The following is a 57,671-nucleotide window of genomic DNA, read 5'->3' as shown; positions in this document are numbered from 1 at the left end:
CCAAGACCCTTATCCCACTCCAAGGGTTGACGATCGTCGCGCCCGGCACGGATCATTAAAGAACCGCGCCCAATTGGGCAGATCCCGGCGATCGCGTCGACACGGCGGTGAGATCCTTGCGCCTGTCGGTCGGAACAACTGCCCTGTGCGGCTGCAGAGCCCCTCCCTCGCCATGCCATTTTCTCGAACATGCGCATTTGTGCCGCAAGTCCGGGCTTGCTATGGATGTTGCGGTGGAGGAGAGAATGAACACTTTGCAGAAAGCTGCGCAGAAAGAGGCTGTGTCGAACATCGCGGCGCCTATGCGTGACCGGGAATTCGGACCTCTGCTCGCCCAGGCTTCCATCCTGATTGTCGATGACGAACCGGGGATGCGCAATTTTCTCGTGCGCACGCTTGGTCCACGCTGCCGGCTGGTCGAAGAAGCCGCCGATACAGACGAAGCATCCCGCAAACTCGACCAGCAGCATTTCGATCTTGTTATCCTCGACAATATCATGCCGGGAAAAAACGGCGTCGACTGGCTCGCCGAGCAGCGCACCATCGGACTGTTTGCCGAGGCTATCCTGATCACCGCCTTTGCCGATCTAGACACGGCAATCCAGGCGCTGCGTGCCGGCGCGGTCGACTTCGTGCTCAAACCGTTCCGTTCCAACCAGATCCTGAACTCGGTTGCCCGCTGTCTGGAGCGCATGCGGCTGCAGCGTGAGAATTTCGTGCTGCGCTACGAGTTAAAGGCGGCGTCCGAACACATATTGTTGCGCGACAGACTGATTGGCGGATCGACAGTGATCGGAGATCTGCGCACCACCATCGCCAAGCTTGCACCGCTGCCGACATCCGTGTTGCTCACCGGCGAATCCGGCACCGGAAAAGAGGTTGCAGCCCGCTCGCTGCATACGTTATCCGACCGGGCGGAGAAACCGTTCGTGCCCGTCAATTGCGCCGCCATTCCCGCCGACATGATCGAGACTGAACTGTTTGGCCACATCAAGGGCGCCTTCACCGGTGCCGGTCATGGCCGAGAGGGCCTGTTCACTCACGCCCAGGGCGGCACGCTCTTCCTCGACGAAATCGCCGAAATGCCCCTTGCAACCCAGAGCAAAATGCTTCGGGTGATAGAGGACCGCCGTGTGCGGCCGGTCGGATCGGAGCGCGAAGTGCCCGTCGACCTGCGCTTCGTCTTCGCCACCAATGCCAACCTGCAGAGGGAGGTCGAACAAGGGCGGTTCCGTGCCGATCTTTTTTATCGCATCAACGTGATGCAACTGCATCTGCCGCCGCTTCGCGATCGAGGCAATGACGTACAGGAACTTGCTGATCTGTTTATGACCAAACTGTCCCAACAGCTCGGCATGCCTCCGGTCGCAATAGACCCACCGGTCCGCGCCGCACTTCGCCGCTATGGCTGGCCAGGCAATGTGCGGGAATTGCGCAACCTGATTGAACGGACACTGATCCTTGGAAAATTCCCCGGCGAATTTCGCGATGGGCCTCGAGGTACGGCAGCAGGTACGCGCAGCATTCACGATAATTTCGCCGACAGCAAGCCGATGGATAACCCCTCTGCCTATGCCGCATCCGGTCCCTCTGGCATCCTTGTGAACGATACAGGCAAGGCTGGATCGGACGATACGCTGGAGGATGTCGAGAGGCGCCATATTCTCGCCGTTCTGGAAAACTGCGCTGGAAATCGCGACGAAGCCGCGCGCCGGCTCGGCGTTTCGCGCAAGACCATTGACCGAAAATGTGCCGCCTGGAATGGCTGAGGCAAGTGATATGTCCACCCCGGCACGTGCCGTCCGGCCGGTGCGATCGATCCGGTTCCGGCTGCTGGCAATTGCGCTTCTGCCGACGCTGGTCATTTTGCCGCTGCTGCTCGGCATCACCATTGCGCGCTGGAACTCAAAGTTCGACGCCCTTCTGATTGCCAAGGTCAATGGCGATCTCACCATCGCACACCAGTATCTGTCTCGCATTCTGGAAAACACCGGCGAACAAATCCAGGCGCTGGCGGTTTCTGTGGCCTTTCAGGATGCGGCCTCCTCTGGCGTGCCTGCAGATCTGACCACATTTCTCGAGCAAAGCCGCCAGAGGCTGGGGCTTGATTTCCTGGTGCTGGTCGAAGGTGGGACCGAACCGGTGGTCGAAGGGCAATCGCTTGCAGCCTTTCCCGTCGTTGCCTCAGCGCTCAAGGGCACTTCCTCAACGGCAATCGACATCGTCTCCAACCGGCAGCTGGCCGAAATTGCGCCGGCACTGGCTGAGCGTGCCCTGATCGATCTCGTCGATACACCCAACGCTGTTGAAACTAATCGAAAAAGCGAAACACGCGGGATGGTGGTTCAGTCAGCCAGCCCGATCAGTCTTCCAGACAATCGGATACCAGCAGGCAATCGGGCGGCACTGGTCGGCGGCATCCTTCTCAACCAGAACCTGGTTTTCATCGATACTATCAACGATCTTGTCTACCGCGAAGCAAGCCTGCCGGAGGGAAGCAAGGGTACAGCGACGCTCTTTCTCGAAGATGTGCGCATTAGTACCAATGTGCGGCTTTTCGAGGACCGCCGCGCACTTGGAACCCGTGTATCTGCCGCGGTGCGCACCGCGGTGCTCGATGAAGGCCAGACCTGGCTCGACAGCGCCTTTGTCGTCAACGATTGGTATATTTCGGCCTATGAGCCGATCACAGACAGCTTCGGCAACCGCGTCGGCATGCTCTATGTCGGATTTCTAGAGACGCCATTTCGCGAGGCTAAACAGACCACCCTCATCACTATCATACTGGCCTTTCTGGCCGTTGCCGCCGTCAGCGTCCCGATCTTCCTGCGCTGGGCTCGATCGATCTTCAAGCCTCTGGAGCGCATGAGCGACACGATTACGCGCGTCGAGGCCGGCAATATGGGTGCGCGCACGGAGTTGATGGTCGCCAGCGACGAGATCGGCCGCGTTGCGTTGCATCTTGATGGCCTGCTGGACCAGTTGCAGCAGCGGGACCGAGACCTGCGCCTTTGGAATGACGAGCTGAACGACCGCGTTGCGGAACGCACCAGCGAACTGGAGCAAGCCAACCGCCGGATCGAAGCGGCGACCAAACAATTGATCATGTCTGAAAAACTCGCAGCCATTGGCGAGATCACCGCCGGTGTTGCCCACGAGATCAACAATCCGATCGCGGTCATCCAGGGAAATCTCGACGTTGTGCGCAGCGTCCTTGGGCAAAAGGCGGAAGAGGCCAAGGTCGAGTTCCGGCTGATCGATGAGCAGATCCACAGGATCAGCCAGATCGTCACCAAGCTCCTGCAATTTGCCAAGCCTGAGGAATATGCCGGTTATGTCGAACGCCACGCAATAAATGCGGTGATCCTGGATTGCCTGCCCCTCGTCCAGCACCTGCTGAACAAAGCCGATATCAGTCTCGTTCTGGAGGACCGGGCCACGCGACTGGTGCTGATGAACCGCACGGAACTGCAGCAAGTCGCGATCAACCTGATCGTCAACGCCCTGCATGCCATGCCGGCTGGCGGAACGTTGACGATCCGTACATTCGATCATGATATGGAAAACAAAGCGGGTGTCGCGCTGGAAGTGGAAGATACCGGTGTTGGCATGTCGGCCGACCTGATCGGCCGTATCTTCGATCCATTCTTTTCGACCAAGAAGCGGGAGGGAACCGGTCTTGGTCTCTCCATCAGTCAGGGCCTGATCGACCGGCAGGGCGGTCGGATCTCGGTGGAGAGCGAACCTGGCAAAGGGACCTGCTTTAGCATCTGGCTACCTGAAGCCCGCTGACGGACAATTTGTCCTTAAGAGTCAGGACAACTTGTCCAGAACGCTGAAGGATTCCCCCTTCACCCTCCCTAAACCCTTGATAAATCGCAAAGTCGCATCTGGCACGCCGGTTGCTAGGTTTTACATGGAGCGACAAGGTCTCACGCGCGCTGGGCTCCAAGCAGCGCGGCAAGCCTTCGTCGGTCTAGGGACAGACTGAAACTGGGAGGCGCCTGATGAGGGCGCAAGGGAGGACAAATTCATGACGGCAACAACCGACACCTATCCAGGCGGAGGCACGATCGGGTTACTCGACCGTGAGCGCATTATCGCCAAACCGGGTTTCAACCGCTGGCTCGTGCCACCGGCAGCCCTTGCCATCCACCTCTGTATTGGCATGGCTTACGGCTTTAGCGTCTTCTGGCTACCGCTGTCCAAATCGATCGGCATCAGCGCCGCCGCTACCTGTAGCGACATGACCTTTGTGTCGGCATTGTTCACCACCAGCTGTGACTGGCGCGTCAGCGACCTCGGCTGGATCTATACGTTGTTTTTTGTTCTTCTCGGTTCGTCGGCTGCAATCTGGGGTGGCTGGCTGGAACGGGCGGGGCCGCGCAAGGCTGGCTTCGTTTCGGCCTGTTGCTGGTGCGGCGGTATTCTAGTGGCAGCACTCGGTGTGTATACCCACCAACTCTGGTTGATGTGGCTGGGCGCTGGTGTCATCGGCGGCATCGGCCTTGGCCTCGGCTACATCTCACCAGTCTCGACACTGATCAAATGGTTTCCTGACCGCCGCGGTATGGCGACCGGCATGGCAATCATGGGCTTTGGCGGTGGTGCGATGATCGGGGCGCCGCTGGCCAACCTGCTGATGACCTCTTTCCGCTCTGATACCTCTGTCGGTGTCTGGCAGACCTTTGTCGTGATGGCACTCGTCTATTTTGTCTTCATGATGGGTGGCGCATTCGGCTACCGCATTCCGCCGGCTGGCTGGCGCCCGGAAGGCTGGACTGCACCCGTCGCCAAGAGCACGATGATCACGACCCGGCATGTGCATCTGCGCGATGCCCATAAGACCCGCCAGTTTTGGCTGATCTGGGCAGTCCTCTGCCTCAACGTCTCGGCAGGCATCGGCGTGATCGGCATGGCATCTCCCATGCTGCAGGAGATCTTCGCAGGCTCGCTGATCGGCCAGCCAGGCGTTGCCTTTGTCGACATGAAACCTGAGCAGCTTGCGGCTATTGCAGCAATTGCCGCAGGATTTGCAGGACTTCTGTCATTGTTCAACATCGGCGGTCGCTTTTTCTGGGCGTCGCTGTCGGACAAGATCGGTCGCAAGAACACCTACTTCTGCTTCTTTGTCCTCGGCATCGTGCTCTATGCACTAGCGCCCTGGGCGGCCGGTATCCAGAGCAAAATCCTGTTCGTCGGCATGTTCTGCATCATCCTGTCAATGTATGGCGGCGGATTTGCCACCATTCCGGCCTATCTTGCCGACATCTTCGGTACCCAGTTCGTCGGGGCCATTCACGGCCGCCTGCTGACGGCCTGGGCAACGGCAGGCATCATCGGCCCGGTCGTGGTCAATTACATCCGCGAGGCACAGATTGCCGCCGGCGTGCCGAGAGATCAGGTCTATAACTTCACCATGTACATCCTCGCCGGCATGCTATTACTCGGTCTGATCGCAAATGCCTTTGTACGCCCGCTCGCTGACAAATGGTTCATGTCGGACACCGAGGTTGCAGCGCTGCAGGCCAAAAGTGCGCAGGCGAATGCCGGCCCCAGCGGCTCGTTCGGCATTGGTCGGGGCGGTCTCGACGGCAAGGCCGTGATCGCCTGGACCGTCGTTGGTGTTCCGATGCTATGGGGCGTGTGGAACACCTTGAAGGCCACATTCGCGCTCTTCGGATAAAAGGCGATTGTAAACAGTAGGCCGCATTGTCTTCGACAATGCGGCCTGCCCGGAAAAAGCGAATGTCCGGTCTCGGGCCAAACCGCACCCCATAAAGCGCGCTTAGCGTCACAAAGTAAAAGCCACCTCGCGCTTTTGCCCCTCGCTACTCCAAACCTGGCGATGATCCGGCAATAGGCCAGCGTACCAGCGCTTCGCGACCTGAATCACTCAACCCGTAGACGCCTTTTTCCACCCTGATGAACCAGCCATAATAATTGGCGAGCAGGATCTGGCCAGCCGCAGGCGCAACGGATCTGAGGTCGCGCGGACGCAATGGACCTTCAGCAAGGGCTGCCGCACAGGCAAGAGCCTGCTGCCGGTAGGCCGTCATGATCGGCACTTTTGTCGATCCACCGAGGGCCGGATCGCCCTGTCGCTTCCGATGCTCCTTGACCAGTCGGGTGCGGCGCTTGGGATTGCTGCGAGGCATTGGAGACACCGAGCTGACGATCACGCTGACCTGACCGGCATCGGAGACACCCAGCATGCCAACGCCCAGTCTCCGGCAGAGGTCACGGTAGCGCCGGTCGGCCTCACGGCCCTTGCCGCGCGCAGAAATACGCCCCGCGATCCAAACCTCGTCGCTCGCTGACGCTCGATCGACCGCCTGCAGGATCAGTTCCAGATTGAAACTCAGCTTCAGTTCGCAGATGACGACAAGCGGTGTTTCCCCTTCCGCAAGGCCGACGATATCACAGCCGCCAATCTCTCCTTTGACCTCATATCCAGCAGTTTCGAGAAACATCTTCACGGGCAGATAGAGCGAGGTTTCCAAGGCGCGGCTTTCATGATGGTCTATCGTCTTCGGGGACGTGAGACATCATAGCAGAAATCGAGCGATCAATGCGCGCCGCTTGCTGTGATAATTCCCAGGTTTCCGAGCCCGCTGACGATCAACTGGACGGCAACAGCGGTCAAGAGAATGCCGAAAACAACTTCAGAGACCACCATGGTGGCCGGCTTCATCCGTTTGGCAAGCGTGTCGATATTTGTGAACACGACATAGTCGAGGAGGCCGACGATGAGGATCAGCGCTGCGACCATGGCTGCACTGGCCACAGACAGGATCTCCCCGGAGGCAATGATGATCACCGTGATGCCGACGGGATTAAGCAGATAAGGAACCGCAAGCGGAAACACCGCGAGCTTGTCGGGGTCGATCGGAGTGGAGAGTTCATCATGGGGCTTCTCGGTTGGTCCGGCAGCCATCTTGATTGCGATCAACGCCAGGATAATGCCGCCGGCAACGGCCACGGCCCCTCCGGTAATATGCAAGAGCCGCATGAGCAGAGCTCCCGTCGCGAGAAGAACCAAAGCCGTGACCAGAGCGGTCAGGACCATTTTGCGCCCGATGCGAACCTTGGTCTCTGCGTCGAATGCGTGGGTCTTTTCCAAGAAGGGCACAAGCGCAATCTTCGGTCCCATGCCGATCAAAAGCATGAGTAGAAGCTTGCCCACCAGGGCCGCGTTGATAACGGTGAAGTCCATGAGTAAGTCCCTCTAGGTTAAAAGTGCACGGGTTTCAGACCTGACCAAAAAATCGACACTTCCTCACATCTCGGACATCAGCGCACGCACGCCCTTTGCCCTCTTTCCGCTTTTTCACCGGGCTCGCAATTTGGCCCGCTATTCTGCGACGCCGCGGAACCGATCAGACCGCTGACATTTCCGGCGTAGTTGTCGCGGGTGTCCGCATCGATGACGGCAACCGGGGCAGCCAGGATCAGGCCCGCTACATTGCCGGCAGCTGCCGCCGTCCCCGTTGTCACCGCAACAAGCGTGTCACCCAGACCCACCTTGCTGTCCGTCAGCGCCTGCCCGTCGGATATCCGCGCTCCGATAAGGCGTACGACTTCCGGCGATTCGGCGAACTTGCCGTGGTGGAGCCTGTCCCCTGCCTTGACCTTGGTCAGATCGATGACGGTGATCTTGTTGTCGGACAGTTCTTGTTTGAACGGCGCCTGCTCGGGATCGATGGCCCCCAGCCGGGCAACATCGCCCCAGACCCTGCGCGATACGGCAAGCGCCCTGTCGTCGCGCGAGACGAACAAGGTAAAATGAGGACGAGGCTGCCCCATGTCGGCGATCTGCTGGCGGAAAACGTCGACGTCCACATCCGGTGCGGCCAGCATCACGTTCTCAAACTTGGCCGGCAGCCGTCCGTTGCGAATGGCCATCTGGCGGAGTGCCTCAAGCGCCAGCCAGTTTCCCATGGAATGGGCAAGGACGGAGACTTCCTTCACTTCAGGATCCTGAGCGAGATATTGAAACAGCGTTTCCAGTGCGTTTCTCGTATAGTTGGTGCTTTCCCGGTCATAGCCGTAGGCGAGCAGACTGCCGCGGGACGGCCAGGTCACCAGGAGCGGCGCGCTGCGCACACCGGAATCCTGGACGATCTGGGCGAAGCGATAGACCGAATCCTCGAAGCGGTTGTTAAATCCGTGGATGAAGACGAGCACGCTGCCGTCGCCAGTCTTCCGGACAGTGGCACTGAGCCAGCTTTTTGCCTCGTCACGGGTGATTTCATCGGCCTTCAAGGTGGCAAAATCGGTTGCCGGGTTGGGTGGAAGCTTCTGCGGCCAAGCGACTTCGCCGACCTTCCGGGCGCTCTCGGGTGGTATGGACACGGTGATATCAGCAAAGGTCGGTTCCGCCGCACGCTCGCCGGTAAACATCTCCCCCTCGATCTTCGAACGGCTGCGTGTGGTTGTCACCAACAGGTTCACCCGTGTGGCCTCGGGCGCACTATCTGCAACAGGGGTAAGGACGTTTTTGGGACGTCCACCACATCCAACGAGAATTACCAGCAGCACACAGACAAACATCCGCGCCAAGCCGTGGGACCCCTGGCCGCACGTGCGCGCGGTGGACTGCATACATTTCACCATGGTCACTCACCAGTGTCGCTGTCGTGCGGCTGCTAGGCGCCTCGTTGCGCAAGCGCGGCAACGGGCGGCCAACCTCAAATATGTCTATTACAAGGTCGGAAGGCCTGCCCGTAACATCGGGTATGTTACGGGCAACTTATACGGACACTCCTGATAGCAAAGGCACCGAATGCGGCAAATTCCCTCGGCCGGTAGCGCCAACCAAGCTGTAAATGCCCGCGATGGCTCACTCAGCCCGCCGCGCGGACATCGTAAGCTACGGTAACATACTGCACGATGGTCCAATCGTGACCGAACATCGTGTCGCGACCAGACCTTCTGGTGCTGTCTCGCGTCCGAAGGGAAGCAACCATGGATGACGGTATCGCAGCAGCCAGGCGACATTTTCCCGCAAAAGCCGAGGCCATCTCCGAGCGTGCATCAAGGGACACTGTCTTTGGAGAGATCTGCAGGGATTTTGCCGAAGCGAAGACCGAGCTGGCCAAATGGGAAGTGTCCATGGATCCGCAGGGGGCAAAACGATGCACTGAGTACAGGGAACTGATCGCAGCGCTCGCGAACGAAATAGAAGCGGCATTGGACAGCGCCGAAGTGATCTTGCTTCACCGCCCGCCGTCGAAGGGCTCCAGATAGCCAGAGTTGATCGCGCTCGACAAGCAACGACGAAAAACCTTGCGCAAAGGTTGTGACAGCTGAGCGACAGACCCGTGAAATCGGAAGGGGACGACACAGTGGTTCAAGAGAGATCAGACCAGCCGGAAGTGGCGCCACCGCCCGCCAACCCCTTGCGCAGGATTGCCTTGATCGTCGTCTGTCTGGCATTGGCTCTGTTTATCCTGTCCGTGTTCATGGAACGTCGCACGCCATCGACGTCGCAAGCGCATGTTCAGGCCTATGTCGTCGGCATTGCGGCTGAAGTCACCGGACGCATCGTAGAAGTTGGCATTTCCGACAATGCAAGGGTCGAGGCGGGTCAGCTTCTGTTCCGTATCGACCCGCAACGCTATGAGCTAGCCGTCAGCGAAGCCGAGGCCGCCCTTGCCAGCGCAGGCCAGTCAATCGGCGCATCCACCGCCACTGTCGATTCGGCCCAGGCCAAACTTGTCCAGATCCGGGCTGACCGTGACAATCTGCGCGATCAATATGCGAGAGCCTCGGAACTGGTGAAACGCGGGGTCTACTCGAGGGCACGTTTCGATGCCGCCAAATCCGCCTATGATCAGGCAGAAGCATCGGTTTCTGCGGCCGAGGCCGAACTTGCCAAGGCCAAGGAACTGCTTGGGCCATCCGGCGATGACAATCCACAGCTACGGGCAGCGCTGGCCGGCTTGGAGAAGGCGCGTCTTGACCTTGTGCGCACAACCGTCAGGGCACCCTCGTCTGGGGTCGTTACCAACCTGCAGCTCTCAATCGGCAAGGTCGTCTCGGTTGGCCAGCCGGCCATGACATTCATCGATGCCGGTACGATCTGGATCGCCGCGGCGTTCAAGGAAAACAGTCTTGAGCGGGTCGCAGCCGGAAACAGGGCGGAGATCCTCTTCGATGCGCTGCCCGGGCGTGTGTTCCCGGCAACGGTCGAAAGCGTCGGCTTCGGCATTTCGCAAGGAAACACAGATCCCAATACCGGCCTGCCCATGATCCGGAACGACAGCGGCTGGGTCAGGGAAGCGCAACGGTTCCCGGTTCGCCTCATTATGGACGAGACGCAAAGACCGGAACGCGGCATTCGTTATGGTTCGCAGACCACCGTTGTCATCTTTACCGGCGACAACCCTTTTACCAACGCATGGGGATCTCTGTGGATCCGCATCATGTCGGTCCTGTCCTATGTCAACTGACCGATCTTCCGCCTGGCATGCGCAACGGCGCTGCGGATTGCGGGTTGCGTTCGCGGTGTCGATCGGCTTCACAGCCTCCGTTCATGCAGGGGCGGTGCTTCCCTTCCTTGCGCCCATGTTTGCCGCCCAGTTCCTCCTCGCAAGCGCCAGACCGCTACCGCCTGCAAAAACCATCGGCGCGGCCTTGGTGATCCTCGCCGCCGGGGTCGTCATGATGGAATTGACGCGTGTTCTGGGCGATCGGCCGGCACCTTTTTTACTCCTGTTGGGACTGGTCTATTTCATCTGCTTCGTCATGCAGTCGACAGGAAGGGGCGGGCCTGCAATTTTTCTTGTCCTGATCGTGGCCATCCTCGCGCCGCTTTTCGGCATATTGAACAACGAACTGGCTTCGTCGATCCTGTCCATCCTTGTGACCGGCATCTTGTCCGGCACGGCGCTGATGTGGCTTGCCCATGCGGTCTTTCCAGAACCGCACGGACCGGATGAAGACGACGTGCGGGCCATCGAGCGACCGCCGGCTATGCTGCATGCACTGGCGAACACCGCAATTCTGCTTGCCTCCGTGGTGATCTGCCTGACAAGCGACAATTTGACCGCGGCGGCCGTCATTCCGATCACTGTGGCCTCGCTGCTGAAGCAACTCGACATTGCTGACAGCGCGCGGTCAGCCTTCGGTCTGGTGCTCGTCAACCTGTTCGGCGGCATTTTGGCTTCCGTCGCCTATACGCTGCTCATGTTTCGCCCCAATCTTCTGTCGATGTTCCTCATCGTATTGGTGACTGCGCTTGTGCTCGGCGGAAGGGCGGCCGCGCGCTCAAAAGACTCGGCGATGTTTGCCGGCGCCTTGACCACATTCCTGATCATTTTTGGGCTTGGGGTCTCACCGCTGCCCGGAAGTTCGGCCGAAACATTCGCAACGCGCATTGTCTATGTCGCGTGCGCCCTCGTGTACGCTTTGCTGCTGGCCGCACTTTTGTGGCCACGAGCACCCGCGCCAAAAGCACTGTCGCACACAGGCGTCCTCACCGAATAGGCAGCCACCCGATCATCGCATGACATTGCCGGATTGTCGTTCAAGATCACGAGTGTTGCGGCTCTTCGAGCGCTTTGGCGAGACGGTCAAGATCCTGCGAATAGCAAAAGAGCGCAAACAGGACTGTCGCAATTTCGAACAGGTTGAGCGCGAGCCTGCCGAAAGACGGCAATGCCTCGAGCTCAGGCAAGTGCCGGAAGAACAGGGTCGAAAACAGTGCACCGCCAAAAAAGAAACTGACCCGGCTGGCAAACGAGCAAAGATGCGCCAGAACGACATTATGACAGGGTGCAACGACCGGCACCCACCGCAATCTCGCCCAATAGAAACCATGCAGGAGCGCGGCAAAGGTCATGATGGCAAGGTGTTGCGACAGCGTCAGTTGGTTTTCCTCGCCGATATGCGTGACGACGTAGCGAAACCATGGAAAGACGATCCAGAACAGGGCAGACGCGGCCACCGTCTGTCCTGCAAGCAGCATAGCATAAATGGCCCCGCCAGACGTCATCCATCGGCCTCCGCATGCACCGGGATGAGCTCTACAAACGCGGTCCAAACCGACCGCCGTCTCGTTTTGCGCCGAACAAATCTCAAGGCAGTCAGCATCAGCGTGGCTGTAGATTGGACGTGTCGAGAGCGACAGCCGCCTCCTGGAGCAGCGGCAGGCCGGCCTTGCGCAATCCGGCGATCAAGCGCTGCCGATCATCCCGCTGGATATTTCTCGCTTCAAGCTCCGCCTCGATATTGGCAACGAAATCCGGTTGCATCTGTGCGAAGATCTGAGCATGACGGCGTCCCTCTTCTTCAAGGCCCGCCTGGGTGTACGTCACCGCCGCGACAGCATGAAAGAGGGGAAACTTCGTCATGTCCGTTTTCCGGATTTCGGAGACTGCAGTCTCGATATCATCGAGCATGTAGGCAGCAAGGGCACGCATGCCATGATAGTAGCCACCGCCGGCCGGATGAAGAGCGATTGCCTGGTCAAGCAGAGTGGCGCCGCGGCCCCACCGTCCACTCAGCGCCATCCCAGTACCAAATTCGCCGATCAATTCCGTGTCATTCGGGTTGGTGGCAAGGGCCTGTTCACCGACACGCATCGACTCGCTCACCTCGCGTTCGACAAACAAAGCCATCATCAGGGCCTGCAGCCCTCTGGTGTCGTTTGGGTCGAGCTGTATTGCGTTTCTGGCGGCGATAAGCGCTCGTTGCGTTGGCTGCGGCGAACCAATTTTAGGCTCGAGTTTGAACCGGCCTTCATCCAGGTAGGTGATCGACAGCATTGCCCATGCGGTGGCATAGGCGGGATACTCGGCAACGGTGGTCTCCAGGCATTGGCGGGTGGCGGCGTGAGCCTCTACACTCGGTTGCGCACGATAGGCATAAAACTTCCATGCGCAGTGATAGGAACCCGCGGCGGCAGAATTTTCCCTGTCGACCTGGGCCATAACGCCATAGGGTTGAGCGATCGTCGCGGCAACCCGGCGTGCAACGTCTTTCTGGATAGCGAGTGGATCCCCTAAGGCAAGGTTCTCATCATAGTCCTTCGACCAGAAGATTTCGCCGGTAGTGGGAGAGACAAGCCGGGCCGTGACGCGCAAGCGACCGGAAGACGCTCTTACGCCGCCGGTGAGGAGGAACCGCGCACCAAGATCCTTGCTGATCTGGAATGCGTCTATTTCCGCTGGGGAAATTGTCGAGGTTTCTCGGCCGAACACCTTGATTTCGTTAAAGCGAGGAAGGGCGGTCAACAGTTCTTCTGTCAAAGCGACGGAATAGAGCTCCGCATCGGACCCTCCGTCGATGTTGGAAAACGGAACGACATAAACCGCCGGCAACCGAATGCTATTGGGCAATACGCGCGTCCCCGGATCGTCTGAGTTACCCGTCAATTCGGCCATGATTGGTGATCCATCTATGCCCTTTGCCTGCTGGTTTGCGGTGCCATTCGGATCGTTGGAAACCACCCAGTACATAACCGCTGCCAGCGTCATCATTGTCACGCCGGCCAAGACAGGTCCGTACCACCACCGGGACTTCGTATCGGCACTCGCCACCAAAGGCGGCAACTGGGGGCCCACCCTTTCCGCAGCAGCCATAGCACTCCATGAAAACGACGGCGTATACCCGCCCTTGGGGATCTCGATCCGGACCATATCCCGATCGCCTTCAACCAGATAATATCGCTCGAGCGAACGCCGCAGGCGTCCGGCTTCGATCCGGACGACAGGATCGTCCTGTGTGAAATTCTCATCACGGCCAAACACCTCGATCGCGATGCTGTAGCCTTTGATGCGACTTGCACGCCCTGCAAGCGTCTCTTCCACAACGTAGCGCAGAAATGCGGCCGCCCGCCCGGTGCCTGGAAACTCAGGGCTCGAAAGTATCCGTTCAAGCTGCGCTCGGATCTCGTCGATACCTGGCAGGCTTGCCTCAGGTCCCAAATCGTCGGGTCTCGTCTTTAGCATGGCAGTCCCCAATTCCCGGAGTACCAACAGTCAGCATGCATATGAGACGCAAGTTATATGCATGAAGCGTACTCGTCCATTGCCATGCTCCGGATCTTTGTGCGGAAAAATGGGGCAAGGACTGCATGCAAAGAACTGTCCAGCGCCAAATGGCGCGGCGCATTCAGTGCCGGACAGCCGGCGATGCCGATACACTGCTCATCTAACATGCAAGAATACGGGCATCAGCGAGATGAGCTAGCCGTTACAAACATGAATTTCTCGCGTGTGGAAGCAGGTCCGTCCACCCGCCCCTAGGCAGCAACACGATAGCGACGAGAGATCGGCGGCGCCACGAAATCTCCCTGATCCGGTTGGGCCAGTTCTTCACAAAACCTGAAATCTTCGATCGCGAAATGCTGATCCGTCCCAAAGCGCGCTACGCTCCAATATTCGCGCTCTGCGCCAAAAACATCCGAAATCTGGACGAGAACAAGTTCGTTTCCATCCAATTGTTCGGCCCAATAGATGCGGCCAGGCTGAAGTTCGTCAACATTGATGGTCATTGCGCTATCCGTGAATCATTCATAGACGCGGTAATAATCCGTCAGATTCCCTGCCTGGGTAAATACCCCAAATTGGATGGTATCATTTGCAACGTTTTGCAGTCTGACGACGAATCGCGACTCTCGCCCAGCCGGGCAATCCAGCCAAATCGCGCAGACACTGTTTTCACGTTCTTAGGCCATGCACAGATAGTTGCGCGTTTAAATGCCAACCGGTTCGACCACACATTCGAACGCAGTGATCGGCGTGGAGAAACCCTTCAGTGTGAGCCTTGCCGTCTCCGCAAAGGTCGTGCTGCTACGCTGATCCCGAAACACATTTTCGGATACGAGAATTTGGTCCGTTGAGGCGGCAGAGCACAACCGGGCGGCGAGTTGTACCGTCGTGCCAAAAAGGTCTTTGCTGTCCTCGACGGGTTCGCCGCAGTCAAGACCAATGCGAATGTGTATCGGCTCCGGATTGCCCCGGTTAAAATGGCGGAAGCCCTGAAGGATGTCAGTGGCGCAATCAACTGCCCGCGTCGTCGAGATAAACGACGCCATTATCCCATCGCCCGTGTGCTTCACTTCACATCCGCTATTGTCTTTCAAACATCTTCGCACGACGGAGTCGTGAGCCCTGACCAGCTCTGCGCCCATACGGTCGCCGAGGCGAGCGGTCATTTCCGTCGAACCCACGATGTCCGTAAACATGATCGCGCGGTGGGCAAAGCCGATGTTGGGTAATGGCTCGGCAAGCGGTTCGGGATCAGAGATCCGGCCGAGAAAAGCCTCGACGGCTGACAATGCAACCTCGACCACGTCGCCGGCCACGTGGCCGTGGGCCACCCGGTGGACGCATTGAGCCGTTTCCTTGTCTGGTGCGTCGATCAGGCAAAATGCAGTGCCCCGATGATGGTCGAACCAGTATGTCAGAAATTTAACGCCAAATGCGTCCTGGATTTCGAGATCCTTGCGATGAGCCTCTGCGACGTCTGCAGCGCTGTATCCTTTGAGATCATGACGATCCATGAAAATGGCCATCGTCTTTCTCCTCCCCAGGTCAAAGCTCCGAGCCAAGCATAGTGTATTCCCAATCGGATTGCTGGGCAAACGATCCCTTATTTTCGGCTTGATGATGGGTGGTCGGGCTGATGAGGATCTGCAGCTGACCAGAGATCAGCCAACGCCCGCCTCGGTTATGGTTCACGTTTTGCAATGCTTTGTCACGCAAAATGAGTTTCTTTCCCAAGCCAGAGCGGTCATGAGAGGGTCAGTGATTTTCTGATCGCATCGTTGATGCCCCCTCAATGAAGAATATACCGCATGAAAGAGCCGATCGCATTGCAGGAGATTCCCCGAAACAGCGTGTTCCGCGAGGGTGACGTTTTTGTTCTTTTCGGCGAATTGTTCGGCCGCGGCTACGCTACCGGCCTTCTGGAAGAAGCGCGAAATGCCGGAATGCAGATCGTCGGGATTACGGTAGGGCGGCGCAATGATGACAACACGCTGCGGCCACTCAACGCCGACGAGCTGTCGGAAGCTGAATCCCGGCTCGGCGGCAAGATCATCAATATTCCCCTCATGGCAGGCTTTGATCTTGATGCACCTGCGGGTCACCCGACACCAACGGATCTTCTAGCGGGCATGACGCTTGCCGGCTGGGAAAGCGATAGGCTGGACTGGGACTACATCGAGAAGTGTCGCCAGATCGCCACCATGCGTTTCACCCAAGCCCTGTCTGAGGTGATGGCCGTTCTCGACAGCATGATCGGTGACGGTCGGAATGTATTTTTCGCCCATACAATGGCGGGCGGCATTCCCAAGGCGAAAGTTTTCCTTGCTCTTGCCAACCGCATATACAAGGGCACGGCCACCCGTCATATGTCGTCGCAAGCCCTGCTCGACAGCGATCTGGGAAAGTTGATCCTTCAGAATTTCGACGAGGTGTCTGCCAATACGTTCGGCCACCTGATCGACTTCAGCTCGGCGATTCGCCAGCGCGTCGAAGCATCGGGTGCGCAGGTCAGGTATACGGCCTACGGATATCACGGGACCGGAATCCTGATCGATGGCGAGTACCGTTGGCAAACCTACACCAATTACACCCAGGGCTACGCCAAGATGCGGCTCGAGAGCTTTGCCGAGAAGGCATGGAAAGCCGGCATCAAGGCGACGGTCTACAATTGCCCGGAAATCCGCACCAACTCGTCTGACGTTTTCACCGGCATCGAATTGCCTTTGATCCCCCTCCTTCTCGCATTGAAGAAAGAAGGCGGCGGAGAATGGGCCGAGCAACAGTGGCAGGCGTGCGAGGCACTCCTGACCGACGGCTATACTCTAGACGACGCTATTGCGAAGATCTGGACGCTTCAGGCCAGCAACGTGATGATTCCATTTTACGATTTCACGGCATGGCCCATGCCCAACAGCCAGGCACAGGCCGATCTTACAATCGGCACATCGCACGAGATTACGAAGATGCACCGCGACGGCAAAGCGCTGATTAGTGATCATCTGAGCGCGCTTGTGGTCGAAGCGACCGGACAACTTATTTTCGCCGCCTCTTCCGCTCCCATTGGCCCCGTCCTTTGGCTCAACCATGACGTGGTCGCAAAGCGCCTCAACACGTCGCATGCAAGAGCCACCACACCGGCAACCATCCGGCAGGACGACAGGCAAAACACATCGCAGTTGGAAGTGGTTTGATCGTCAAGGCCGCGCAAAGCCGGCCTGACCCCAAAGCGTTATGTGATCTTCGACAGCGACAACCGCCCCGCAGCCCGGGATTGGATTTGTGAAGACCGCGCCACCATCCAGGCGCCACCTTTGATTTTTCAGAGCCTCATTGCGTCGGTCCGCGTGACAGGGTGACCGTGTGAAGCTGACAATTGGCGTTCCGCCGCTCTACACAATCTGGCAGACCGCTGGTCCCCGCGATGGCGATACGGGCGATCATCCGACACTTGTCGGACGGTGGATCCCGGGCCAGGTTAAGCCTGCCGGCGTTTCCGCGCGCGAGCCGATATCCTGCTCAAGCAAATCCTAACAACCTATCCGGCAATTCCCGATAGTCGGGTGGACTCGTAGCTTCAGGATAACGAGGCGGGCTATCAGGATTTTATAGCCGAAGCGCGAGGCGACGGCCTCATTGCATACGGCAGCCAGGAGCGAGCCGACATTCGCGCGGAACAAGAGCCGACCTACCCGAAGCCCTCGGGGATGTGCCCTATAATTATGCAAATCCAATTATGCCTGAAAAAACGCCTTGACGTTGATTGAAATTCGGCATTCACTGAACCAATCAACAATTGGTACGAACCAATCATGCCAGCATCCTCACCGCAGGACAATTCAAACTACGCTCTGGAAAAGCTGCGTGATCTTCTTCGCCAGGGAGACGTGGCGAGCGACGGCAAATTGCCGACGGAGCGCATGTTGTGCGAGAAGCTCGGCTTGGGCCGCCGGGCGATCCGCAGGGCCCTGGAGGTTCTGGAGGCCGAAGGCGCTATCTGGCGCAAGCAGGGCTCAGGCACCTATGTCGGGCAGAAGCCGGACGAGTGGAGCGACCAGCTCGAGACCATCGTGGCTGGAACCAATGTCATGGAAATCATGGAGGTGCGCCTTCGCATCGAGCCGCAGCTTGCCCAATTGGCCGCCCTTCGCGCCAAGGGCAGCGACATCGACCGAATGCGCGAACTTGCGCAGAAAATCCTGGGTAGCGAGGATGCCGATGCCAAGGAGCTGTGGGACGGCGCACTGCACCGGCAGATCGCCCAGGCAGCCGGCAACCAGCTTTTCCTGTCTATCTTCGATGTCATCAACCGGGTTCGCCAGGATGATGCTTGGCAATCGATTCGTGAACGGGCCCGCAGCAGCGCCAATACAATGGGCATTTCCAATGCCCAGCATGCCGCGATCATCGATGCCATCGCCGCACGCGACCCGGCCAAGGCCGGCGAAGCGATGCGCCAACATCTGCTGATGCTGCAGGAGCGACTGATCCGCCAGACATCCATGGACCATCTGGAGGGCGAACCGCTCGACCAAGTGTCATGAGACCGGAATACCGGCTGATGCCGGACACTACCAACGTCGGGGAAACAACCGACGAAAGCCATGAGAACAGAAAACCAGACCAGAGGATTTTTCGACCATGAAAATACTGTCCCGTTTATCGACCCTACTCCTGGCAAGCGCCATGCTTGCCGGCCCCGCACTGTCCGCCGAACTGCGCATCGGCCTGCAGGATGATGCCGACGTGCTGGACCCTGCCCAGTCCCGTACCTTTGTCGGCCGCATCGTCTACACCGCTATGTGCGACAAGCTGGTGGATGTTTCGCCCGATCTGAAGATCGTGCCGCAGCTGGCCACCGAATGGGCCTGGTCTACCGATGGCAAGGAACTGACCATGAAACTGCGCGAAGGTGTCAAGTTTCACGACGGTACGCCCTTCAATGCAGCCGCCGTCGTTGCGACCATCGAACGCAACAAGACCCTGCCGGAATCCCGCCGCAAGAGCGAGCTGACCTCGGTGGAAAAGGTCGAAGCCACAGGCGACTACGACGTGAAGTTCACGCTCAAGGCGCCGGATGTCACGCTGCTGGCTCAATTGTCCGACCGTGCGGGCATGATCGTTTCGCCGAAGGCGGCCGCTGAACTCGGCGCCAATTTCGGCTCCGCGCCGGTCTGCGCCGGGCCGTTCAAGTTCGTCGAGCGCGTTCAGCAGGACCGCATCGTCCTCGAAAAATTCGCCGACTACTGGGACAAGGACAAGGTCTTCATCGACAAGGTCACCTATCTGCCGATCCCCGACACGACAGTGCGGCTTGCCAACCTGCGCTCCGGCGAACTGGACATGATCGAACGACTGGCGGCGACCGACGCGACATCCGTCAAGGCAGATGAGAGCCTGACCTATTCCGACGTCGTCAACATCGGCTACATGGCGCTCTATGTGAACATCGCCAATGGCGCCCGCGCCGACAATCCGTTCGGCAAGGACAAGCGTCTGCGCCAAGCCTTCTCGCTCGCCATCGACCGCGAAGCGCTGAACCAGGTTGTCTATGAAGGCACGGCCGTGGGCGGCAACCAGCCCTTCCCGCCGAACAGCCCTTGGTTCAACAAGGACCTGCCGGTTCCGGCCCGTGATCTTGAAAAGGCCAAGGCCCTGATCAAGGAAGCCGGCTTCGAGCGGGTGCCGATCGAAATGCAGATCCCCAACAATCCGGTTGCCGCGCAGATGATGCAGATCGTCCAGGCGATGGTGGCCGAGGCCGGCTTCGACGTCAGCCTGAAGACCACCGAGTTCGCCACGCTGCTCAGCGAGCAGACCGCCGGCAATTATCAGCTCAGCCGCTCCGACTGGTCCGGCCGCGTCGATCCCGACGGCAACCTGCATCAGTTCGTCACCTGCGAGGGCGGCATCAACGACACGAAATACTGCAACCCGGAAGTCGACGCACTCCTCAACGAAGCCCGCGCTTCGACCGACGATGCCGTGCGCAAGCAGAAATACGATGCCGCCGGCAAGATCCTCAACGAGGATCTGCCCGTCATCTATCTCGGCCACCAATCGTGGATCTGGGCAACCAAGAAAGAGGTCACCGGTTTCGTGCCTTCGCCAGACGGCATGATCCGTCTGCTCGGCGTCAAGAAGGGCTGATCCGCCCCGATCTCTCCTGCGGAGCGCCAGATGCTCCGCAGGAATCTCCCAAAATCAGGACCGGATGTTCATGCATATCTACATCGGAAAACGGCTGTTGGTCGCCATACCGACGCTTTTGATCGTGTCGATCTTCGTCTTCTCGCTGCAGAAGCTGCTGCCGGGCGATCCGATCCTCGCCATGGCCGGCGAAGAGCGTGACCCGCAGGTCATCGAATTTTTGCGGGAGAAATATCGCCTGAACGATCCCGTCATCTATCAATACGGCTACTGGATTGCCAACGTGCTGCAGGGTGATTTTGGCATCTCGCTGCGCACCAACCAGCCGGTGCTGGAACTGATCGGCGAGAAACTGCCCGTCACGATCCAGCTGGCGATCATGTCGATGATCTTTGCCTTTGTCATCGGCGTTCCCATGGGCATCCTGGCTGCCGTCAAGAAGAACACCGTCATCGACTACATCGCCAACATAGTCGCGCTGTCCGGCCTCTCCATCCCGAATTTCTGGCTGGGCATAATGCTGATCCTGCTGGTCTCGGTCAAACTCGGCTGGCTGCCGGCCTCCGGCTACGAGTCGATCTTTGTCGATCCGGTGCGTTCGATCGAAACCATGATCATGCCGGCCTTCGTGCTGGGCACAGCACTCGCCGCGACCTTGATGCGTCACACCCGGTCGGCCATGTTGAGCGTGATGAAGTCCGACTACATCCGCACGGCGCGCGCCAAGGGATTGTCGGAACGCGTCGTCATTCTCAGCCACACCTTCCGCAATGCGCTCCTGCCGATCGTGACGCTCAGCGCCCTTCTGTTCGGTGAGCTTCTCGCCGGCGCGGTACTGACTGAGCAGATCTTCACCATTCCGGGTTTTGGCAAGCTGATCGTCGATGCCGTGTTCAATCGCGATTATGCGGTGGTTCAGGGTGTCGTTCTATGCACAGCCGTCGGCTTCATCCTGATGAACCTCGTGGCCGACGTGCTCTATGTCATCCTCAATCCGCGCATGAGGGCCAGCCTATGACGACGCTTGATCCGACTGTGACTGTCAGCGTTCCGGCCAAAAGCGGCAACCGTGCCTGGCGCAAGCTGAAAGCCAATCGCAGCGCCCTTGTCGGACTTTGCATAATTCTCTTCTTCGCGATCCTGGCGTTGTCGGCACCACTGCTGCCGATCGCCGATCCGCTCGCCACGAGCTGGACCGCCATTCGCAAGGCACCATCAGCCGCGCACTGGATGGGCACCGACGATATCGGCCGCGATATCCTGTCAAGGATGATCTGGGGGGCGCAGGCCTCGTTAATGGCCGGCATCTTTTCGGTCGCGATCTCGATCGTCATCGGCGTGCCCTTCGGCCTGATCGCCGGTTATTTTGGCGGTTGGGTTGATCAGGTCATCTCGCGCATCACCGAGGCGTTTCTCGCCCTGCCCTTCCTGATCATGGCGATTGCGCTTGCAGCCTTCCTCGGCCCTAGCCTTACCAATGCAATGATCGCCATCGGCCTGTCGGCAATGCCGGTTTTCGTGCGACTGACGCGCGGCCAGGTGCTGGCCGTCAAGACGGAAGACTATGTTGAAGGCGCCCGCTCGATCGGCCTTGGCCATCTCGACATCATGCTCCGTTACATCCTGCCGAATATCACCGCACCCATTATCGTCCAGGCGACGCTGACGGTGGCGACCGCCATTATCGCCGAGGCGAGCCTCTCCTTCCTCGGGCTTGGCCAGCAGCCTCCCGCTCCAAGCTGGGGCTCGATGCTCAATGTCGCGAAGAATTTCCTCGATCAGGCCCCCTGGATGGCCATGTGGCCGGGGGCGGCGATCTTCCTGGTCGTGATCGGTTTCAATCTGCTCGGCGATGGTCTGCGCGATGCGCTCGACCCCCGGGAATCCTAAAAGACGACATCGTGAAGGAATAGTCGATGACTGAGTTTACCACCCGCCCGGAGATCCTCGGCACGTTCGGTGTCGTGACCTCGACCCACTGGATCGCCTCCGCCGTCGGCATGAGCATCCTGGAAAAGGGCGGCAATGCTTTCGATGCAGCGGTCGCGACCGGCTTCGTTCTGCAGATCCTCGAGCCTCATCTCGTCGGCCCCGGCGGCGACATGCCGGCGCTGATCTATTCGGCCAAGACTGGCAAGGTCGAGGTAATCTGTGCGCAGGGACCTGCCCCAGCTGGCGCGACGATCGACCACTACACTGACGAAGGCCTGTCGATCATCCCTGGCGATGGCTTGCTGGCCACCGTCATTCCCGGCGCCTTCGACGGCTGGATGCTGATGCTGCGGGACTATGGCACGATGACCGTGCGCGATGTGCTGGAGCCGGCGATCCACTATGCCAAACACGGCCATCCGATGCTGCCGCGCGTCTCCGCTACCATCAAGGGGCTGGCAGACTTCTTCGAGAAGGAATGGCCGACATCCTATGAGACCTGGCTGCCGGGCGGCGTGGCGCCCGAGCCGCATGCGCTGTTTTGCAATCCGGTCCTTGCCGCCACTTATACCCGCATCGTCAGGGAAGCGGAAAGCGCCACCGGACGCGAAAACCAGATCGAAGCGGCCCGCGATGCCTTCTACCGGGGCTTCGTTGCCGAGGCGATCGAGGATTATCTGAAGACCGCCGAAGTGATGGATGCCAGCGGCAGCCGCCACAAGGGCGTTCTGACTGCAGCCGATATGGCCGGATGGTCTGCCACGATTGAAGCACCGCAGACCTATGACTATCACGGTTGGACGGTTGCCAAGACAGGACCATGGGGCCAGGGTCCTGTCCTGCTGCAATCGCTGGCGCTTCTGAAGGGCGTGGATGTCGCGGCGATGGACCCGCTCGGTGCCGATTTCGTGCACACCGTCGTCGAGACGATGAAGCTCGCCTATGCCGACCGCGAGGTCTATTACGGCGACCCGGCCTTTGCTGCCGTGCCGATGGAGCAGTTGTTGTCCGATGCCTACAATGACCAGCGCCGCAAGCTGATCACGCCGCAGGCCTCAATGTTGCTTCGTCCCGGCAAGCTACCGGGTTTCGAAACCCAGCACGATCTGACGTTGGAAATGCTGGAATCCATGTCCGGCACCGGCGCCGTCTACGAACCAACCATGTCGCATCTGACCGAAAAACGCGGCGACACGGTGCATATCGACGTCATCGACCGCGAGGGCAACATGGTCTCCGTCACGCCGTCCGGCGGCTGGCTGCAATCCTCGCCGATCGTGCCGGGCCTCGGCTTCTGCCTCAATTCCCGCGCCCAGATGTTCTGGCTGAAGTCCGGCCTGCCGACCTCGCTGGCGCCGGGCAAGCGGCCGCGCACCACGCTGACGCCGTCGATCGCCCTTTACGAAGGCCGCCCGACGCTCGCCTTCGGCACGCCCGGCGGTGACCAGCAGGACCAGTGGCAGCTGTCCTTCTTCCTGCGCTATGTACACCACAAGCAGAACCTGCAGGCGGCGATCGACATGCCGCTATTTCACACCGCACATTTCCCAGGCTCCTTCTATCCGCGCACCAGCCAGCCGGGCAATGTGATGATCGAAAGCAGCATCGGCGCAGATACGATCAAGGCGCTGAGAGCCATGGGCCACGACATCACCGAGGCCGATCCCTGGAGCGTCGGTCGTCTGACCGCCGCACGCCGCGATGCCGACGGTCTGCTGCGGGCCGCAGCCACGCCGCGGCTGATGCAAGCCTATGCGATCGGGAGATAATCGATGACCTGGTCCATTGTCGCGCGCGATCCCGACACCGGCCATTTCGGCATTGCCGTCGCCAGCCGCTTCTTCGCGGTCGGCGCCGCCGTGCCCCATATGCGCGGCCGGATCGGCGCGATTGCCACGCAGGCCTTCGTCAGCCCACTTTACGGAACCGACGGCATAGCGCTTTTGTCCGAGGGCCATTCTCCCGACGATATCATCGCGATCCTGACCGGTCGCGACGACGGCGCTCAGCAGCGGCAGATGCACCTGATAGACGCGGAGGGCCGCAACGCCGCCTTTACCGGCGCAAAATGCATCGACTGGGCCGGGCATCTGGTCGACGACAATGTCTCGGTCGCCGGCAACATGCTGGCGGGACCCGAGGTCATTGCCGAGTCCCTGCGGGTCTACAAGGAGACATCAGGCGCGCCTCTGGCCGAGCGCTTGCTGGCTGCCATGGGTACCGGCGAGGCGGCCGGTGGCGACAAGCGCGGCCGGCAATCGGCAGCACTGAAGATCTACCGAGACCAGGACTATGCCTGGCTCGATATCCGTGCCGACGACCATACCGATCCGCTTGGGGAATTGCGAAGGCTCTACGCCGTGGCGCAGGAACGTTTCCTTCATGTCGCGGAGACCATGCCGACCCGTGACAATCCGCATGGCCTGACCGACCGCCGGCTGATCGACGAGAAGATCACCGCCCTCGAGGCCGCCAGAATCGCCGAAGGTCGCCCCTCGCCCTCCTTCGCCACGCCGCTGAAGCCCGCATGATCACCCCCAGGATCGGACCCGCAAAGCCATGAGCCCCATGACCACAGCTGCCGCTCAAACCGAGACACCCGCCGTCCTCTCCGTCCAGGGACTGACGACCTCCTTCCTGGTCGATGGCCAGTGGCGGACCGTGGTGCGCAATATTTCCTTCGATGTGAAGCCGGGGGAGACAGTGGCGATCGTCGGCGAATCCGGGTCGGGCAAGAGTGTCACCTCTTTGTCGATCATGCGGCTTCTGGCCCGCGACCAGAGCCGCGTAGAGGGCCGGGTGTGGCTGAACGGCCGGGATATCCTGGCGCTGTCGGAAAAGGACATGCAGAAGGTCCGCGGCAACGAGGCCGCGATGATCTTCCAGGAGCCGATGACCAGCCTCAACCCGATCTTCACCATCGGCCGGCAGATCTCCGAAGTGCTGACCCGGCACAAGGGCCTGTCGAAGGCGGAGGCGCGCGGCGAGACGATCCGGCTGTTGGAAAAGGTTCGCATTCCCAATGCCGGCGATCGTTTCGACGAATATCCGCACCAGTTTTCCGGCGGCATGCGGCAGCGCGTGATGATCGCCATGGCGCTCGCCTCGCGGCCGAAACTGCTGATCGCCGACGAGCCGACCACGGCGCTCGACGTGACGATCCAGGGCCAGATCCTCGACCTGATTAAGGTGCTGCAGGAAGAAGAAGGCATGTCCGTTCTCTTCATCACCCATGACATGGGCGTGGTGGCCGAGATCGCCGACCGCACCATCGTCATGCTGCGCGGTGATGTGGTCGAACAGGGACCGACGGCTGACGTCTTCCATTGTGGCCAGCATCCTTATACCCGCGCGCTTCTGGCCGCGGTGCCGAAGCTCGGCTCGATGCACGGCCAGGCCTGGCCGCTGCGTTTCCCGATTGTCGATATCGGCTCCGGCGTCGCGAGCGAGCCCACCGAAGTGGCAAATACTGTCGACACACGCAAGACGCCGGTTCTCTCAGTCAAGAACCTGATCACACGCTTCCCGATCCGCAGCGGCCTGTTCAGCCGTCAGACTGGGGCCGTGCATGCCGTAGAGGATGTCTCGTTCGAGCTTTTCCAAGGCGAGACGCTGTCGATCGTCGGCGAGAGCGGCTGCGGCAAATCCACCACCGGGCGCTCGATCATCCGCCTGATCGAACCTGACAGCGGCGAGGTGCATCTTGACGGCTATAATGTGCGGACGCTGGACCAGCCGAGCCTGCGCGCCATGCGCCGCAGCGTACAGATGATTTTTCAAGACCCGTTCTCAAGCCTCAATCCGCGCATGACGGTCGGTGCGGCCATCGCCGAACCCTATCTGAAACACCGGCTCGGCTCGCGGCAGGAAGCCCAGGACAAGGTCGCCGATCTCTTGCGCAAGGTCGGCCTCGACCCACAGATGATGGACCGTTATCCGCATGAATTTTCCGGCGGCCAGCGCCAGCGCATCGCCATCGCCCGCGCACTGTCGCTCAATCCCAAGGTGATTGTCGCTGATGAAAGCGTCTCTGCGCTCGACGTCTCGATCAAGGCGCAGGTCTGTAATCTCCTGATGGACTTGCAGGAAGAGTTCAATCTCGCCTTCCTTTTCATCAGCCATGACATGGCGGTGGTCGAGCGGATAAGCCACCGCGTTGCAGTCATGTATCTTGGCGAAATCGTCGAAATCGGCCCACGTGCCGCGATCTTCGACAATCCGCAGCATGACTATACGAAAAAGCTTATCGCCGCCGTGCCCGTGCCGGACCCGGCCCGTCGTGGAATCAAGCGCAATGCTGCCATCGAGGAACTGAAAAGCCCTGTACGGCCGAGTGGCTATGTGCCACCGCAACGACGATACCGCGAAGTCTCACCAGGTCATTTAGTCCAGATCTGATATGGCCTATTTGCGCAGTTGCCGCGCGTAATACAGGCGCTCAGCGTTGGTGCAGCGTTACAGATCAAGACGGACAAAAGATGCGATTGTCGGCAGACCTCAAGCCTGAGTGCGAGGCACCAGCAAGTCATCCTGGCATTTGACGGTGTATCAGCTGTCAATATGGCGGCCTTTTGCCAATACTCGCGACTTCACGGCAGAAAATCCAAAACACCACCCAACAGAGGAGGTCGAACAATCTCAATCTCTGCCCTTTCAAGTTTGGAACATAATCCGAAGCGGACTGTTAGTGCTGTATCCTTCACCACGAACCGAACATCCTTTCGAGATGTTCCGCGCTCAGGAAGTCTGACCATGAAACAGGTTGTTGCGAATGTCGCGGCAGTGGCAATCGTTGCCATGACTATGGCAAACACTGCATATGCCGATGAAGCCGTTTTTCTGAAGACGCTGGCAGGAAGCTGGAGCGGCGAAGGCATGGTCAAAGTGCGGGCCAATGCGCCGTCGATCAACGTTACCTGCGACTTTGAGTCCAATGCGATGGGCAGTTCACTGGCACTCGACGGCCGTTGCACTAGCTTGGCTGTTTTCTCTCGCGCCATCAGCGCAGACCTCAAATCTGAGGGCGCCACCTATACGGGATCTTATGTCGGTGCCGGCACGGGGACCGCTGGCCTCGGCGGACAGCGTGCGGGCGATGCGATCGACCTGAACATCCTCTGGGCAAAAAACGTCAATGGCGATCGCAAGGCAAAATTGACGATACAAAAGCGCGGCAAATCCGGAATGAGTCTGATCACCAGCGATACCGATCCGACAACGGGCGAGACGATTGTAACAAGCCGAATTGAACTCCGTCGGAGCTAATTTCGCAACGCCAACAGACGGTACGCACAGATCAATTGGATCCATTGCTCCTAAGTAGCATGACCAGCGTGTTTGCACGGCGCAGTGCTGTGAATGCGGCACCAATCGCGACAGCGGACAGGCCGATCGTCAGCATTTGATTGTATCCTCCCCAAAGCGGCTCCAAAACTGTTGCCAGTGTCGCAGCCGTTATCGTTGCCATGCGATGTTGCTTGGCCATCGGACCGCCGAAGTCGCTCGGATAGCCATTCCCGCGGCCAAGTTCGCGGATATAAGCCGTTAGCACAGCAAAGGCACCGGCAGCCCAGCCAAGGGCCGGCAAGCCGAGGCCATAACCGAGGCCGACAAAGATCATGAGATCGGCGACGCGGTCCGGAAACTCGTTCCAGAAGGGACCGTCCGGCTCTCCCTTTCCGCCTTCAATGGCAACCATGCCGTCGAAGAGATTGCAAAGCAGCCGGACCTGGCAAAAAAGAGCCGCGAGCAACAGAAAGCTGACACGTGGCCAGCCAACGGCAGCACCTGCGAAATAGAAAGCCCCACCGGCAATCGCTGCCGCCGCCATACTCGCCATGGATATCTGATTGGGCGTGATGCTCCGTGCAGCCAGCCAACGGGCAATCGCGGCGGCCCAGCGGGTGTTGCGACTGTCCAACGGTCGTCGATCCCCTGTATCGGTCATGGTCCTTACCTTGCTGAGATCGAGTAATTATATAACGCGGCGTAACTGGTCGACACCAGAAGCGGAACGGCGATGGTCTTCCATATTTCCGGTGTGCCACTTGCGACGTGGATCGCAACGAGGAGGCTGGCTGATCCCAGGCAGGCGATGACGGGCGGGACCCAAAGCCGCATCGGGTAAGCGATGCGGCGCGAAAGCCCCTCGACCACCGATTTCAGGAAAAGTGTCAGTCCGACCGACATGGTGCCCTGTACCAGGCCCGCATATACAGGTCGTGGCATGTCATGGCCGCGATTGACGAAGACTGCCCAGCCTCCCATTGCAATGAAGGCGAAGAGGAGATGTACCCATCCATTGCGGACAAACCGTCGCAGTGGCGCCGCTGTCACAGCGACCACCAGTAGCGGACGATATGGAAAAAAATAGGCGCCGAGAAGACGACAGAATCGAGTCGGTCGATCAGGCCCCCATGACCCTCGATCAAATTGCCCCAGTCCTTTACGCCGCGGTCGCGCTTGATAGCCGACATGACCAGTCCACCGAAGAAGCCCATCAGCGTGATAATGAAGGCGAGAACACCGGCCTGGAAGGGCGTGAAGGGCGTGATCCACCACAGGGCAGCCCCGATCAACGTGGCGCTGATCACGCCCCCGACAAAGCCTTCGACGGTTTTTGAAGGCGACAGATTGGGCGCGACCTTGGTGCGGCCGAACATCTTGCCCCAGACATATTGCAGGACGTCGCTGAGTTGGACCACGATCACCAGGAAGGCGATCAAAAGAACATTCCGGCCCTCGTAGCCAGGAATATGCAGGGTCAGCAAGGCCGGCACGTGTGAGGCGCAAAAAACACAGATCATCAATGCCCATTGCACTTCCGCGATGCGGATCAAGAAGCGTTCGGTGTCGGCCCGAAGCACGGAAACGATCGGCATCAGGAGGAAGGCGTAGACCGGAATGAAGATCGAGAAGATACCGTATTCTTCGGCCCATAGCAGATAGTACTGAATCGGAACGACAAGGAAGAAGGCTGCGGCAAGCGACCAGTGATCCGCCCTGCGCGTGTTGATAAGCGTCACGAATTCGCGCAATGCGGCGAAAGAGCAGAAGCCGAAGAGCACGAGTACGCCGATCCGGCCCGCGACGAAGGCAAGGCCGATCAAGACGACCATCACCCACCAGGCCTTGATGCGCGCGTTGAGGTTTTCGATCGATGCGTTCGAACCGGCTGGCGAATAGCGCTGTTGCAGGACGTAGCCGATGGCTGATGCAAAGATCAGCACACCGAAGATGCCGGTCACCAGCACCAGGAGATCTGAATTCGCGGCACTCATTCACCACCCCCTGTCCGTCTAGGAGACAGAACCAGAAGGGCAATCTTCAGTCGTTCGAGAAACGCGTCCTTGTCTTCGTCAGGCGTAATACGCAAAGGATCGCCGAAGGTGACGGTGCATATCAATGGGATCGGCACAAACTCACCCTTCGGCATCACCCGGTTCAAATTGTTGATCCAGACCGGTACGATCTCGGTCTCGGGACGGGCAGCGATCAGATGGAAAATTCCGCTTTTGAAAGGCAGAACCGGCGCATCTGTCTGGTTACGCGTGCCCTCGGGGAAAAGAATGAGGGACGAACCGGCGTCGATTGCTTCGGCCATCTGCTCGATGGGATTCTGTGTGCGCTGGTCGCGCTCTCTCGCGATGAGAACCGCGTTGAACACGTCGCGGCCAATGAAGCGCGTGAGCCTTGATTTCAGCCAGTACTCGGCGCCCGCAACCGGACGGGTCTGCTGCCGCCGTCTTGGTGGCAAAACAGCCCAGATAAGCACGAAGTCGCCGTGGCTTGAGTGATTGGCAAAATATATGCATGGCCGGGCCGGCAGCCCTTGCTCGGGCCATATGGCGCGAACTGCGGTTACCGCGCGGGCAAACAGCACGATCACCGTCGCTGCGACGGTTGTCAACAAAGGCTTCATTTATCCCCCGACCTAACGCAGCGATTGCGTCAATCGAGTTCTATCATCTGTACGGGCAGAAGAAAGGTCAGTTGCCGCATCTCGAGTGAACGGGAGAGGGATCACTTGAAGTCAATCTCAATATCGTGACGTAGGTGGTCGCCAGACCTCCGTCCTCACGCGCGCACGTCGCCTTGGCGAACAACAATCCGGTCCACTAGGGTGAAAGTCCCGCACATCTTGCCGTGTTGCGGATGTGATTTTCCATCTCAATGCGAGCAGTCGTACCGTCATTGGCCCTGAGGGCTGCTATAATCTTGCGATGCTCAGCAATGGAGTCACGCATGCGCTCCGGATCCGTGATCGGGATAGGCTGGCGCTGCGTTTCCGTCACCTGGTCGCGCACTGTCTGATAGAGGGCTTTCAACATGGCGTTGGAGCATGCCGATACGATCGTGGCATGAAAGACGAGATCGGCCTCGACATTGGCGAGCAGGTCTTGCGTCGCCCAGCATTCCTCCATGGTCCGCGTTGCCCTTTCCATCTTTTCCAACTGCAACTCGGTCAAGCGACCTGCAGACAACCGCGCGATCTCGCCTTCCATCAGGATGCGGGTCTGGAAGACATCAAAGACCGAGTAGCTATCGGAATAGCGCCAGGGCGCCATGTGTCCGCCGGGGCTGCCTGCGCCGTCAGAAGGGACTGTCACAAAAGTGCCCCTCCCGGCTTCAGTTTTCAGCAGGCCAAGTGTCTCCAGAGTGAGAAGCGCTTCGCGCAGTGATGCACGGCTGATGCCGAATTTCAGCGAAAACTCCCGCTGCGAAGGAATCTTCTCGCCGGGCTTCAGGGTGCCGGCATGAATCATCGTCTGGATCTCTCGCGCAACCGATTGTGGAACAAGCGTCTTGTTGAACATGCGATCCCTTCTCGAAACCTGAGCCTTGCGGCGTGGCTAATCTATTTTTTTGCGCGCCATCTTGCAAAGCCGAAAGCGACATGCTTGTTTGGTCTAACTGGTCTGACCAGTTAGACCAATGTAGATTGAGTTATGTTCAAATAACAAGGGGAACCCTCATGACACGCAGTTCAAAATTTAAGATCACGCTTCTTTCCGGCCTCATCGCCGCATTCGCGTCTTCTGGTGCGCATGCAGCCGATCTGACCGTCGGCGCCAATATCGGGAACGTTCCGTGGGAATTTGAAGATGCCAGTGGAAAGGTCACCGGCTTCGAAGTCGACCTGGTCACCGAAATCGCCAAACGTCTGGGCAAATCGGTGGAATTCGTCAACACGCCGTTCAACGGTCTGTTTCCGGCCGTCCAATCGGGTCGCATCAACATGGCCGTTTCGTCGATCACCATTACAGACAAGCGCCTTGAATCCGTGACCTTTGCCCAGCCCTACTACGACAGCGATCAGTCCCTGACGGTCACGGCCGCGTCCGGCATTACTGGCCTCAAGGACATGGGTGACAAGGTTGTCGGTGTTGACACGGGCTCGACCGGTGATATGTGGGCCGACGCCAATAAAGGTGAATACAAGCTCGGCGACATTCGCCGTTTCGAGGGCCTGCAGCCGGCCATGCTCGACCTCGTCGCCGGCCGCGTCGATGGCTACATCTCCGACATTCCAGCCCTTCTCTACTATGTCAAGGACAAGCCGGAACTGAAGGTGGTCGAGCGCATCCCGACCGGCGAGAAATACTCGATCATGTTCAACAAGAACGATCCGCTTGCAACCGAGGTCAATGCCGTGATCACCACGCTCAAGCAGGAAGGCTTTATCGCCAAGCTGCACGAAACCTGGTTTGGCGCTAAGGCCGAGGATACGACTTCGACCGTCACTGTTCTCGACATGCCTAAGGCCAAGTAAGGCTGACACTGAGACCGGCGGGGCAGTTACGCTCCTCCGGTCGGCCAAGGGAGCCGCTGCGGCATGACACTAATCAATACTTTCTTCAATCTGCAGGTGATGATCGACAGCCTGCCGCAGCTCCTCTGGGGGTTGATCGTCACGCTGCAGATCGGCGTGACGAGCATTCTGTGCGGATTGGCCGGCGGCTTGTTTCTGGCGGTCGCCCGCCTTTATGCACCGTCTTTCGTCAAGCTGTTGATTCGCGTCTATATCGACATATTCCGCTCGATCCCGCTGCTTGTGCTTTTGATCATCGTTTACTACGCGCTACCCTTTATCGGGATCCGGTTATCGCCCTTCTTTTCGGCAGTGACAGCGCTTTCTCTCGTTTCGGCAGCCTACACTGCGGAAATCTTCCGCGCCGGCATCGAGGCCATTCCGCATGGCCAATTCGAGGCATCGGCAGCACTTGGACTGTCGAACAAGGACACGATGATCGACGTCATCCTGCCGCAGGCAATTCGCATCGTCATCCCGCCGCTGACCAACAACTGCATCAATGTCATGAAGGATACCGCTCTCGCCTCTGTCGTCGCCATGCCGGATCTCTTGAAGCAGGCGACGCAGGCACAGGCGCTGTCTGCCAATCCGACGCCACTGATCGGAGCGGCACTCATCTATATCGCACTTCTCTGGCCGATGGTGGCGATCGTCGCACGGCTTGAGAAGCATTACAGCCGGGGCAAACGCTGATGGAAAAACCCGCAACGCCCCTCATTTCGATCAGGGGCCTGACCAAGGCCTACGGCACCTTCACTGTACTGCATGGGATCGATCTCGACATCGCAGAAGGCGAAGTGGTCTGTGTCATCGGCCCCTCCGGATCCGGAAAATCAACGCTGATCCGCTGCATCAATCACCTGGAAGCATTCGGCGAAGACAGCCGCATCACCGTCGACGGCATCCGCGTCGAGCCCGGACCAGCCCTGGCCAAGGTGCGCGCCGAGGTCGGCATGGTGTTTCAGTCGTTCAACCTCTTCCCCCATATGACTGTCTTGAAGAACGTCATGCTGGCGCCGATGCGGGTGCGCAAGACGTCGGCAGGAGATGCCGAACGAAAGGCCCGCGAGCTGCTTGCACGGGTCGGCATTGGCGAACAGGCGGAGAAATACCCCGGCCAACTTTCCGGTGGTCAGCAGCAGCGTGTGGCCATCGCGCGGGCACTCGCCATGGAACCGCGCGTTTTGCTCTTCGACGAGCCGACCTCTTCGCTCGACCCGGAAATGGTTGGCGAAGTGTTGGACGTGATGCGCAAACTCGCCGGTACCGGGGTCACCATGATCGTCGTCACCCATGAAATGGGTTTTGCCCGCCAGGTGGCCGACCGGGTGATCTTCATGGACAGCGGCCGTCTGGTGGAGGCCGGCACGCCAGAAGCCATTTTCGATGATCCGAAAGAAGAACGGACGCGCGGTTTCCTGCGCGCCGTCCTCAATCACTGAACACAATAATAAATCTGGAGGACAACAAGGATGGCCACCACTTCGCCGCTTAATCTTGAATACGTGCGCAGCCAATTTCCAGGGCTCGACCGCGGATGGACATTTTTCGACAATGCCGGCGGCTCGCAGATCCTCAAAGGCGCTGTCGAACGCATCAACACGTTCCTGATCGAGAAGAACGTCCAGATCGGCGGCTCCTATGAGGTGTCGCAGGCGGCAGCGGCCGCGCTTTACGAGGCTCGCACGGCGGCAATGCATCTGATCAATGCCAGTCGCCCGGAAGAGATCATCTTTGGCAATTCGACCACAGCCCTGCTGCAGAACCTTGCGCGCGCCATGCACAGCCAGCTTTCCCCCGGCGACGAAATCATCGTCACCATCGCCGATCATGAATCCAATATCGGTCCCTGGGACCGGTTGCAGGAGCGCGGCGTCATCGTGAAAACATGGCCCCTCAACAAGGACAGCCTGACGCTTGACCTTGCCGATCTCGCCCCCCTGATGAGCGAGCGCACCAGGCTCGTCTGCGTCACCCATTGTTCGAACCTCCTTGGTTCAATCAATCCGATCCGCGCGATCTCAGATTTTGTCCATGCCAAGGGAGCAAAGATCTGCGTCGATGCCGTCGCCTTTGCCCCACACCGTGCGGTCGATGTGCAGGCCTTCGACGTCGACTATTACGTGTTCAGTCTCTACAAGACCTATGGGCCCCATTATGCACTGATGTACGGAAAGCATGATCTGCTGCTCGAACTCGACCCGCTCTATCACTACTTCTACGGCCGAGACAAAGTGCCCGCCAAACTTGAACCGGGCAATCCAAACTACGAGCTTGCCTTCTCCACCTGCGGAATTGTCGACTATCTGGTGGCGCTGGGCGAACAGGCTGGCGAGACCGGCAGCGTGCGTCAAAAGATCGAAGCCGCCTATCGCGCAATCACCGAGCAGGAAAACCAGCTGACCGAGCGGTTGCTCAGCTACCTGCGCTCGCGAAATGATTGCCAGATTGTTGGTCATTCATTCAATCGCGATGCTCAGCGTGTGCCGACAATTGCCTTTCGTTTCGATGGACGCAACGCAGCAGACCTGTGCAAGGCGATGGACAGCGAAAAGATCGCCATGCGTTTCGGCGATTTCCATTCCCGCCGACTTGCCGAATATCTCGGACTGACCGACCATGGCGGCATGTTGCGGGTGTCGATGGTGCATTACAACACGCTGGAGGAAGTCGATCGCTTTACGACAGCGCTTGACCGGATCCTCTCGACACCAGAGGGCTTGGCGCAGGTGAGCTAAGCCGACCGGCACGCGATAGATCACAACGAGGAAAACCGACATATGCGTTTCGATACGGTGATCAGGCACGGAACGGTGGTAACCGCGAGCGACACTTTTGTCAGTGACGTCGGCATCAAGGATGGGCGCATCGCAGCTCTTGCCGCGGAACTCGATGACGCGGACGAGATCATCGACGCGCGGGGCCTGTTCGTCCTGCCCGGCGGTATCGATAGCCATGTGCATCTCGACCAGCCCTCCGGCGATGGCATCGTGATGGCCGACGATTTCGACAGCGGCACGCGGTCTGCCGCAATCGGCGGCAACAGCACCGTGCTTGCCTTTTGCATGCAGGAAAAAGGCCAGTCGCTGCGGGAGGCACTCAAAGTCTATCACGCCAAGGCAGATGGCCAATGTCATGTCGACGTGTCCTTCCATCTTGTCATTACCGATCCGACAGCTGACGTGCTCGGCCAGGAACTGCCAGCCCTGGTCGAGGATGGCTACACATCGCTGAAGATTTTCATGACTTATGAGGGTCTGCGCCTGCGCGACGACGAAATCCTCGCGACCCTCGACGCTGCGAGGCGCACCGGCGCGCTGGTCATGGTCCATTGCGAGAACGAAGATGCGATCCGCTACCTGATCGGGCGACACGAGGAAGAAGGCAAGCTCGCAGCCAAGTTTCACGCGACGACCCGACCCATCGCAGCCGAACGAGAGGCAACGCACAGGGCTCTGTCGCTGGCGGAAATTGTCGATGTGCCTGTTGTCATCGTGCATGTCTCCAACCGCGAGGCGATGGAGGAAATCCGCCGTGCCCGTCGGCGTGGGCAGAAGATCGCTGGTGAGACCTGCCCGCAATACCTGATGCTGACGGCGGACGATCTCGATCAGGAAGCACTCGAAGGGGCCAAATATGTCTGCTCGCCGCCGCCGCGTGACAAGGCAAGCCAGGACGCCTGCTGGGAAGGGCTTGAACAGGGCGTGTTCGACCTCTTCTCGTCGGATCACTGTCCCTTCCGCTTCGACGACCCGGAAGGAAAGATGAATGAAAAGGGCAAGCGGCATTTCCGCTGGATACCGAACGGCATCCCGGGGGTCGCCACACGCCTGCCTATCCTGTTTTCCGAAGGCGTCATGAAGGGGCGCATTGACATAAACCAGTTCGTCGCCCTGACATCGACCAATCACGCCAAACTCTATGGTCTCTATCCGAGGAAGGGGACCATATCGATCGGCGCAGACGCCGATATCGCGCTCTGGGACCCGGAAAGACGCGTCACACTGACCAATCAGATGCTGCAGCATGGTGCTGATTATACACCGTATGAGGGCCTTGAGATCCGCGGCTGGCCGGTGCGCCTGCTCCTGCGCGGGAAAACCATCGTCAGCGACAGCGCATTGACGCCGCGGGCCGATAGGCAGGGAGCGTATCTCGCCCGCGGACGCTCATCTATGGTCGGATGAAAGCCAAATGCAAACGAGCAGGCTGGATAGAAGGCGAAAAATGACAAATCATGCGATTACAAGTGTCGACGTTTCGACTCGATTGCACTAGAAGTGCATTAGACCGTTGATAAGCACGCACCAGAACGATAGGTTCTGCGCGCGAGTCAAACGGCTGCACAATTAAAGAGGAACTATCATGGCGACCGGTACGGTTAAATTTTTCGCTGAAGACAAGGGCTTTGGCTTCATCACGCCTGACAATGGCGGTCCAGACGTTTTCGTTCACGTTTCTGCCTTGCAGCAGGGCGGCTCGCTGCGTGACGGCGACAAGGTTAGCTTCGAAGTTGGCCAGGATCGCAAGACAGGCAAGTCGAAGGCCGAAAGCGTCAGCGTTCTCTGATCGCATCAGCGCAAGGATCCAGCCTGCCTTGATTTAGGCAGGCTGGCTCTGTAAAGACGAGCGTCACCGGCTGGTACCGGTGTTAGGCGCTGCAGTATAGCCGTATGTCTGCGAGCCCATCCAGTATGAGGCCGTAATCAGTAGACAGGCAACGATCACCTGTTGACACGTCTGAACGTGAGCATCCGCTAAATGCGGAATTTTCTGCGGCTGGTCCACATTTTCACCTCCCCTAGGTTCTCCCCCGCGCCCGTCGCGCTTTTCTCTGTTCTTTAATGTGACCAGCGATCGGGTTGCATGAGGTGAGACATAAGCTTCATTCTGCGGGCCGCATCCATCAGCATCACAGTCTCCTCAATTGCGGATTGACGAGAACCGGCGCTGATTGCAAAGATGATCACAAGAACGGTCCAAGCTCGGGCGGGGAGACTTTGTGATGGACACGTCATGGATGCATGTATCTATAACACCGAGGCTTCAGGCCGCGCTTCTGATTGTGTTTCTCTGCTTCTCATCACTCCCAGCGGCTGCGCAAACAGCTCAACCCAGCTCATCGCCGCCGGAAAACGTCCAGCGTTTCGTTGAGCTTATTGCCGACCCGGACGTGCAGAAATGGCTTCTGCAGCAAGCAGACGCCGCGCCGACTGCCGAACGGCCTGTTGCGCCGCACTCCGAACCCGATATTTCCTTTGCTGATTTCACCATGCGGTTCCGATCGCATATGGCAGGCCTGTTTGAAGCGAGCCGATCGTTTCCGTCGCAAACGATGCAGGCAGCAGATTTCCTGGACCAGGAGATCGAGGAAAGTCGCGGTATACGGCCAATCTTTCTAGTCAGTGCGTTCCTGGCAGCAGGGTTCCTCCTACAATGGATCTTCCGCGCTCTGACCTCCCGGTGGCGGCATTGGATGGCGCAGGCTCCGTTCACGACCGTCCACGAGCGGACGCTTGCCGTCGGTACCAGACTGCTGTGGGCAGCCTGTTATCTTGCGTCCTTCGCCATTGGAAGTATCGGATTTTTCCTTCTATTCGAATGGCCGCCGCTGATCCGGGAGATCGTTGTCGGTTATCTGCTCGCCATTGTCGTGTTCCGGCTGGCCAGCGCCATCGTCACTGTACTTCTGGCGCCGCCGGGTTTGACCGACGCAACATCCCATTTGCACCGCGTCATTCCCGTCAGCGATGCAGCGGCCGCGCACTGGTCAAAGCGCGCCGTCTATCTGATTGGATGGTACGCCTTCGGCTGGGTCACCATAAGATTGCTGGGCACTATGGGTTTTTCCATTCCTGCTCGACAGCTCGTCGCTTACGCGCTTGGCCTGGTACTGCTGGCGATCGCCATCGAAGCCGTGTGGCGGCGACCGCATCCAACGTCTTTGGCGGAGCACAAGCCCCGCATCAACTGGCGCGCCAAGAACACTCTCTGGACGCTTTACTTTATTGCGATCTGGCTGTTGTGGGTCGCAGGTGCCATGAAGTTGTTCTGGATTGCCGTGGTTGTTGCGGCACTGCCCGGCGCGATCGTTCTGGCCAAGGCTTCCGTCAACAATCTCCTGGGCACGCCTGCCGCTCATGGGGATGACGGCTCCGGTATGACACTGCTCTCCGTCATCGTGGAGCGCGGCATTCGCGCTGCCCTCATTATCGGCACTCTTATTTTCCTTGCAGATGTGCTGGAAATCGAGCTCACCGAAATGACAATGCAGGATTCACCGACCCTGCGTCTCGTCCGCGGTCTCCTCAGCGCAGGGATCATTTTCCTCGCCGTCGATCTGATCTGGAATGTCGCAAAGGTGTTGATTGATCGCAAGCTCGGACAGACGCAAGCGACATTCGAAATCGGCAGCGAACAGGAGCGGCGCCGCGCCCGCATTCGTACGCTTCTGCCGATCTTCAAGAACATTTTGATGATTCTTCTGGTTGCAATTGCCGTGATGATGGGTCTTTCGTCTCTGGGCGTCGAAATCGGGCCCCTGATCGCCGGTGCTGGCGTCGTTGGCGTGGCCATCGGTTTTGGCGCGCAAACCGTGGTCAAGGACGTGATCAGCGGCATGTTCTACCTGCTCGACGATGCATTTCGCGTCGGCGAATATATCCAGAGCGGCAGCTATAAGGGCACGGTCGAATCCTTCAGTCTGCGCTCAATCAAGCTGCGCCATCATCGCGGCCCGATCTATATCGTGCCGTTCAGCGAACTTGGCGCAGTTCAGAACATGAGCCGCGACTGGTCGGTGGTGAAATTCATGCTGACGGTGTCCTACGAGGCCGATATTGCCAAAGTCAAATCAATCACAAAGACAGTTGGCAAAACCCTGCGTGATGATGAGGAGTTCCAGCCGTTCATCATCGAAAACCTCAAGATGAAAGGCGTCGAAGAGTTTACCGACTACGGCATAAAGCTCAGTTTCGGCATGACACTGAAGCCCACGCAACTACAGTCGGCGATCCGCAGACGCGCCTATGCCATGCTGCGCGAAGCCTTCAAGCAGAATGGCATTGAGTTTGCGCAACCGACGGTGCAGATCGGGGGGGATGACAAGAATTCCGCAGCGGCGGCAGCCCAGGTTCAACTGCAGGCCCATCAACGGGAGGCCGCTCTCAACGCAGCAGCAAAATAGGCGAGCTGTTCAGCGAGACTGGCATATTGCGAACGATGTGGGGTCCGGAACAATGTAGACCGTCCGGCTTTTACCAGTGACGTCACTGCGATTATGCACGTATGTCCCTGTCTGATGAATGCTCTGGAATCGAAGCATCAGCTTCAAATCGTTGGAACAATGATCATGAAGAAGTTCGCGCCAATCACGCTTGTTGCTATTGTCTTGTCGGCTTGCACCGCTACCGCGGTAGAACCCATCCCCGGCAGCATAACCTATCGCGGCCAGCCGCAGACCCGACTGACCAAGGCTCCGGTCGGCAGTACGTTCACCCATCGCTTGATCGACCAATATGGTCGAAGAGCCGAAGAAACCTACGTCATACTGCCCGATCGTTCGGTGAAGCTCATCCGCAGACGTTCCATCGAATTCGATTTGTTTCGAGATCGGTAGCCTTGCCGATCCGGCGGAACATGATCGCCAGTCCAGGGCGAGTGTCATTGGCTGGCTTAACGACCGGACGCCAGAACTGATGACAGAGAAGCCTTGCAACCTATGAACGAATGCACGTTGCAAGGGAAAGACTTGAAGGTTTTACCCTCCGCGACACTTGTGCAGAGAGCATGCTTGTGGCCTTTCTGCGCAAACCAGTTCCATAGGGAACCGGTTTGCGATGTTGCCGCTTTCACTGGCCTTTACGCCAAGGTGCGAATGTCAGGTTCGCGATCCCAGTAGCGCATGCCGGCAGCGGCGATGAAGTCGTCATCGAGACCGACAATCCCTTCGCCGTCTTCAACCCCCGCCTTATTCAGGAGTGGCTTTGCATCGCCATTGGCGCCGATCGCCTTGAGGTGACCGAATGCATCCATGACAAACTGGACCGCGGCGGCCTCTTTCAGCAGACGCGTGCATCCGTCCGCCGAAAGCACGATCGCCACAGCATCGAAGATCTGCGACGGAGATCCCGCCAGCTGGCCGTCAGCCTTGATCGCCTTGCCGTCGGACAATACGATTTTGGCGACTTTCGGCGCGACAACAAAGGCTGTGGCTCCAGCTTTTTCAATGTTCGCAACAAGGTTTTTCAAAGCCTTTGCATCACTGCCATCAGCGATCAGAATGCCAATCTTGCGTCCCTCTATCGTGTTTTTCATGTTCTTGTGAATCGAAAGCGCCGACGATGGATCCATGTCAAAGGGCGCGCGTGCGGCGGGATTTTTCTTCGGCACAGTGATGCCCAGACCGTCGGCAACGCGTCTTGCCAGTTCCGGATCAACATTCAAGAGATTTGCCACCATACGGGGTGCGACTTGCTCCAAAGCCACTTTGGAAAGCTCGAAGACAAAAGATGAAGCGATATGGGCCTGCTCGGACGGCGTTTGAGACAGCCAAAACAACCGAGCCTGGCTATAATGGTCGGCGAAGAGCTCCGGGCGGATCCGCAACTTGTTACCTTCCTCATCAATTCCGGTGCTGCGTTCGAGTGTGCGGAAACCGGTGACAGGACATTCACGCGGCCCACCGTCTTCGCCATGCGCCGAGAGGCTGTTGGGTTCATAGTTGGCGCGGCCTTTCGGCACGTTCATCTGCATCTGCCCATCCCGCTGAAAATTCATCACGGGGCATTTGGCGGCATTGATCGGCAACTGGTGGAAATTCGCCGTACCCAGCCGCGACTTCTGGGTATCAAGATAGCTGAACAGGCGGCCCTGAAGCAGAGGATCGTTGGAAAAATCGACACCGGGCACGATGTTGGCAGGGCAATATGCCACCTGCTCGGTTTCGGCGAAAAAGTTATCCGGGTTGCGATCCAGCACAAGGCGTCCCACGATGCGGACTGGCACCATCTCTTCAGGAATGAGCTTGGTGGCATCAAGCACATCAAAGGGCAGACTATTGGCGAAATCTTCATCGAAGATCTGCAGCCCCAGCTCCCACTCCGGAAAATTTCCAGCAGCAATCGACTCGTAGAGATCGCGACGGTGGTAATCATTGTCAGCTGCTTGCAGTTTCAGCGCTTCGTCCCAGACAACGGACTGCAGGCCCAATTTCGGCTTCCAGTGAAATTTGACGAAGCTCGATTTACCTGACGCATTGATTAAGCGGAATGTGTGGACACCAAAGCCTTCCATCATTCGAAACGAGCGCGGAATGGCGCGATCGGACATAGCCCATGTCAGCATATGGGTTGTTTCCGGCATGAGAGATGCCCAATCCCAAAATGTGTCGTGGGCGCTGCCCGCCTGCGGATAGGCACGGTCAGCCTCCATCTTAACGGCATGCACAAGGTCGGGAAACTTCATTGCATCCTGGATGAAGAAAACCGGGATGTTGTTTCCGACCAAGTCCCAATTGCCCTCCTTGGTGTAAAACTTGACCGCAAAACCACGCACGTCGCGAGGCGTATCCACCGAGCCGGCACCACCGGCAACTGTCGAAAACCGAACGAAGACTGGGGTCTTTTCGCCCGGTCGCTGGAAAAGATCGGCCTTGGTCAATTCTGAAAGGGATTCGTAGATCTCAAAGAAGCCATGTGCACCCGAACCCCGCGCATGCACGATACGCTCGGGAATTCGCTCGTGATCGAAGTGGAAGATCTTCTCCCGCAGGACGAAGTCTTCCAACAATGTTGGTCCTCGACTACCCGATTTCAGGCTGTTTTGATTGTCGGAAACACGGATCCCCTGATTGGTCGTCAGGTGCCCTTCGGAATCGTGAGCACCTTTGCTTGGAATGTGCTGGTGAGTTTCTCCACCATTGCCAATATCCGTGTCGATATTTTTGTCCACCATTGTCGCCTTGCCTCCCTGTTTGGCGAGCGTCTTTATTGTCGCTCGGTCCGGCTACGGATTTTTTGAAATATCCAGCCGTATCGTTTTTCCTATTTGCACCCGCCTGCGCCTGGAATGATCCCCAAACGGAGCGCTCAATTCCGAGGGCAAATCGTGCAGCGATGCCAATTGATCTGTGTGACCACGCCAATGCGTAACCCCGGCGGACCCTGTTGGTTCCGTGAGATTAAAGCGGTGCGCAGCAAAGTTTGGGACGCTTACTTGCAACGGCACAGGGCGGAAAAAATCCGCCGCTCCACCGAAAGTCGTACAGCGCTTTCACGGTTCAAGTTGGGGAACCTATTCGTATCCGCGGAGTTTTGCTGCCACGGCAACTGTGAACACATGCCGGTAAGATGAGGAAATAACATGAAAAAGATTGTTTTCGTGGCTGCGCTTCTTGGCGCATCAGCCTTTGGCGCCCATGCTCAGACCAGCACTGCTCCGTCCGCCGACGGCGAGACGCCAGCGATCGCCACGCCTGATCAGACCAATCCGACAGCCCCGGTCGCAGGTCAAAACAGCTTCACCGAAGCACAGGCCAAAGAGCGCCTTGAAGAGGCTGGTTATTCGAACGTGACCGATCTCAAGCTTTCAGAACAAGGTGTATGGCAGGCCTCCGCCAGCAAGGACGGCAAGCCCGTCAAGGCCAGCATGGATTATCAGGGCAACATTGTTGCTGAGTAATCGCGTTTAAAAAAGACAACGAGGAAACACCAAGATGAAAAACATTACCGGACTTTTTGACGATTATGCGGATGGCCGTGCCGCGGTTACGGCGCTGGAGGCTGCTGGCATCCCTTCGAACGACATCAGCATCGTGTCCAACAACGCCGCCGGGCAGACAGTTGACGATCGTTCTGACGTTGGCGAAAAAGCCGGCGCGGGCGCGGGTATCGGCGCCGTCGTCGGTGGCGCTGGTGGCCTGCTCACCGGTCTTGGCCTAATGGCAATCCCGGGCGTTGGCCCGGTCGTTGCCGCAGGCTGGCTTGCCGCAACCGCTGCGGGCGCGCTTGCAGGTGCAGTCGCCGGTGGCGCTGCTGGCGGCCTGATCGGCGCATTGACGGATTCGGGCGTTCCGGAAGAGCACGCACACGTCTATGCCGAGGGCGTGCGCCGCGGTGGCACTCTGGTGACCGCCAAGGTTGACGACACGAAGGTGGATGAGGCAAACGCTATCCTGAAGCGCTCGAGTTGGGTTGATCCCGTCGAACGCCGCCGCGCCTATACCGAGCAGGGCTGGTCGACGTTCGATGACAAGCTGGCGCCGTACGATTCGGCAGCGGTGCAGCAGGAGCGCGACCGCTACCGGCGCACGGGCCTCTGACTGAAACCGGCTCGCCATCACGGCGAGCCGGTTTTTTCTATTCCAGCCCTTGCCGGTTGAAACCACCTTGCCGAGCGTTTTGGCCATCGGTGATGTCGGAACTGGATCGCCAAAACGGGTTGCGGCAGTGGCGAGCGAAGGTGCAAATCTCTTCTCAGATCAACGCAGCGCTAAGCTCCATGAAGCCAAAGCGCCGAGATTTGGCTCATTGCCTGATCATGGAGCCGGCTGAGCAGTTGGCTTGGCCGACAGTCCTAGAACGCATGAGAACCTGCTTTTCGACGCGAACCGTGATCGCCGAGGTGGCTTCTCAGCCTTTCTCGATCAGCATTTCTATGGCTTTCACGGCAATGGGATAACCCGTGGCGCCCAGGCCGGCCATCACCGAGGTTGCCGTCATCGAGACATAGGAACGATGATAAATCGGCTCCCGCTTGTGCACATTTGAAATGTGAAACTCGATGATCGGTCCCTTGAACATCTTCAATGCGTCGAGCAGGGCGATCGAGGTGAAGGTGAAAGCGGCCGGATTGATAATGATCGCCGAGCCTTCATCGATGGCCTCATGCACCCATTCGATCAGGCGCTCTTCGCTATTGGTCTGGCGAAATTCGACGGGTCGGGTCCCGGCGGCCTCGCGGCACCAGCCCTCGATTTCCGCGAGCGTGGTATGGCCATAGATTTCCGGTTCGCGTTTGCCCAACCGGTTCAAGTTCGGGCCATTGAGAATATAGAGCGGTTTCAGGTCGGTCATAATGTTCTCGTTTCTCAGCCCTGGTATCCGAATTGCCTCGGCAACCACAGGACCATGTCGGGGACGAATGTGATGATCATCAGGCAGACTACCATCCAGAACAGGAAGGGCAGCGCATCGCGGATGATGTCCTTGACCGGAGCACCGGAGATGTTGGTCATGATGAAGAGCAGCAAGCCATAAGGCGGCGTGACGAGGCCGAGCATGATGTTGACGACGACCATGACCCCGAAATGCACCATGTCGATGCCGAGCGCCTGCGCCGTCGGGATAAAAACCGGCACAATGATCAGCAGGATCGCGGTGCCTTCCAGCACGCAGCCGAGCAGCAGCAGGATGACGTTGACCAGGATCAGAAAGCCGATCGGCGAGAGGTCCCACCCTTGGAGGATGACTCGCAAACTGTCGGGGATATTCTCGACGGTGACCACATAATTAAAGACCAGCGAACCGGCAATTAGCATGCCGATCGACGCCGTCGTCTTGGAACTGACCTTCAATGCGTCATAAAAGGCGGCAAACGATATGCTGCGATAGATGACGATGGAGATCACCAAGGCATAGGCGGCGGCAAGAGCTGCGGCCTCTGTAGGCGTCGTGATGCCGCTGTAGATGCAGCCGAGCAGGACAACAGGCATCATTAGCGCCGGAAATGCCCGCCAGGTGATCATCGGGATGTCCCGCAGTGGAACAGCTTCCTCGACGGGGAAGTTCTTGCGGCGTGCGGTGATAGCCACCTGCATCATCTGAAGGCCTGCCATCAGCAGACCGGGCACCATGCCGGCGAGGAAGAGATAACCGATCGAGGCGTCGGAAACGAGGGCATAGATGACCATCGGGATTGACGGCGGAATAATCGGTCCGATGACAGAGGTGACTGCCGTGAGCGCCGCCGCGTAGCTTGGCGTATAGCGATTGTCCTTGGTCATCATGTTCTGCATCATCTTGCCGCTGCCGGCCGCATCGGCAATCGCCGACCCGGACATGCCGGCAAAGACGATGCTTTGTACGATGTTGACCTGCGCAAGTCCCCCGCGAAACCGCCCGACGAGCACATTGCAGAATGTCAGCAGACGCTCTGTCATCGAGCCGATATTCATGAACTCGGCCGCCAGCACGAAAAGTGGCACGGCAAGGATGATGTAGTTCGAATACATGCCGTTCAGAAACTGTTCGGCAACGGTCCCCATGTCGGCGCCGATCATGAACAGGTACAGAATGGAGCCAACCATCATCGACAGCCCAATAGGCAGGCCTAGAAATGCCAACGCAGTGATGGCGACGATGGCAAGGGAGAAGGGGCTGGTGAGGTTCATACGCCGGAGCTCGCCTTGGTGGGATCGAAGGCTTCGGGGGCCTTGCCGCGAATGGATTGAATGCCGAGCCACATGTAGCGGATGATCATCGCGACGGCGAAAACGACATAGATGGAATAAAGATAGTCGAAGCGGATTTTCAAATAGGCCGTCTTCTCCACCTTCATGAATGAGACATAGTCGATGACCGCTGGAAGAGAGACCCCAAAGGCGATGATCAGCGCGGCAGCCATGATGATCGTCATCACGCGACGCGCCCGGTCGGAGGCGCTTGCCCAGAAGAAGTCGAAGCGGATTTCTTCGCTTTCCCGCACCACGAAGGCAGAGCCGAAAAGCACGATCCATATCCACAGCGCGACGCTGACTTCATGGGTCCAGCCGATGGACAGGTTCAGTCCATAGCGAAAGACGATCTGCAGAAGAAAGACCGCAAACATGCCAAAGAGCATGAGGCAAAGGATGTTCTCCGCCCGCTGACGCAGCCATGCACCGAGCGTATCGTATTTTCCAGACATGGGGTTCTCTCCTCAATCGCACAGGTCCCGGCCGACCGGGCTTTCGGTCGGCCTGAACCCCGTGGCATGCGCTGCTTCTCCCCGAAACAGCGCAGTGTTCAGCCTAAAGGCCGGCAACTTTTTCAAGAATGCCTTCGGGCCAAGACTTGGCAAGATCGGAGGCGAGGTATTTTTCCTGGGCGAACTTGCGGAAGGCAGCAAGGTCTGGCTCGTAGATCTCGAGACCGCCCGCCTTGAACTCATCCATCAACGCCTTTTCCTGCGCCAGGTGCTTCTCCTGGCTAAAGGCCATCGCCTTGTCGGCTGCAGCTTGGAATGCGGCTTGCTGTTCGGGAGCCATCTCGTTCCAGACCTTGCTGGAAATCGTCAACAGGTCATAGCCGATCAGATGCGATGTCAGCACAATCTGCGACATGACTTCATAGAACTTCATGTTCTTGACGTTCGGAAGCGGGTTGTCCTGCCCATCGATCGCACCGGTCTGAAGGCCGGTATAAACTTCGGCATAGGCCATTGGCGTCGGATTTGCACCGAGCGCCGTTCCGAGGAACTGCCAGGCGTCGCCACCGGGCATGCGCAACTTGATACCGGCCATGTCTGCGGGCGTGCTGATCTTCTTGTCTGTCTTCAGACCCACCTGGCGGGCACCGAAATAGGTTGGCCCGAGAATGCGCACGCCAAGCTGGTCTTCAGCCATCTTCTTGAACTGCGCGCCGGTCTCGCTTTCGAAAAAGGCGGTCACATGGGCAGCATCACGGAAGAGATAGGCAGATGTCAGGACAGACCATTCCGGAATCTGGTTGGAAATGTCCTGCGGGGCGATATTGCCCATTTGCAGGTTGCCACGCTGGAGTGCGACGAGCTCCGTGCCCTGCTTGAACAGTGTACCGCCATAATAGGGCTCAAGGGTAAAGCTGTCCTTGATCGCCTCGGCAAAGGACTTCGTCATCTCCGCGCGAATGTCCTGCTCCGAAAAGACGGCCGAGAACTTGAGAACCGGCTTATCCTGCGAGAAGGCCGGCATGCCCATGGCCACCGATGCAGCGATGGTTGCGCCAAGAAGGTAGCGCCGTGTGAGTTTGAACGTCATGATATGATCCTCCACTGGCCGACCGGCCCTGCCGTCGGCTCTCCTCCAAAGACCGATTTCCCTCCCGGAACTCGGCATCTCCAATATTGTACGAAATGGTTCGTTTATGTCAAACGCCGACCAGTTCGCCTATCCCTGTTTGAATGTCCCCCTTCCATTATCTCCTGTCAAATAACTTTTGTCATAGATTTTGTTGACTATCGGATATACTTCAAGCCTCAGGAGGCGTCATGAACCGATACGACAAAGAGCGTTTGGAGACAGCCAGCGAAATGGCTTTTCGCCTTATTCGCGAGGACATCATTGCTGGCAAACTGGCTCCTGGCCAGAAACTCAGGCTTGAGCAGTTGAAGGACAGCTATGCGGTCAGCGTCTCGACACTGCGCGAAACGCTGTCGCGCCTCGCGTCCGAAAATCTTGTGCTTGCCGAGGGCCAGCGGGGATTTGAAGTCGCGCCGGTTTCGATCACCGAACTGGAAAACCTCGGCGACCTGCGTCTTCTTCTGGAAAGCCACGCCATTGGACTTTCTTTCAAGGCAGGCGACCTTGATTGGGAGGCACGCGTCGTGGCGGCACATCACAAGCTCGCCGCGATCGAGCGCCAATTGCTTCGGGGTGATCTCGCGCGAACCGTCGATTGGGTGCGGTTTGACTGGGAGTTTCATCAGGCGCTTGCCTCGGCCTGCGGCTCCGCCGTACTCATGGATGCCCTGTCCTCCACATTCGACCGCTTCCTCCGTTACCATCTTCTGGCCAAGAGCTTTCGCGGCAAGCCGGTGACGGACGATCACCGACACCTGCTTGATCTGGCCATGGGTCGCGACGTGGACGGTGCGCGTGCCATGATGACGCAGCACGTGAGGAGCGGCATAGACCACGTTATCAAGAGTGGTCTCATTGCCTGACGCGGCAAACGGGGCCGTTCGATCAGAGCGCATTGATCCGCTCCAGCATGCCGTCCGGCCAGGACGTCGAAAGGGGGGACTTCAGATAGGCTTCCTGCGCATAGGCACGAAAGGCCGCGACATCCGGTTGATAGATATCAAGCCCCTGATCCTTGAAAAAGCCGACAAGGTCTGCCTCCTGCTTCAGATATTCCTGGGTGCTCCAGGCAAAGCCTTTGCTTGCGGCATCGCGCATGGTCTGCTGCGCTTCCTTCGATAGCCCGTCAAACACCTTTGAACTGATCAGAAGCAGGCCGAAGCCTATATTGTGACCGGTCAACACAATCTGGTCCGTGACCTCGTGGAACTTCATCAGCTTGTTGTTGGGCAACGGGTTATCCTGCGCGTCGATCGCGCCGGTCTGAAGGCCGGTATAGGTTTCCGCATAGTCCATCGCGATCGGGTTTGCGCCGATCGCCTGGCCTAGGAACTGCCAGCTCTCGCCGCCGGGCATGCGCAGTTTCACTCCCGCCAGATCTTCCGGCTTCATGATCTTGCGATCGCCCTTGAGATTGACGTGACGAGCGCCATAGTAGGCTGGAGCCAGGATTTCGACGCCGAGCTTCTCACGGGCAATCTTGCGGAAATCCTCACCGATATCGCTATCAAAGATCGCGGTGAGATGGCCTGCGTCCCGCACGACATAGGCGGCACCCAGAATGTCGAATTCCGGTGCCTGCTTGGCAAAATCCGAAGGTGGCAACATTGCCATTTCCAGATTGCCGCGCTGGACGGCAACCAGTTCCGTGCCCTGTTTGAACAAGGTCGAATTGAAATAGGGCTGGAATTCGAAGTCCGGGCCGATTTCCTTGGCGAAAATATCGACCAGTGCCAGGGAACGCGGAGCATCGGCAGTTGTCACATCGGCAAACCGGAGCCGCGTTGCGGCAAATGCCGGCAAAGGCAATGCGCCAATCGCCAAGGCGGCGGCCGAGCCTGCCAGAAATTTCCGTCGTGTTGTCAGCATGATCATCCTCCCAGATGGCGCGTCTCGCGCTGTTTATTGAGCCGTCTCAGATCGCGAAGCGGTTCTCCGCAAACCCTTGTGCAATGCCTTCCACCGCGAACAGACCGCCCGCAAGCGGTTGCGCCAAGCGCTGTTCGGGCGTCAGGAATTTCGCCGCGGTGGTGATGTAGAGGGTGCGGAGATCTGCCCCGCCGAAACACACGCAAGTCGGGTTGCTCACCGGCAGCGAGATGACGGTGTCGATGCGCCCATCCGGCGCATAGCGCACCACGCGGCTGCCGGCGAAGAACGCAGTCCATAGTCCACCATCCACGTCGAAGCAGGCGCCATCCGGCCGCTCGCCAGTCATCGCATAGTCGGCAAAGATGCGCCTGTTGCTGATCGTCCCGTCCACGGGATCCATATCGAAGACAAAGCTTTGGTGGCGACGGGTATCGGTAAAATGGAAGCGCCGCCGATCCGGCGAAAAAGCAATGCCATTGCTGACAATGACGTCACCTAAGATGCGCGACACGGATCGATCCGGATCGACGCGGTAGAGTGCGCCGCTTGGCCGGTGCAACAGGTTGTCCATCGTGCCGATCCACATCCGCCCCCAGGGATCGACCCGGCCGTCATTCAGTCGATTGTCCAGATCGTTCTCGATGTCGACAAAATGGGCCAGCGAGCCATCCGGCGCACGCACCAGCAGCGAAAGATCCCGCGCAAGGAGGTGGCCGCCCGAGGCGGTCAGCGCCTGACTTCCAAGATAGACCGCCTCGCGATCAGGGAAGATCTCGTGAAAACGCAGGGCCGGATCGAAGCTTTGGAGCTTGGGCTTCTCGATATCGAGCCACCAGAGCTTTTGCGTCCGATCACACCACAAGGGCGTCTCGCCAAGCTGGTCAACAGGTCGAAGTACGCATTCGACCCGGTCAGCGCCAATTGTCCTCGTGATGCCACTGTCCATCGCTCAGCTCCTTGGCACGCCGGCTGGGCGAAGGTTCTTTTTCAGCGCTGCGATACGGAAGATCGCGTTTGCTGCGCCATAACCGCGATAGCCACGCCGCTCAACGATTTCGAGGAAGAAGCCTTCACCATAGGTCGGACTGTAGAGCTGGAAGTATTCGCCGTGGTCGTCGCGGTCATACAGGATGTTGTCCGCCTTCAGCCGTTCGGTCAGTTCCGGATCGAGTCCGAAACGCGCCTCGACATCGTCATAATAATTCGGGGAGATCTGAAGCGGCTGAAAGCCATTCGCCTTCAGCGTTGCGGCGGTCGCAAAGATATCATCGGTCGAAAAGGCGATATGCTGGACGCCGGAGCCAAAATTTTCCGCAATGAAGTGGCCGGCAAGCGTGCGGCGGTTCTCCGCTCCGTTCATCGTGACACGGAGCGAACCGTCGCTGTTCTGGATCACCTGACTTCGCACGACCCCGGATGGGTCGATGATGTCGACGACCGGCGACTTCTCCACGTCGAAAATCGAGCTGTAGAATAGCAACCAGGTCAGCATCTCCTCATAGGCAACCGTCTGTGCAATGTGGTCGACACGCAAGAGACCCGCCGGCACGATCTTGCCGCCGTCGTCTAAAGGCTCGAAATCGATTTCCCAGATGCGGCCGCGATCGGCCTTGCCGTCGAGAAGGTAAATGAGCCCGCCGCCGACACCGCGGACGGCAGGGATCTCGACTTCGCCCTGTCCGACTGCTTGACTAAAAGGTTCAGCACCAAGCGCCACTGCCCGCGCCATGGCCAGAGGGGCGTCGTCCACCAACAGGCCAACAGCATAGGCCGAGGTACCGCGCACCGCATGGGCGGCACTGGCAAAGCCGACTTCCTCCGTGTTGACGACAATTCGAATCTCGCCCTGTTCGTAAAGATCAACGCATTTAGAACGGTGCCGCGCCGTCCGGGAAAAACCCAGCGTCTGTAGAATGGTGGTCAGCGCTGCCGCGTCGTCGGCATCGGCCGAAAATTCGATAAAGCCGATGCCTCTGACAGGAACACGTTCCGGCATGGGGGCGAGCGTCAGGCCTGATGACGCAGGCCGTCGACGAACCTTGTCGCCCAGATAAACCAGTGAACGGTGCCCGTCGGCCGCAATCGCCGTGGCCGAGCCGCCGCGGAACTGGTCGTTGAAGATCTCAAGGGAAAAATAGCCGTCATAGCCCGTTTCGGCGATCGCTGCGGTGAAGTCGGCAACGGCTAGGTCGCCTTCGCCCGGCATGTTGCGGAAGTGCCGGCTCCAGTAGAGCAGATCCATGTCGATCAGTGGCGCGTCCGCAAGTTGGACAATAAAGATGCTTTCCTTTGGGATCGAGCGGATTGAATTGATATCGATCTTTCGGGCCAGTGAATGGAAGCTGTCGAGAATTATGCCAATGTTCGGATGTTGGGCCCGGCGTACGATCTCCCAGGCGTCGCGATGATCGTATATGTGGCGGCCCCAGGCCAGGGCCTCGTAGCCAACCCTCAGTCCACGTTTGGCCGCACGCTCGCCCAGTTCATGAAAGTCAGCCGCGGCCCTGTCGATACCACCGAGCGAGACCGGCGAGACGTTCGAACACACCAGCACCAAATCTGTCCCGAGTTGCTGCATGATGTCGAATTTGCGCTCGGCCCGGTCGAAGGTGCGGGAGCGATGTGGCTCCGGCATGCCCTCGAAATCGCGGAAGGGCTGAAAAAGGGTAATCTCCAGCCCATGGTCGCGCACCATTTTGCCGACATCGGCCGGGCTTCCGTCAAAGGCCAGGAAATCATTCTCGAAAATTTCGACGCCATCGAAGCCTGCGGCAGCGATGGCCGCCAGTTTGTCCGGCAGTTCGCCGCTGATCGAAACGGTGGCGATCGACGTCTTCATCCCAGCACCTCCGGACGAATTTCCGCTGCATCACCCGTGCCGGTCAGTTCCCTGAAATGGCGCATCATGCGGTCAGCATCCGCTTGGCGTCCGGCGAACAGACCAAATGCACCCACCGCCTGAAACACGGCCATGCCGCCGCCGTCAATAACACGGCAACCGCGCCGACGCGCCTCGACAAGGAGCGCCGTTTCAAGCGGGAAATAGACCACTTCGGCAACCCACTGGCGGGCATCCAGCAAGGCAGCGTCGAGCGGCAGGCCGGGATAACTTACCATGCCGGTGGGCGTCGAATGGATCAGACCCGAAGCGTCTGCCATGCTGGCGGCCAGATCGGTGCCAGCGCCAATCCGGGCAGCTGGGAACCGCGTCTGCATGGCAGCCACCAACGCTGAAACACGCTGGCGATCTGGATCAAATATGGTCACGGCATCCGCGCCGAGTGTCAGGATAGCATAGACGGTCGCTGCCCCCGCCCCGCCTGCGCCGAGCTGAACGACATGTGCAAGCTCGGCATCCGGCAACCGCCGGCGGAAGGCCTCGGCGAAACCCCACCAATCGGTATTGTGGCCATGACGCTTTCCATCGCGCAAGACGACGGTATTGACGGCACCCAGTGCCGCTGCATCGTCGGAGAGGCTGTCCAGAAGAGGAATGACCGACTGCTTGCAGGGATGGGTGATGTTGAGACCGGCAAAACGATCACGTTCCGCCTGATCGATCAGCCCGGCAAGGCGCTCGTCGCCACCGCCGCCGGCATCAAGGTGCTTGAGATCGAAGAGGTCGTAGCGATAGGCAAATCCCTGGGCTCGCGCCTCCGCCATATGCATGGCCGGTGTCAGGGACGCCTGGATGCCGGCGCCAATGAGCCCGGCACGCATGATTGTATCCGACTTGTCCATCCCACACCCGCTATCCACCCAGTGCTGTCGCTCCAGCGGATATTGCGGCCTCTATGTCCTTTCCGGCCGAAACCGGATCCTCACTCCAACCTCAGGAATAATGTACGAACTAGTTCGTGTCAATTGAGTGCAGTTGAAACGCCGCGTCGTCCCGCCTATGAACGGTGGATAGGTTCGCGCGCGCTTCAGGGACAGCATGCGGCCACCGAACGACGCCCGACCTGGATGCTGTTGAGATGCCGAAGCTAGAGCGCAGTACGCGCAAGAACGACCCCGAAAAGACCAAAGAGGATATTCTGAACGTCGCGACAGAGGAGTTTGCCTCCCATGGGCTGTCCGGCGGCCGGGTGGATGCGATCGCCGAGCGCACGCGCACGTCCAAGCGCATGATCTATTACTACTTCGGCAGCAAGGAGGATCTATACCTCGCCGTGCTCGAGAAGGCCTATCGCAAGATCCGCTCTCTCGAAGCCGACCTGGAACTCTCCGGCATGCCGCCGATCGCGGCTTTGCGCACCCTTGTCGCCAGCACGTTCGACCATGACGAGCATAATCCCGATTTCGTCCGTCTCGTCAGTATCGAGAACATTCACCAGGCAGCCCATATGCAACGCTCGAGTGAGATCAAGGATCTCAACATCTCGATCATTCGCACGCTTCAAGAAATTCTCGAGCGCGGCAAGGGCGACGGGAGTTTTCGGCGCGACATAGATCCCATCGACCTGCACATGCTGATCAGCGCCTTCTGTTTCTTCCGAGTGTCCAACCGCCATACGTTTGGTACGATATTTCGCCGCGATCTTTCGGAACCGGCACTTTACGACCGGCACAAGCAGCTCATTTCCGATGCAGTCATCAGCTACTTGTGCAGTTCATAGAAAGGGTTGTTCGGCAACCGTGTCGAGCAATGTCCTGAACAGGTCGGCATTCCCGTCACCATGTCGCGGCAAGATGCGGCGAGGCCACGAAGCTCCCAGGCAAACTCGATACGGGCGGCGGCGTACAAACGCTTTCCTGCAGGTAAATCAGGGCGTTCATGAAACCATGCCGCGAAAACGGCTTCGGTATCACGCCGTGTGCGCCGGCAAAGTCGTCGGGGATCTTCTTGGGGTTTGCTGTCACGAATACGATGATTGTGTTCGCCCAACGCTGCCGAATATGGGCACAAACTTCCAAGCCGGTGCTATTATCTGCAAGCTGCATATCGACAAACGCGATATCCGGCGCGCCGCCCGGTGCCAGGGATTTGACGTCGTGAAGTGATCTGGCTTCCCCGATGACAGTATGGCCAGCATCTTCAACCATCATTTCCACGTCCATGGCGAGCAAAGGTTCATCTTCGACAATCAGCACCCTCAACGGTGGTTTCGGCCGTTCCATCCATCAATTCCGATCATGCAATACGAGGGTGACGCGGGTCCCAGGATGACGATTTGACCATGCGACTGTCGCGCCGGTTTGTTTTGCCAGTCGGTTGATCAGCGTTTGCCCAAGCCCCGATGACGGCTCGGAGACCATGCCGACACCATCATCATCAATTACAATCGTTGCGTCACCACCATGGCACTGCCCCGTGATTTTAATGGTGCCGGGCCTGCCGTCCGCCAGTCCATGCTTGATGGCATTGGTGAGGATCTCGTTCAGGACCAGGCCCAGGGATGAAGCCTCGCCAGCTTCAACCAAGATCGGCTCCACCTCGGTGTCCAAGGCAATGTCACCTCTTCCGCTTGATCCTATAATGTCTGTGGCAAGTCTGACAGCAAACTCGGCAACATCAAATTTGGTCACGTCACCAGACTGATATAGCGTCCGGTGAACGGTCGCCAAGGCATCGATGCGATCCATCATCGCGTCGAGCTTCGATGCGAGAACGGGATCGCCTATTCTTCGCGACTGAAGACGCAGGAGCGATCCGATCATCGTCAGGTTGTTTTTGACACGGTGATCGACCTCATGAAGCAGCAATGTCTTCGCTTCCAGCGCTGCCTGCAACTCGGCCGTCCGCAACTTCACCTCATTCTCGATCTCGTCCCTCTGTTCGCTTACTTTTTCCTTGGCCGAGACATGCTTGGTCACGTCGAGTTGCGAGGCGAAGAAGAACTGGATTTCGCCGTCATCATTTCTGACCGGGCTCAGATAGAGCGCATTCCAGAATGTCGATCCATCCTTGCGGTAATTCAGGATTTCGACCGAAACGCTTTCTCCATCCGCGATCGCCATCCGGATTTTCTCGACCTCGGCGGCATCAGTATCCGTTCCTTGGAGGAAACGGCAGTTGCGACCGATCACCTCGGAATGATCATAACCGGTCAGGGACTGGAAAGCCTCATTGCAAAAGACAATCGGATTGTCAGGTTGCGACGGGTCGGTAATGACCATCGGCATCCTTGTGGCGCGCACGGCGGCAGCGAATGGATCGCCCCTGCCGTGGGAATAGTGCAGCCTGTCTGTCAGGTGCCAATCGTCTCTCTGATCCAAGGGTACTCCACCTGCTTTGATGAATCTTGATTTTCAGTCGCTCGAAACGCCGTGGATGAAGCGTTTGTTCCAAACCACCCTGTTCCAAAGCAGAGATGTTGACGTTTATTGACAGTGCAACACGCAAGTGGCAGTGACAATTATGATCGATCGTCAGCCACGCCATGTCCCGCTCACTCCCGAATTCGAGGAGTTCATCACGAATAGCCTGGCGTCCGGCGACTTCGTCGATGCCAGCGATGTCGTGCGCGCCGCGCTTCATGCTCTTCGTGATGCGACTTCAGCCTCGCGGCCCGCGGCATTGCCCGGCTGGCCAATCGGCGGCGGTGAATGCGGCGCGTTGATCCGGGAGAAAAACTGGGCCGCCATCAGTCTGGGGCCTGTCGAAACCTGGTCGCATGAATTGCGGGCGACCGTCGCCAACATCGTCAACTCTCCCGTTGCCAAAGTGCTGATGTGGGGGCCAGACCACATCATGCTCTATAACGACGCTTACAGGGAGATCGCCGGAGAACGGCACCCGATGGCGTTGGGCACACCGGTAGCGCAGGCATTTCCTGAGGTCTGGGACTGGAACCGCCCCATTCTTGAAGCAGGCTTAAGGGGCGACACCACATTCCATCGCGATCAACCGATTGTCTTCCAGCGTTCGGGCGGTCCGCAGACGATGTATCTCGATCTGTTCTACACGCCCGTCTATGATGTGGATGGCAGTGTCGGTGGCGTGATGTGCACGATCATCGACAACAGTGCCCGTATCTCGGTGGAAACCCGGCTCGCTGCCCGCGAAGCGGAATTGCGGCGTGTCACCGACGCAGTGCCCATGCTGATCTCCTATGTCGATCGCGAGCATATTTACCGCTTCGCGAATGCTGCCTACCGGGACTGGTTCGGCGTCGACCCCGCAACCATGGTTGGCCGGCATGTGCGCGAAATGATCGGAGAGGCCGCCTATAGCGACAGACAGCCGTCGATCGACCGCGGACTGGCTGGTGAAACCTTTTCATCCGAAACCGATATGCCGCGAGGAGACGGTTCGGTTCGACGGCTTGAGGTGCGCTATGTGCCACATATCGAACCGGACGGATCCATTCCCGGCGTTCATATTCTGGGGATCGACGTCCAGGAGCGGGCGCTTCGTCAGGCTGCGCTGGAAATCAGCAATGGCCGGTTTCGCATGGCGATGGACGCTGTGCATGGAATTCTCTGGACCAACAGCGCAGATGGGCAGATGGTTGGCGAGCAAGCGGGCTGGTCTTCGCTCACAGGGCAGACGCCGGACGAATACCGCGGCTACGGCTGGTCAAACGCTGTCCATCCGGATGACGCTGCAGCCAGCGTCGTCGCCTGGAACACAGCGGTTGCCAACAGAACCATGTTTGTCCACGAGCACCGGGTTCGCCGCTATGACGGTGCCTGGCGGCAGTTTGCAATCAGGGCGCTTCCCATTTCGAACGCATCCGGCGAAATCGTCGAATGGGTTGGCGTTCACACAGACATCACCCATCAGCGCGCCGCTGAGGCCGCATTGCGCCAACAGGCCGAAGCGTTGGCACGGCAGGTGCAACACCGCGAGCGCGCAGAAGAGCAGTTGCGTCAGCTCAATGAGACCCTTGAGGCGCGCGTTGTTGCAGAGATCGACGAGCGCCGACAGGCGGAAGCGAAGCTCGCACAGTCACAGAAGCTGGAAACCGTCGGCAAACTGACCGGCGGCATCGCCCATGACTTCAACAACCTCTTGCAGGTCGTCTCGGGCAATCTTGCCCTCTTGGCGAAAGATGTTGAAGGAAACGAGCGGGCTGAAAAACGAGTCGTGAACGCGATGGCCGGCGTCAGCCGCGGTGCCAAACTTGCCAGCCAGCTTCTTGCATTTGGCCGTCGCCAGGCCCTTGAACCGAAAGTCGTCAATGTCAGCCGCTTCGTCCAAGGCATGGACGATATGCTGAGACGCGCGATCGGTGAGGCCGTCGAAGTGGAAACCGTGGTTTCCGGTGGCTTGTGGAATACGTTCATCGACCCAGCCCAGATCGAAAATGCGCTTCTCAACCTGGCAATCAACGCCCGTGACGCCATGGACGGCCGCGGCAAACTGACGATCGAACTGTCAAATGCGCACCTGGACGATAGCTATGCGCGAACGCATGACGAAGTGACCCCAGGCCAATATGTTCTGCTCGCGGTCACAGACACCGGATCCGGCATGCCGCCAGAGATCATCGAGAAGGTCTTCGAGCCATTCTTTTCGACGAAGGCCGAGGGCAAAGGCTCCGGACTTGGATTGTCGATGGTCTATGGCTTCGTGAAACAATCCGGCGGCCATGTGAAGATCTATTCCGAAGTCGGCCATGGAACCACGATCAAACTTTATCTGCCCCGTGCCCACAAGGCGGAAGACGTGGAGGTGACTGTTGACCATGGCCCGATCGCCGGCGGCACGGAAACGGTGCTCGTCGTTGAGGACGATGATCAGGTGCGGGAGACCGTGGTGGCACTGCTGGTGGATCTTGGCTATCGCGTGCTGAAAGCCGTCGATGCTGGGAGCGCGCTCAATGTCATCGACAGCGGCATCCCGATCGACATTCTATTTACCGACGTCGTTATGCCCGGGGCCCTGAAAAGTCCCGAACTGGCGCGCAAAGCCCGTGAACGATTG

At 58.6% G+C, this 57,671-nt stretch carries 52 protein-coding genes and 1 pseudogene (1 of these 53 running past the window's edge); 28 read left to right on the top strand and 25 right to left on the bottom strand.

The features are described from left to right. The first annotated feature begins 302 nt into the window (after window positions 1-302). The 3 genes from LQ231_RS21040 to LQ231_RS21030 all read left to right on the top strand — a co-directional run bounded on the left by LQ231_RS21040 (window position 303) and on the right by LQ231_RS21030 (window position 5,686). The gene (locus LQ231_RS21040) at window positions 303-1,769 is read left to right on the top strand and encodes a sigma-54 dependent transcriptional regulator (RefSeq protein ID WP_230174996.1); all 1,467 of its coding nucleotides are present in this window, start codon (window positions 303-305) and stop codon (window positions 1,767-1,769) included. A gap of 10 nt (window positions 1,770-1,779) precedes the next feature. Next, on the top strand, window positions 1,780-3,792 hold the full coding sequence (locus LQ231_RS21035) for a cache domain-containing protein (RefSeq protein WP_230173734.1): 2,013 nt from the start codon (window positions 1,780-1,782) through the stop codon (window positions 3,790-3,792). Window positions 3,793-4,033: 241 nt separating this feature from the next. Next, window positions 4,034-5,686, top strand: coding sequence for an OFA family MFS transporter (locus LQ231_RS21030; protein ID WP_230173733.1), 1,653 nt, complete (start codon window positions 4,034-4,036; stop codon window positions 5,684-5,686). A 145-nt stretch (window positions 5,687-5,831) separates the two neighbouring features. Here the strand turns inward: LQ231_RS21030 and LQ231_RS21025 are convergent, their stop codons facing one another. From LQ231_RS21025 to LQ231_RS21015, 3 genes are all read right to left on the bottom strand, one after another. Continuing rightward, a complete protein-coding gene (locus LQ231_RS21025) occupies window positions 5,832-6,503 on the bottom strand; it encodes a DUF2161 family putative PD-(D/E)XK-type phosphodiesterase (protein ID WP_230173732.1) in 672 nt (223 codons plus the stop codon). Window positions 6,504-6,568: 65 nt separating this feature from the next. Next, a complete protein-coding gene (locus LQ231_RS21020) occupies window positions 6,569-7,216 on the bottom strand; it encodes a MarC family protein (RefSeq protein WP_230173731.1) in 648 nt (215 codons plus the stop codon). Between the two features lie 77 nt (window positions 7,217-7,293). Continuing rightward, window positions 7,294-8,553 carry an alpha/beta hydrolase gene (locus LQ231_RS21015; protein ID WP_230174995.1) on the bottom strand — a complete coding sequence of 420 codons (1,260 nt, stop codon included), beginning with the start codon at window positions 8,551-8,553 and terminating at the stop codon, window positions 7,294-7,296. Window positions 8,554-8,967: 414 nt separating this feature from the next. Between LQ231_RS21015 and LQ231_RS21010 the strand changes: the two genes are divergently transcribed. The 3 genes from LQ231_RS21010 (at window position 8,968) to LQ231_RS21000 (ending at window position 11,490) form a co-directional block, all read left to right on the top strand. Further along, complete coding sequence (locus tag LQ231_RS21010; protein ID WP_230173730.1) at window positions 8,968-9,249, top strand: hypothetical protein; 282 nt, start codon at window positions 8,968-8,970, stop codon at window positions 9,247-9,249. A gap of 98 nt (window positions 9,250-9,347) precedes the next feature. After that, window positions 9,348-10,454, top strand: coding sequence for an HlyD family secretion protein (locus tag LQ231_RS21005; RefSeq protein ID WP_230173729.1), 1,107 nt, complete (start codon window positions 9,348-9,350; stop codon window positions 10,452-10,454). Next, entirely contained in the window at window positions 10,444-11,490 is a 1,047-nt protein-coding gene (locus LQ231_RS21000; RefSeq protein ID WP_230173727.1) for a DUF2955 domain-containing protein, read from the top strand. The genes LQ231_RS21005 and LQ231_RS21000 overlap by 11 nt, the downstream gene beginning before the upstream one ends. A gap of 46 nt (window positions 11,491-11,536) precedes the next feature. On the opposite strand, the gene LQ231_RS20995 is transcribed toward LQ231_RS21000, so the two are convergent. The 5 genes from LQ231_RS20995 to LQ231_RS20975 all read right to left on the bottom strand — a co-directional run bounded on the left by LQ231_RS20995 (window position 11,537) and on the right by LQ231_RS20975 (window position 15,713). After that, window positions 11,537-11,998 (bottom strand): hypothetical protein, encoded by a 462-nt coding sequence (locus LQ231_RS20995; RefSeq protein WP_230173725.1) that lies wholly within the window; start codon window positions 11,996-11,998, stop codon window positions 11,537-11,539. 97 nt (window positions 11,999-12,095) lie between these two features. Continuing rightward, the gene (locus LQ231_RS20990; protein WP_230173723.1) at window positions 12,096-13,955 is read right to left on the bottom strand and encodes an adenylate cyclase; all 1,860 of its coding nucleotides are present in this window, start codon (window positions 13,953-13,955) and stop codon (window positions 12,096-12,098) included. A 293-nt stretch (window positions 13,956-14,248) separates the two neighbouring features. Further along, complete coding sequence (locus tag LQ231_RS20985; RefSeq protein WP_113143584.1) at window positions 14,249-14,500, bottom strand: hypothetical protein; 252 nt, start codon at window positions 14,498-14,500, stop codon at window positions 14,249-14,251. A gap of 201 nt (window positions 14,501-14,701) precedes the next feature. Next, window positions 14,702-15,523 carry a nickel-binding protein gene (locus tag LQ231_RS20980; RefSeq protein ID WP_230173720.1) on the bottom strand — a complete coding sequence of 274 codons (822 nt, stop codon included), beginning with the start codon at window positions 15,521-15,523 and terminating at the stop codon, window positions 14,702-14,704. Between the two features lie 19 nt (window positions 15,524-15,542). Further along, window positions 15,543-15,713 (bottom strand): hypothetical protein, encoded by a 171-nt coding sequence (locus LQ231_RS20975; protein WP_230173718.1) that lies wholly within the window; start codon window positions 15,711-15,713, stop codon window positions 15,543-15,545. A 92-nt stretch (window positions 15,714-15,805) separates the two neighbouring features. On the opposite strand from LQ231_RS20975, the gene LQ231_RS20970 reads away from it, so the two are divergent. The 9 genes from LQ231_RS20970 (at window position 15,806) to LQ231_RS20930 (ending at window position 27,341) form a co-directional block, all read left to right on the top strand. Next, complete coding sequence (locus LQ231_RS20970) at window positions 15,806-17,188, top strand: hypothetical protein (protein WP_230173716.1); 1,383 nt, start codon at window positions 15,806-15,808, stop codon at window positions 17,186-17,188. A gap of 618 nt (window positions 17,189-17,806) precedes the next feature. After that, entirely contained in the window at window positions 17,807-18,538 is a 732-nt protein-coding gene (locus LQ231_RS20965) for an FCD domain-containing protein (RefSeq protein WP_230173715.1), read from the top strand. 97 nt (window positions 18,539-18,635) lie between these two features. Beyond that, a complete protein-coding gene (locus LQ231_RS20960) occupies window positions 18,636-20,144 on the top strand; it encodes an ABC transporter substrate-binding protein (protein ID WP_230173714.1) in 1,509 nt (502 codons plus the stop codon). 70 nt (window positions 20,145-20,214) lie between these two features. Continuing rightward, window positions 20,215-21,162 (top strand): ABC transporter permease, encoded by a 948-nt coding sequence (locus tag LQ231_RS20955; RefSeq protein ID WP_230173713.1) that lies wholly within the window; start codon window positions 20,215-20,217, stop codon window positions 21,160-21,162. Further along, window positions 21,159-22,034, top strand: coding sequence for an ABC transporter permease (locus LQ231_RS20950; protein WP_230173712.1), 876 nt, complete (start codon window positions 21,159-21,161; stop codon window positions 22,032-22,034). Before LQ231_RS20955 ends, LQ231_RS20950 begins: the two co-directional genes overlap by 4 nt. Window positions 22,035-22,060: 26 nt before the next feature. Next, the gene (locus tag LQ231_RS20945; protein ID WP_230173711.1) at window positions 22,061-23,845 is read left to right on the top strand and encodes a gamma-glutamyltransferase family protein; all 1,785 of its coding nucleotides are present in this window, start codon (window positions 22,061-22,063) and stop codon (window positions 23,843-23,845) included. 3 nt (window positions 23,846-23,848) lie between these two features. Beyond that, window positions 23,849-24,607 (top strand): DUF1028 domain-containing protein, encoded by a 759-nt coding sequence (locus tag LQ231_RS20940; protein ID WP_230173710.1) that lies wholly within the window; start codon window positions 23,849-23,851, stop codon window positions 24,605-24,607. Between the two features lie 37 nt (window positions 24,608-24,644). Then, the gene (locus tag LQ231_RS20935; RefSeq protein ID WP_113143592.1) at window positions 24,645-26,474 is read left to right on the top strand and encodes an ABC transporter ATP-binding protein; all 1,830 of its coding nucleotides are present in this window, start codon (window positions 24,645-24,647) and stop codon (window positions 26,472-26,474) included. A gap of 354 nt (window positions 26,475-26,828) precedes the next feature. Then, on the top strand, window positions 26,829-27,341 hold the full coding sequence (locus tag LQ231_RS20930) for a hypothetical protein (protein WP_113143593.1): 513 nt from the start codon (window positions 26,829-26,831) through the stop codon (window positions 27,339-27,341). Between the two features lie 31 nt (window positions 27,342-27,372). Here the strand turns inward: LQ231_RS20930 and LQ231_RS20925 are convergent, their stop codons facing one another. The 5 genes from LQ231_RS20925 to LQ231_RS20905 form a co-directional block, all read right to left on the bottom strand. Continuing rightward, window positions 27,373-28,023: a CDP-alcohol phosphatidyltransferase family protein gene (locus LQ231_RS20925; RefSeq protein WP_230173708.1), complete on the bottom strand. Its 651-nt coding sequence runs from the start codon at window positions 28,021-28,023 to the stop codon at window positions 27,373-27,375. A gap of 5 nt (window positions 28,024-28,028) precedes the next feature. Beyond that, window positions 28,029-28,421 (bottom strand): hypothetical protein, encoded by a 393-nt coding sequence (locus LQ231_RS20920; protein ID WP_230173706.1) that lies wholly within the window; start codon window positions 28,419-28,421, stop codon window positions 28,029-28,031. Further along, window positions 28,409-29,356, bottom strand: coding sequence for a phosphatidate cytidylyltransferase (locus LQ231_RS20915; protein ID WP_230173704.1), 948 nt, complete (start codon window positions 29,354-29,356; stop codon window positions 28,409-28,411). The genes LQ231_RS20920 and LQ231_RS20915 overlap by 13 nt, the downstream gene beginning before the upstream one ends. Beyond that, window positions 29,353-29,997 (bottom strand): lysophospholipid acyltransferase family protein, encoded by a 645-nt coding sequence (locus LQ231_RS20910; protein WP_230173703.1) that lies wholly within the window; start codon window positions 29,995-29,997, stop codon window positions 29,353-29,355. Before LQ231_RS20910 ends, LQ231_RS20915 begins: the two co-directional genes overlap by 4 nt. A 196-nt stretch (window positions 29,998-30,193) precedes the next feature. Further along, window positions 30,194-30,892, bottom strand: a complete 699-nt coding sequence (locus LQ231_RS20905) for an FCD domain-containing protein (RefSeq protein WP_230173702.1) — start codon at window positions 30,890-30,892, stop codon at window positions 30,194-30,196. 158 nt (window positions 30,893-31,050) lie between these two features. On the opposite strand from LQ231_RS20905, the gene LQ231_RS20900 reads away from it, so the two are divergent. From LQ231_RS20900 to LQ231_RS20865, 8 genes are all read left to right on the top strand, one after another. Beyond that, window positions 31,051-31,848: an ABC transporter substrate-binding protein gene (locus LQ231_RS20900; RefSeq protein ID WP_230173701.1), complete on the top strand. Its 798-nt coding sequence runs from the start codon at window positions 31,051-31,053 to the stop codon at window positions 31,846-31,848. Between the two features lie 63 nt (window positions 31,849-31,911). Continuing rightward, window positions 31,912-32,583 (top strand): amino acid ABC transporter permease, encoded by a 672-nt coding sequence (locus LQ231_RS20895; protein ID WP_113143600.1) that lies wholly within the window; start codon window positions 31,912-31,914, stop codon window positions 32,581-32,583. Further along, window positions 32,583-33,332: an amino acid ABC transporter ATP-binding protein gene (locus LQ231_RS20890; protein WP_230173700.1), complete on the top strand. Its 750-nt coding sequence runs from the start codon at window positions 32,583-32,585 to the stop codon at window positions 33,330-33,332. Before LQ231_RS20895 ends, LQ231_RS20890 begins: the two co-directional genes overlap by 1 nt. Before the next feature lie 30 nt (window positions 33,333-33,362). Next, entirely contained in the window at window positions 33,363-34,628 is a 1,266-nt protein-coding gene (locus tag LQ231_RS20885) for a cysteine desulfurase-like protein (protein WP_230173699.1), read from the top strand. Window positions 34,629-34,670: 42 nt separating this feature from the next. Beyond that, window positions 34,671-36,077, top strand: a complete 1,407-nt coding sequence (gene hydA / locus LQ231_RS20880) for a dihydropyrimidinase (protein WP_230173698.1) — start codon at window positions 34,671-34,673, stop codon at window positions 36,075-36,077. Between the two features lie 178 nt (window positions 36,078-36,255). Beyond that, a complete protein-coding gene (locus tag LQ231_RS20875) occupies window positions 36,256-36,459 on the top strand; it encodes a cold-shock protein (protein WP_007606708.1) in 204 nt (67 codons plus the stop codon). Between the two features lie 436 nt (window positions 36,460-36,895). Then, window positions 36,896-39,076, top strand: a complete 2,181-nt coding sequence (locus LQ231_RS20870) for a mechanosensitive ion channel family protein (protein ID WP_230173697.1) — start codon at window positions 36,896-36,898, stop codon at window positions 39,074-39,076. A 165-nt stretch (window positions 39,077-39,241) separates the two neighbouring features. Then, window positions 39,242-39,508 (top strand): hypothetical protein, encoded by a 267-nt coding sequence (locus LQ231_RS20865; RefSeq protein ID WP_230173695.1) that lies wholly within the window; start codon window positions 39,242-39,244, stop codon window positions 39,506-39,508. A gap of 242 nt (window positions 39,509-39,750) precedes the next feature. Here LQ231_RS20865 and LQ231_RS20860 read toward each other — a convergent pair whose 3' ends face one another. Next, the gene (locus LQ231_RS20860; protein WP_230173693.1) at window positions 39,751-41,844 is read right to left on the bottom strand and encodes a catalase; all 2,094 of its coding nucleotides are present in this window, start codon (window positions 41,842-41,844) and stop codon (window positions 39,751-39,753) included. A gap of 408 nt (window positions 41,845-42,252) precedes the next feature. On the opposite strand from LQ231_RS20860, the gene LQ231_RS20855 reads away from it, so the two are divergent. Continuing rightward, a complete protein-coding gene (locus LQ231_RS20855) occupies window positions 42,253-42,570 on the top strand; it encodes a PepSY domain-containing protein (RefSeq protein WP_113143605.1) in 318 nt (105 codons plus the stop codon). A gap of 34 nt (window positions 42,571-42,604) precedes the next feature. Continuing rightward, the gene (locus LQ231_RS20850) at window positions 42,605-43,210 is read left to right on the top strand and encodes a hypothetical protein (RefSeq protein ID WP_230173691.1); all 606 of its coding nucleotides are present in this window, start codon (window positions 42,605-42,607) and stop codon (window positions 43,208-43,210) included. 310 nt (window positions 43,211-43,520) lie between these two features. Here the strand turns inward: LQ231_RS20850 and LQ231_RS20845 are convergent, their stop codons facing one another. The 4 genes from LQ231_RS20845 to dctP (LQ231_RS20830) all read right to left on the bottom strand — a co-directional run bounded on the left by LQ231_RS20845 (window position 43,521) and on the right by dctP (LQ231_RS20830) (window position 46,885). Next, complete coding sequence (locus LQ231_RS20845; RefSeq protein WP_230173689.1) at window positions 43,521-43,964, bottom strand: type II 3-dehydroquinate dehydratase; 444 nt, start codon at window positions 43,962-43,964, stop codon at window positions 43,521-43,523. A 14-nt stretch (window positions 43,965-43,978) separates the two neighbouring features. After that, entirely contained in the window at window positions 43,979-45,280 is a 1,302-nt protein-coding gene (locus tag LQ231_RS20840; protein ID WP_230173687.1) for a TRAP transporter large permease, read from the bottom strand. Beyond that, a complete protein-coding gene (locus LQ231_RS20835; protein WP_230173686.1) occupies window positions 45,277-45,795 on the bottom strand; it encodes a TRAP transporter small permease subunit in 519 nt (172 codons plus the stop codon). Before LQ231_RS20835 ends, LQ231_RS20840 begins: the two co-directional genes overlap by 4 nt. Before the next feature lie 103 nt (window positions 45,796-45,898). Continuing rightward, window positions 45,899-46,885 carry a TRAP transporter substrate-binding protein DctP gene (gene dctP / locus LQ231_RS20830; protein WP_230173685.1) on the bottom strand — a complete coding sequence of 329 codons (987 nt, stop codon included), beginning with the start codon at window positions 46,883-46,885 and terminating at the stop codon, window positions 45,899-45,901. Window positions 46,886-47,115: 230 nt separating this feature from the next. Here dctP (LQ231_RS20830) and LQ231_RS20825 point away from each other — a divergent pair, with 230 nt between their 5' ends. Beyond that, complete coding sequence (locus LQ231_RS20825) at window positions 47,116-47,790, top strand: GntR family transcriptional regulator (RefSeq protein WP_230173684.1); 675 nt, start codon at window positions 47,116-47,118, stop codon at window positions 47,788-47,790. A 22-nt stretch (window positions 47,791-47,812) separates the two neighbouring features. Here the strand turns inward: LQ231_RS20825 and dctP (LQ231_RS20820) are convergent, their stop codons facing one another. Genes dctP (LQ231_RS20820) through LQ231_RS20805 form a run of 4 tightly spaced genes read right to left on the bottom strand, consistent with a single transcriptional unit; the run spans window position 47,813 to window position 52,540 of the window. Next, window positions 47,813-48,796 carry a TRAP transporter substrate-binding protein DctP gene (gene dctP / locus LQ231_RS20820; RefSeq protein WP_356637069.1) on the bottom strand — a complete coding sequence of 328 codons (984 nt, stop codon included), beginning with the start codon at window positions 48,794-48,796 and terminating at the stop codon, window positions 47,813-47,815. Window positions 48,797-48,842: 46 nt separating this feature from the next. Next, complete coding sequence (locus tag LQ231_RS20815) at window positions 48,843-49,745, bottom strand: SMP-30/gluconolactonase/LRE family protein (protein ID WP_230173682.1); 903 nt, start codon at window positions 49,743-49,745, stop codon at window positions 48,843-48,845. A 3-nt stretch (window positions 49,746-49,748) separates the two neighbouring features. Continuing rightward, window positions 49,749-51,638, bottom strand: coding sequence for a sugar phosphate isomerase/epimerase and 4-hydroxyphenylpyruvate domain-containing protein (locus tag LQ231_RS20810; protein ID WP_230173681.1), 1,890 nt, complete (start codon window positions 51,636-51,638; stop codon window positions 49,749-49,751). Further along, complete coding sequence (locus LQ231_RS20805) at window positions 51,635-52,540, bottom strand: shikimate dehydrogenase (RefSeq protein ID WP_230173680.1); 906 nt, start codon at window positions 52,538-52,540, stop codon at window positions 51,635-51,637. The genes LQ231_RS20810 and LQ231_RS20805 overlap by 4 nt, the downstream gene beginning before the upstream one ends. Window positions 52,541-52,776: 236 nt before the next feature. Here LQ231_RS20805 and LQ231_RS20800 point away from each other — a divergent pair, with 236 nt between their 5' ends. Continuing rightward, window positions 52,777-53,418 carry a TetR/AcrR family transcriptional regulator gene (locus tag LQ231_RS20800; protein WP_113143614.1) on the top strand — a complete coding sequence of 214 codons (642 nt, stop codon included), beginning with the start codon at window positions 52,777-52,779 and terminating at the stop codon, window positions 53,416-53,418. A gap of 55 nt (window positions 53,419-53,473) precedes the next feature. Here LQ231_RS20800 and LQ231_RS20795 read toward each other — a convergent pair whose 3' ends face one another. From LQ231_RS20795 to LQ231_RS20785, 3 genes and pseudogenes are all read right to left on the bottom strand, one after another. Continuing rightward, complete coding sequence (locus LQ231_RS20795) at window positions 53,474-53,920, bottom strand: response regulator (protein ID WP_113143615.1); 447 nt, start codon at window positions 53,918-53,920, stop codon at window positions 53,474-53,476. Between the two features lie 3 nt (window positions 53,921-53,923). After that, entirely contained in the window at window positions 53,924-54,616 is a 693-nt protein-coding gene (locus tag LQ231_RS20790) for a sensor histidine kinase (protein WP_230174994.1), read from the bottom strand. Between the two features lie 30 nt (window positions 54,617-54,646). Then, window positions 54,647-54,919 (bottom strand): annotated as a pseudogene (locus LQ231_RS20785) (PAS domain-containing protein); the annotation flags it as partial. 241 nt (window positions 54,920-55,160) lie between these two features. On the opposite strand from LQ231_RS20785, the gene LQ231_RS20780 reads away from it, so the two are divergent. Continuing rightward, window positions 55,161-57,671, top strand: the 5' portion of a protein-coding gene (locus tag LQ231_RS20780; protein ID WP_230174993.1) for a PAS domain-containing protein. 576 nt of this gene lie beyond the right edge of the window; only the first 2,511 of its 3,087 coding nucleotides appear in the window; the start codon lies at window positions 55,161-55,163; its stop codon lies off the right edge, out of view.

The organism is Rhizobium sp. CECT 9324, assembly GCF_918741265.1.
Classification (GTDB): domain Bacteria; phylum Pseudomonadota; class Alphaproteobacteria; order Rhizobiales; family Rhizobiaceae; genus Allorhizobium.
The sequence above is the reverse complement of the archived record's forward strand: the minus strand, read 5'-3'. Positions and strand labels throughout refer to the sequence as shown.

Coding starts and splice junctions, on each gene's coding strand:
- LQ231_RS21040 (WP_230174996.1), top strand. CDS start 303: ATGCGTGACCGGGAATTCGGACCTCTGCTCGCCCAGGCTTCCATCCTG.
- LQ231_RS21035 (WP_230173734.1), top strand. CDS start 1,780: ATGTCCACCCCGGCACGTGCCGTCCGGCCGGTGCGATCGATCCGGTTC.
- LQ231_RS21030 (WP_230173733.1), top strand. CDS start 4,034: ATGACGGCAACAACCGACACCTATCCAGGCGGAGGCACGATCGGGTTA.
- LQ231_RS21020 (WP_230173731.1), bottom strand. CDS start 7,216: ATGGACTTCACCGTTATCAACGCGGCCCTGGTGGGCAAGCTTCTACTC.
- LQ231_RS21015 (WP_230174995.1), bottom strand. CDS start 8,553: ATGTTTGTCTGTGTGCTGCTGGTAATTCTCGTTGGATGTGGTGGACGT.
- LQ231_RS21010 (WP_230173730.1), top strand. CDS start 8,968: ATGGATGACGGTATCGCAGCAGCCAGGCGACATTTTCCCGCAAAAGCC.
- LQ231_RS21000 (WP_230173727.1), top strand. CDS start 10,444: ATGTCAACTGACCGATCTTCCGCCTGGCATGCGCAACGGCGCTGCGGA.
- LQ231_RS20995 (WP_230173725.1), bottom strand. CDS start 11,998: ATGACGTCTGGCGGGGCCATTTATGCTATGCTGCTTGCAGGACAGACG.
- LQ231_RS20990 (WP_230173723.1), bottom strand. CDS start 13,955: ATGCTAAAGACGAGACCCGACGATTTGGGACCTGAGGCAAGCCTGCCA.
- LQ231_RS20985 (WP_113143584.1), bottom strand. CDS start 14,500: ATGACCATCAATGTTGACGAACTTCAGCCTGGCCGCATCTATTGGGCC.
- LQ231_RS20980 (WP_230173720.1), bottom strand. CDS start 15,523: ATGGCCATTTTCATGGATCGTCATGATCTCAAAGGATACAGCGCTGCA.
- LQ231_RS20970 (WP_230173716.1), top strand. CDS start 15,806: ATGAAAGAGCCGATCGCATTGCAGGAGATTCCCCGAAACAGCGTGTTC.
- LQ231_RS20965 (WP_230173715.1), top strand. CDS start 17,807: ATGCCAGCATCCTCACCGCAGGACAATTCAAACTACGCTCTGGAAAAG.
- LQ231_RS20960 (WP_230173714.1), top strand. CDS start 18,636: ATGAAAATACTGTCCCGTTTATCGACCCTACTCCTGGCAAGCGCCATG.
- LQ231_RS20955 (WP_230173713.1), top strand. CDS start 20,215: ATGCATATCTACATCGGAAAACGGCTGTTGGTCGCCATACCGACGCTT.
- LQ231_RS20950 (WP_230173712.1), top strand. CDS start 21,159: ATGACGACGCTTGATCCGACTGTGACTGTCAGCGTTCCGGCCAAAAGC.
- LQ231_RS20945 (WP_230173711.1), top strand. CDS start 22,061: ATGACTGAGTTTACCACCCGCCCGGAGATCCTCGGCACGTTCGGTGTC.
- LQ231_RS20940 (WP_230173710.1), top strand. CDS start 23,849: ATGACCTGGTCCATTGTCGCGCGCGATCCCGACACCGGCCATTTCGGC.
- LQ231_RS20935 (WP_113143592.1), top strand. CDS start 24,645: ATGACCACAGCTGCCGCTCAAACCGAGACACCCGCCGTCCTCTCCGTC.
- LQ231_RS20930 (WP_113143593.1), top strand. CDS start 26,829: ATGAAACAGGTTGTTGCGAATGTCGCGGCAGTGGCAATCGTTGCCATG.
- LQ231_RS20925 (WP_230173708.1), bottom strand. CDS start 28,023: ATGACCGATACAGGGGATCGACGACCGTTGGACAGTCGCAACACCCGC.
- LQ231_RS20915 (WP_230173704.1), bottom strand. CDS start 29,356: ATGAGTGCCGCGAATTCAGATCTCCTGGTGCTGGTGACCGGCATCTTC.
- LQ231_RS20910 (WP_230173703.1), bottom strand. CDS start 29,997: ATGAAGCCTTTGTTGACAACCGTCGCAGCGACGGTGATCGTGCTGTTT.
- LQ231_RS20905 (WP_230173702.1), bottom strand. CDS start 30,892: ATGTTCAACAAGACGCTTGTTCCACAATCGGTTGCGCGAGAGATCCAG.
- LQ231_RS20900 (WP_230173701.1), top strand. CDS start 31,051: ATGACACGCAGTTCAAAATTTAAGATCACGCTTCTTTCCGGCCTCATC.
- LQ231_RS20895 (WP_113143600.1), top strand. CDS start 31,912: ATGACACTAATCAATACTTTCTTCAATCTGCAGGTGATGATCGACAGC.
- LQ231_RS20890 (WP_230173700.1), top strand. CDS start 32,583: ATGGAAAAACCCGCAACGCCCCTCATTTCGATCAGGGGCCTGACCAAG.
- LQ231_RS20885 (WP_230173699.1), top strand. CDS start 33,363: ATGGCCACCACTTCGCCGCTTAATCTTGAATACGTGCGCAGCCAATTT.
- hydA (WP_230173698.1), top strand. CDS start 34,671: ATGCGTTTCGATACGGTGATCAGGCACGGAACGGTGGTAACCGCGAGC.
- LQ231_RS20875 (WP_007606708.1), top strand. CDS start 36,256: ATGGCGACCGGTACGGTTAAATTTTTCGCTGAAGACAAGGGCTTTGGC.
- LQ231_RS20870 (WP_230173697.1), top strand. CDS start 36,896: ATGGACACGTCATGGATGCATGTATCTATAACACCGAGGCTTCAGGCC.
- LQ231_RS20865 (WP_230173695.1), top strand. CDS start 39,242: ATGAAGAAGTTCGCGCCAATCACGCTTGTTGCTATTGTCTTGTCGGCT.
- LQ231_RS20860 (WP_230173693.1), bottom strand. CDS start 41,844: ATGGTGGACAAAAATATCGACACGGATATTGGCAATGGTGGAGAAACT.
- LQ231_RS20855 (WP_113143605.1), top strand. CDS start 42,253: ATGAAAAAGATTGTTTTCGTGGCTGCGCTTCTTGGCGCATCAGCCTTT.
- LQ231_RS20850 (WP_230173691.1), top strand. CDS start 42,605: ATGAAAAACATTACCGGACTTTTTGACGATTATGCGGATGGCCGTGCC.
- LQ231_RS20845 (WP_230173689.1), bottom strand. CDS start 43,964: ATGACCGACCTGAAACCGCTCTATATTCTCAATGGCCCGAACTTGAAC.
- LQ231_RS20840 (WP_230173687.1), bottom strand. CDS start 45,280: ATGAACCTCACCAGCCCCTTCTCCCTTGCCATCGTCGCCATCACTGCG.
- LQ231_RS20835 (WP_230173686.1), bottom strand. CDS start 45,795: ATGTCTGGAAAATACGATACGCTCGGTGCATGGCTGCGTCAGCGGGCG.
- dctP (WP_230173685.1), bottom strand. CDS start 46,885: ATGACGTTCAAACTCACACGGCGCTACCTTCTTGGCGCAACCATCGCT.
- LQ231_RS20825 (WP_230173684.1), top strand. CDS start 47,116: ATGAACCGATACGACAAAGAGCGTTTGGAGACAGCCAGCGAAATGGCT.
- dctP (WP_356637069.1), bottom strand. CDS start 48,796: ATGCTGACAACACGACGGAAATTTCTGGCAGGCTCGGCCGCCGCCTTG.
- LQ231_RS20815 (WP_230173682.1), bottom strand. CDS start 49,745: ATGGACAGTGGCATCACGAGGACAATTGGCGCTGACCGGGTCGAATGC.
- LQ231_RS20810 (WP_230173681.1), bottom strand. CDS start 51,638: ATGAAGACGTCGATCGCCACCGTTTCGATCAGCGGCGAACTGCCGGAC.
- LQ231_RS20805 (WP_230173680.1), bottom strand. CDS start 52,540: ATGGACAAGTCGGATACAATCATGCGTGCCGGGCTCATTGGCGCCGGC.
- LQ231_RS20800 (WP_113143614.1), top strand. CDS start 52,777: ATGCCGAAGCTAGAGCGCAGTACGCGCAAGAACGACCCCGAAAAGACC.
- LQ231_RS20795 (WP_113143615.1), bottom strand. CDS start 53,920: ATGGAACGGCCGAAACCACCGTTGAGGGTGCTGATTGTCGAAGATGAA.